Annotated in this window: 56 protein-coding genes and 1 pseudogene (1 of these 57 running past the window's edge); 32 read left to right on the top strand and 25 right to left on the bottom strand. The window is 72.5% G+C overall.

Annotation, left to right across the window (positions count from 1 at the left end; translation table 11 throughout):
* Window positions 1-396, bottom strand: partial view of an MFS transporter gene (locus tag ACZ4V1_RS22915; RefSeq protein WP_468339000.1) — the beginning only. Its footprint begins 924 nt before the window's first position; 396 of the gene's 1,320 nt are visible here — the first part of the coding sequence; it begins with the start codon at window positions 394-396; its stop codon lies off the left edge, out of view.
* A 71-nt stretch (window positions 397-467) separates the two neighbouring features.
* On the opposite strand from ACZ4V1_RS22915, the gene ACZ4V1_RS22910 reads away from it, so the two are divergent.
* A complete protein-coding gene (locus ACZ4V1_RS22910; RefSeq protein WP_468338998.1) occupies window positions 468-1,457 on the top strand; it encodes a GlxA family transcriptional regulator in 990 nt (329 codons plus the stop codon).
* A gap of 51 nt (window positions 1,458-1,508) precedes the next feature.
* Here the strand turns inward: ACZ4V1_RS22910 and katG are convergent, their stop codons facing one another.
* Window positions 1,509-3,737, bottom strand: a complete 2,229-nt coding sequence (gene katG, locus ACZ4V1_RS22905; protein ID WP_468338996.1) for a catalase/peroxidase HPI — start codon at window positions 3,735-3,737, stop codon at window positions 1,509-1,511.
* Window positions 3,738-3,761: 24 nt separating this feature from the next.
* Window positions 3,762-4,208 (bottom strand): Fur family transcriptional regulator, encoded by a 447-nt coding sequence (locus tag ACZ4V1_RS22900; protein WP_468338994.1) that lies wholly within the window; start codon window positions 4,206-4,208, stop codon window positions 3,762-3,764.
* A gap of 190 nt (window positions 4,209-4,398) precedes the next feature.
* Between ACZ4V1_RS22900 and ACZ4V1_RS22895 the strand changes: the two genes are divergently transcribed.
* The gene (locus tag ACZ4V1_RS22895; protein WP_468338993.1) at window positions 4,399-5,499 is read left to right on the top strand and encodes a DUF475 domain-containing protein; all 1,101 of its coding nucleotides are present in this window, start codon (window positions 4,399-4,401) and stop codon (window positions 5,497-5,499) included.
* A gap of 128 nt (window positions 5,500-5,627) precedes the next feature.
* Entirely contained in the window at window positions 5,628-6,050 is a 423-nt protein-coding gene (locus ACZ4V1_RS22890) for a DUF350 domain-containing protein (RefSeq protein WP_468338991.1), read from the top strand.
* 44 nt (window positions 6,051-6,094) lie between these two features.
* Here the strand turns inward: ACZ4V1_RS22890 and ACZ4V1_RS22885 are convergent, their stop codons facing one another.
* The 5 genes from ACZ4V1_RS22885 to ACZ4V1_RS22865 form a co-directional block, all read right to left on the bottom strand.
* Window positions 6,095-7,255 (bottom strand): oxygenase MpaB family protein, encoded by a 1,161-nt coding sequence (locus ACZ4V1_RS22885; RefSeq protein ID WP_468338989.1) that lies wholly within the window; start codon window positions 7,253-7,255, stop codon window positions 6,095-6,097.
* A gap of 13 nt (window positions 7,256-7,268) precedes the next feature.
* Window positions 7,269-8,345, bottom strand: coding sequence for a polyprenyl synthetase family protein (locus ACZ4V1_RS22880; protein WP_468338987.1), 1,077 nt, complete (start codon window positions 8,343-8,345; stop codon window positions 7,269-7,271).
* Window positions 8,338-8,622, bottom strand: a complete 285-nt coding sequence (locus ACZ4V1_RS22875; protein ID WP_468338985.1) for a polyprenyl synthetase — start codon at window positions 8,620-8,622, stop codon at window positions 8,338-8,340. Before ACZ4V1_RS22875 ends, ACZ4V1_RS22880 begins: the two co-directional genes overlap by 8 nt.
* A gap of 289 nt (window positions 8,623-8,911) precedes the next feature.
* Entirely contained in the window at window positions 8,912-9,985 is a 1,074-nt protein-coding gene (locus ACZ4V1_RS22870; RefSeq protein WP_468338983.1) for a polyprenyl synthetase family protein, read from the bottom strand.
* Between the two features lie 278 nt (window positions 9,986-10,263).
* Window positions 10,264-11,151, bottom strand: coding sequence for a LysR family transcriptional regulator (locus ACZ4V1_RS22865; RefSeq protein ID WP_468338981.1), 888 nt, complete (start codon window positions 11,149-11,151; stop codon window positions 10,264-10,266).
* An 84-nt stretch (window positions 11,152-11,235) separates the two neighbouring features.
* Between ACZ4V1_RS22865 and ACZ4V1_RS22860 the strand changes: the two genes are divergently transcribed.
* The 3 genes and pseudogenes from ACZ4V1_RS22860 (at window position 11,236) to ACZ4V1_RS22850 (ending at window position 13,437) form a co-directional block, all read left to right on the top strand.
* Complete coding sequence (locus tag ACZ4V1_RS22860) at window positions 11,236-12,138, top strand: PhzF family phenazine biosynthesis isomerase (RefSeq protein ID WP_468338980.1); 903 nt, start codon at window positions 11,236-11,238, stop codon at window positions 12,136-12,138.
* An 85-nt stretch (window positions 12,139-12,223) separates the two neighbouring features.
* Window positions 12,224-12,517 (top strand): annotated as a pseudogene (locus tag ACZ4V1_RS22855) (cytochrome c biogenesis protein CcdA); the annotation flags it as partial.
* 83 nt (window positions 12,518-12,600) lie between these two features.
* A complete protein-coding gene (locus ACZ4V1_RS22850; RefSeq protein ID WP_468338978.1) occupies window positions 12,601-13,437 on the top strand; it encodes a lysozyme in 837 nt (278 codons plus the stop codon).
* Window positions 13,438-13,479: 42 nt separating this feature from the next.
* Here ACZ4V1_RS22850 and ACZ4V1_RS22845 read toward each other — a convergent pair whose 3' ends face one another.
* The 5 genes from ACZ4V1_RS22845 to ACZ4V1_RS22825 form a co-directional block, all read right to left on the bottom strand.
* Window positions 13,480-14,202, bottom strand: coding sequence for an FAD binding domain-containing protein (locus ACZ4V1_RS22845; RefSeq protein WP_468338976.1), 723 nt, complete (start codon window positions 14,200-14,202; stop codon window positions 13,480-13,482).
* A gap of 115 nt (window positions 14,203-14,317) precedes the next feature.
* Complete coding sequence (locus ACZ4V1_RS22840; RefSeq protein ID WP_468338974.1) at window positions 14,318-14,683, bottom strand: hypothetical protein; 366 nt, start codon at window positions 14,681-14,683, stop codon at window positions 14,318-14,320.
* 67 nt (window positions 14,684-14,750) lie between these two features.
* A complete protein-coding gene (locus tag ACZ4V1_RS22835) occupies window positions 14,751-14,963 on the bottom strand; it encodes a hypothetical protein (protein WP_468338972.1) in 213 nt (70 codons plus the stop codon).
* A gap of 69 nt (window positions 14,964-15,032) precedes the next feature.
* Complete coding sequence (locus ACZ4V1_RS22830; RefSeq protein WP_468338970.1) at window positions 15,033-15,836, bottom strand: alpha/beta fold hydrolase; 804 nt, start codon at window positions 15,834-15,836, stop codon at window positions 15,033-15,035.
* Between the two features lie 10 nt (window positions 15,837-15,846).
* Window positions 15,847-16,686 (bottom strand): hypothetical protein, encoded by an 840-nt coding sequence (locus ACZ4V1_RS22825; protein WP_468338969.1) that lies wholly within the window; start codon window positions 16,684-16,686, stop codon window positions 15,847-15,849.
* A gap of 222 nt (window positions 16,687-16,908) precedes the next feature.
* On the opposite strand from ACZ4V1_RS22825, the gene ACZ4V1_RS22820 reads away from it, so the two are divergent.
* Window positions 16,909-17,076, top strand: a complete 168-nt coding sequence (locus ACZ4V1_RS22820; protein WP_468338967.1) for a hypothetical protein — start codon at window positions 16,909-16,911, stop codon at window positions 17,074-17,076.
* Between the two features lie 75 nt (window positions 17,077-17,151).
* On the opposite strand, the gene ACZ4V1_RS22815 is transcribed toward ACZ4V1_RS22820, so the two are convergent.
* Both ACZ4V1_RS22815 and ACZ4V1_RS22810 read right to left on the bottom strand, forming a co-directional pair.
* On the bottom strand, window positions 17,152-17,769 hold the full coding sequence (locus ACZ4V1_RS22815) for a sigma-70 family RNA polymerase sigma factor (protein ID WP_468338965.1): 618 nt from the start codon (window positions 17,767-17,769) through the stop codon (window positions 17,152-17,154).
* A gap of 200 nt (window positions 17,770-17,969) precedes the next feature.
* On the bottom strand, window positions 17,970-18,731 hold the full coding sequence (locus ACZ4V1_RS22810; RefSeq protein ID WP_468338963.1) for a hypothetical protein: 762 nt from the start codon (window positions 18,729-18,731) through the stop codon (window positions 17,970-17,972).
* A 344-nt stretch (window positions 18,732-19,075) separates the two neighbouring features.
* Between ACZ4V1_RS22810 and ACZ4V1_RS22805 the strand changes: the two genes are divergently transcribed.
* Window positions 19,076-19,291, top strand: a complete 216-nt coding sequence (locus tag ACZ4V1_RS22805; RefSeq protein ID WP_468338961.1) for a hypothetical protein — start codon at window positions 19,076-19,078, stop codon at window positions 19,289-19,291.
* A 147-nt stretch (window positions 19,292-19,438) separates the two neighbouring features.
* Window positions 19,439-20,044 carry a flavodoxin family protein gene (locus tag ACZ4V1_RS22800; protein WP_468338959.1) on the top strand — a complete coding sequence of 202 codons (606 nt, stop codon included), beginning with the start codon at window positions 19,439-19,441 and terminating at the stop codon, window positions 20,042-20,044.
* A gap of 60 nt (window positions 20,045-20,104) precedes the next feature.
* On the opposite strand, the gene ACZ4V1_RS22795 is transcribed toward ACZ4V1_RS22800, so the two are convergent.
* A complete protein-coding gene (locus ACZ4V1_RS22795) occupies window positions 20,105-20,659 on the bottom strand; it encodes a hypothetical protein (RefSeq protein ID WP_468338957.1) in 555 nt (184 codons plus the stop codon).
* Between the two features lie 204 nt (window positions 20,660-20,863).
* Between ACZ4V1_RS22795 and ACZ4V1_RS22790 the strand changes: the two genes are divergently transcribed.
* Window positions 20,864-21,427 (top strand): Dps family protein, encoded by a 564-nt coding sequence (locus ACZ4V1_RS22790; RefSeq protein ID WP_468338955.1) that lies wholly within the window; start codon window positions 20,864-20,866, stop codon window positions 21,425-21,427.
* 210 nt (window positions 21,428-21,637) lie between these two features.
* Here the strand turns inward: ACZ4V1_RS22790 and ACZ4V1_RS22785 are convergent, their stop codons facing one another.
* Entirely contained in the window at window positions 21,638-21,994 is a 357-nt protein-coding gene (locus ACZ4V1_RS22785) for a PRC-barrel domain-containing protein (RefSeq protein ID WP_468338953.1), read from the bottom strand.
* Between the two features lie 170 nt (window positions 21,995-22,164).
* Between ACZ4V1_RS22785 and ACZ4V1_RS22780 the strand changes: the two genes are divergently transcribed.
* The 3 genes from ACZ4V1_RS22780 (at window position 22,165) to ACZ4V1_RS22770 (ending at window position 24,423) form a co-directional block, all read left to right on the top strand.
* Complete coding sequence (locus ACZ4V1_RS22780; RefSeq protein ID WP_468338951.1) at window positions 22,165-22,518, top strand: STAS domain-containing protein; 354 nt, start codon at window positions 22,165-22,167, stop codon at window positions 22,516-22,518.
* A complete protein-coding gene (locus tag ACZ4V1_RS22775; RefSeq protein WP_468338949.1) occupies window positions 22,515-23,444 on the top strand; it encodes an anti-sigma factor RsbA family regulatory protein in 930 nt (309 codons plus the stop codon). Before ACZ4V1_RS22780 ends, ACZ4V1_RS22775 begins: the two co-directional genes overlap by 4 nt.
* A 133-nt stretch (window positions 23,445-23,577) precedes the next feature.
* Window positions 23,578-24,423 (top strand): RNA polymerase sigma factor SigF, encoded by an 846-nt coding sequence (locus ACZ4V1_RS22770; protein ID WP_468338947.1) that lies wholly within the window; start codon window positions 23,578-23,580, stop codon window positions 24,421-24,423.
* A gap of 8 nt (window positions 24,424-24,431) precedes the next feature.
* Here ACZ4V1_RS22770 and ku read toward each other — a convergent pair whose 3' ends face one another.
* Entirely contained in the window at window positions 24,432-25,490 is a 1,059-nt protein-coding gene (gene ku / locus ACZ4V1_RS22765; RefSeq protein WP_468338945.1) for a non-homologous end joining protein Ku, read from the bottom strand.
* 230 nt (window positions 25,491-25,720) lie between these two features.
* On the opposite strand from ku, the gene ACZ4V1_RS22760 reads away from it, so the two are divergent.
* Window positions 25,721-26,842 carry a lipid II:glycine glycyltransferase FemX gene (locus ACZ4V1_RS22760; protein WP_468338943.1) on the top strand — a complete coding sequence of 374 codons (1,122 nt, stop codon included), beginning with the start codon at window positions 25,721-25,723 and terminating at the stop codon, window positions 26,840-26,842.
* 21 nt (window positions 26,843-26,863) lie between these two features.
* Here ACZ4V1_RS22760 and ACZ4V1_RS22755 read toward each other — a convergent pair whose 3' ends face one another.
* Together ACZ4V1_RS22755 and ACZ4V1_RS22750 are read right to left on the bottom strand one after the other, a co-directional pair.
* Window positions 26,864-27,604, bottom strand: a complete 741-nt coding sequence (locus tag ACZ4V1_RS22755) for a class I SAM-dependent DNA methyltransferase (protein WP_468338941.1) — start codon at window positions 27,602-27,604, stop codon at window positions 26,864-26,866.
* Between the two features lie 20 nt (window positions 27,605-27,624).
* Window positions 27,625-29,082 carry a purine-cytosine permease family protein gene (locus tag ACZ4V1_RS22750; protein ID WP_468338939.1) on the bottom strand — a complete coding sequence of 486 codons (1,458 nt, stop codon included), beginning with the start codon at window positions 29,080-29,082 and terminating at the stop codon, window positions 27,625-27,627.
* A 69-nt stretch (window positions 29,083-29,151) separates the two neighbouring features.
* Here ACZ4V1_RS22750 and ACZ4V1_RS22745 point away from each other — a divergent pair, with 69 nt between their 5' ends.
* The 3 genes from ACZ4V1_RS22745 (at window position 29,152) to ACZ4V1_RS22735 (ending at window position 32,243) form a co-directional block, all read left to right on the top strand.
* Window positions 29,152-29,814: a TetR/AcrR family transcriptional regulator gene (locus ACZ4V1_RS22745; RefSeq protein ID WP_468338937.1), complete on the top strand. Its 663-nt coding sequence runs from the start codon at window positions 29,152-29,154 to the stop codon at window positions 29,812-29,814.
* A gap of 2 nt (window positions 29,815-29,816) precedes the next feature.
* Entirely contained in the window at window positions 29,817-31,442 is a 1,626-nt protein-coding gene (locus ACZ4V1_RS22740; protein WP_468338935.1) for an amidohydrolase, read from the top strand.
* A gap of 75 nt (window positions 31,443-31,517) precedes the next feature.
* Window positions 31,518-32,243: a type 1 glutamine amidotransferase gene (locus ACZ4V1_RS22735; protein WP_468338933.1), complete on the top strand. Its 726-nt coding sequence runs from the start codon at window positions 31,518-31,520 to the stop codon at window positions 32,241-32,243.
* Here the strand turns inward: ACZ4V1_RS22735 and ACZ4V1_RS22730 are convergent.
* Complete coding sequence (locus tag ACZ4V1_RS22730; RefSeq protein ID WP_468338931.1) at window positions 32,215-33,390, bottom strand: GDSL-type esterase/lipase family protein; 1,176 nt, start codon at window positions 33,388-33,390, stop codon at window positions 32,215-32,217. The genes ACZ4V1_RS22735 and ACZ4V1_RS22730 overlap by 29 nt on opposite strands.
* Window positions 33,391-33,436: 46 nt before the next feature.
* On the bottom strand, window positions 33,437-34,006 hold the full coding sequence (locus ACZ4V1_RS22725) for a TetR/AcrR family transcriptional regulator (protein WP_468338929.1): 570 nt from the start codon (window positions 34,004-34,006) through the stop codon (window positions 33,437-33,439).
* A 71-nt stretch (window positions 34,007-34,077) separates the two neighbouring features.
* Between ACZ4V1_RS22725 and ACZ4V1_RS22720 the strand changes: the two genes are divergently transcribed.
* From ACZ4V1_RS22720 to ACZ4V1_RS22675, 10 genes are all read left to right on the top strand, one after another.
* Window positions 34,078-34,569 (top strand): FBP domain-containing protein, encoded by a 492-nt coding sequence (locus ACZ4V1_RS22720; protein ID WP_468338927.1) that lies wholly within the window; start codon window positions 34,078-34,080, stop codon window positions 34,567-34,569.
* A gap of 187 nt (window positions 34,570-34,756) precedes the next feature.
* A complete protein-coding gene (locus ACZ4V1_RS22715; protein WP_468338925.1) occupies window positions 34,757-35,770 on the top strand; it encodes a GlxA family transcriptional regulator in 1,014 nt (337 codons plus the stop codon).
* A gap of 47 nt (window positions 35,771-35,817) precedes the next feature.
* A complete protein-coding gene (locus ACZ4V1_RS22710; RefSeq protein WP_468338923.1) occupies window positions 35,818-36,390 on the top strand; it encodes a DUF488 domain-containing protein in 573 nt (190 codons plus the stop codon).
* Window positions 36,391-36,443: 53 nt separating this feature from the next.
* Window positions 36,444-37,406 carry a hypothetical protein gene (locus ACZ4V1_RS22705; RefSeq protein WP_468338921.1) on the top strand — a complete coding sequence of 321 codons (963 nt, stop codon included), beginning with the start codon at window positions 36,444-36,446 and terminating at the stop codon, window positions 37,404-37,406.
* Window positions 37,407-37,479: 73 nt separating this feature from the next.
* Window positions 37,480-37,818: an SCO0607 family lipoprotein gene (locus tag ACZ4V1_RS22700; RefSeq protein ID WP_468338919.1), complete on the top strand. Its 339-nt coding sequence runs from the start codon at window positions 37,480-37,482 to the stop codon at window positions 37,816-37,818.
* A 265-nt stretch (window positions 37,819-38,083) separates the two neighbouring features.
* Entirely contained in the window at window positions 38,084-38,842 is a 759-nt protein-coding gene (locus tag ACZ4V1_RS22695) for a hypothetical protein (protein WP_468338917.1), read from the top strand.
* 94 nt (window positions 38,843-38,936) lie between these two features.
* Window positions 38,937-39,800 (top strand): DMT family transporter, encoded by an 864-nt coding sequence (locus ACZ4V1_RS22690; protein WP_468338916.1) that lies wholly within the window; start codon window positions 38,937-38,939, stop codon window positions 39,798-39,800.
* 209 nt (window positions 39,801-40,009) lie between these two features.
* The gene (locus ACZ4V1_RS22685; RefSeq protein WP_468338914.1) at window positions 40,010-41,464 is read left to right on the top strand and encodes a basic amino acid/polyamine antiporter; all 1,455 of its coding nucleotides are present in this window, start codon (window positions 40,010-40,012) and stop codon (window positions 41,462-41,464) included.
* 76 nt (window positions 41,465-41,540) lie between these two features.
* Entirely contained in the window at window positions 41,541-42,779 is a 1,239-nt protein-coding gene (locus ACZ4V1_RS22680) for an arginine deiminase (RefSeq protein ID WP_468339264.1), read from the top strand.
* 334 nt (window positions 42,780-43,113) lie between these two features.
* Window positions 43,114-43,557, top strand: a complete 444-nt coding sequence (locus tag ACZ4V1_RS22675) for a hypothetical protein (protein ID WP_468338912.1) — start codon at window positions 43,114-43,116, stop codon at window positions 43,555-43,557.
* A 13-nt stretch (window positions 43,558-43,570) separates the two neighbouring features.
* On the opposite strand, the gene ACZ4V1_RS22670 is transcribed toward ACZ4V1_RS22675, so the two are convergent.
* Together ACZ4V1_RS22670 and ACZ4V1_RS22665 are read right to left on the bottom strand one after the other, a co-directional pair.
* On the bottom strand, window positions 43,571-45,946 hold the full coding sequence (locus ACZ4V1_RS22670; RefSeq protein ID WP_468338910.1) for a glycoside hydrolase family 65 protein: 2,376 nt from the start codon (window positions 45,944-45,946) through the stop codon (window positions 43,571-43,573).
* Entirely contained in the window at window positions 45,943-48,333 is a 2,391-nt protein-coding gene (locus ACZ4V1_RS22665) for a phosphoketolase family protein (protein ID WP_468338908.1), read from the bottom strand. The genes ACZ4V1_RS22670 and ACZ4V1_RS22665 overlap by 4 nt, the downstream gene beginning before the upstream one ends.
* 375 nt (window positions 48,334-48,708) lie before the next feature.
* Here ACZ4V1_RS22665 and ACZ4V1_RS22660 point away from each other — a divergent pair, with 375 nt between their 5' ends.
* Window positions 48,709-50,091 carry a rhodanese-like domain-containing protein gene (locus ACZ4V1_RS22660; RefSeq protein ID WP_468338906.1) on the top strand — a complete coding sequence of 461 codons (1,383 nt, stop codon included), beginning with the start codon at window positions 48,709-48,711 and terminating at the stop codon, window positions 50,089-50,091.
* Window positions 50,088-50,831, top strand: coding sequence for a sulfite exporter TauE/SafE family protein (locus tag ACZ4V1_RS22655; RefSeq protein WP_468338904.1), 744 nt, complete (start codon window positions 50,088-50,090; stop codon window positions 50,829-50,831). Before ACZ4V1_RS22660 ends, ACZ4V1_RS22655 begins: the two co-directional genes overlap by 4 nt.
* A gap of 13 nt (window positions 50,832-50,844) precedes the next feature.
* On the opposite strand, the gene ACZ4V1_RS22650 is transcribed toward ACZ4V1_RS22655, so the two are convergent.
* Entirely contained in the window at window positions 50,845-51,123 is a 279-nt protein-coding gene (locus tag ACZ4V1_RS22650; RefSeq protein WP_003978241.1) for a metal-sensitive transcriptional regulator, read from the bottom strand.
* A gap of 89 nt (window positions 51,124-51,212) precedes the next feature.
* Between ACZ4V1_RS22650 and ACZ4V1_RS22645 the strand changes: the two genes are divergently transcribed.
* The 3 genes from ACZ4V1_RS22645 to ACZ4V1_RS22635 all read left to right on the top strand — a co-directional run bounded on the left by ACZ4V1_RS22645 (window position 51,213) and on the right by ACZ4V1_RS22635 (window position 54,236).
* Window positions 51,213-51,797 (top strand): rhodanese-like domain-containing protein, encoded by a 585-nt coding sequence (locus ACZ4V1_RS22645; protein ID WP_468338901.1) that lies wholly within the window; start codon window positions 51,213-51,215, stop codon window positions 51,795-51,797.
* Between the two features lie 85 nt (window positions 51,798-51,882).
* Entirely contained in the window at window positions 51,883-52,563 is a 681-nt protein-coding gene (locus ACZ4V1_RS22640; protein ID WP_468338899.1) for a TetR/AcrR family transcriptional regulator, read from the top strand.
* Window positions 52,564-52,661: 98 nt separating this feature from the next.
* The gene (locus tag ACZ4V1_RS22635; RefSeq protein WP_468339262.1) at window positions 52,662-54,236 is read left to right on the top strand and encodes an MDR family MFS transporter; all 1,575 of its coding nucleotides are present in this window, start codon (window positions 52,662-52,664) and stop codon (window positions 54,234-54,236) included.
* Window positions 54,237-54,374: the final 138 nt, after the last annotated feature.

Here is a 54,374-nt window from a genome sequence, read left to right as displayed (position 1 = left end):
CACGGTGGTGGCGAGCGTCATGGACAGGGCCCCGGTGCCCAGGCCGACGAGAAGGCCCCAGAAGAGGGCGAACTGCCAGGCGGCGGCCATGACGGTGGTGAGCAGCGCTCCCCCGGCGACGACGCCCAGGGCGGTGACGACGACCCGCCGGATGCCGAAGCGGTCCATCAGCGCGGCGGCGAACGGGGCGGTGAGGCCGTACAGGATCATGTTCACCGACGCGGCGAGGCCGATGGAGCCGCGGGACCAGTGGAAGTCGCGCTGCAGCGTGCCCTGGAGGATCCCGGGCATGGTGGAGAAGGCACCGGCGACGACGATCGCGGTCGCGGTGACGGCTGCCACCCACCAGGCGCGGTGTCCGGTGCGGACGCGGAACTGTCGGGTCGTGTTGCTCATGAACCCCACCCTTCGCCGTACGCGGGGCACAAACCATTGGCCGGATGGACAGCGAGTGAAAGAATCCGGCCATGAGAAACACGACGGTCGACGCGCTGCACCGGGTGGTGGTGTTCGTGCGTCCGGGACTGCTGCCGATGGAGCTGGGGATCGTGCACCGCCTGTTCGGGACGGCCGCAGACGATGACGGGGGACCGCTGTACTCGGTGCTCACGTGCGCGTCCGTGCCGGGCGAGGTGCCGACCGACACGGACTTCAGCGTCAACGTCCCCCACGGGCCGGAGGTTCTGGAGACCGCCGACACGGTGGTCGTGCCGGCGGCCGTGGAGGACTACGTGCCGCAGGAGCGCGGGCGGCTCGCCGCGCCGGTGCGCGCGGCCCTGGAGCGGGTTCCCGCGACGGCCAGACTGGCGTCCATCTGCACCGGTTCGTTCGTGCTGGCAGCGGCAGGTGTGCTGGCCGGGCGCCGGGCCACCACGCACTGGAAGTCGTGCGCCGAACTGGCCGCGCTCTACCCGGATGTCGACGTCGATCCGGACGTGCTCTACACCGACGACCGGGGCGTGCTCACCTCGGCCGGTGTCGCCGCCGGTATCGACCTGTGCCTGCACATGATCCGTGACGACCACGGCGCGGACGTGGCGAACACCGTCGCTCGCCGCACCGTGGTGCCACCGCACCGGGACGGCGGCCAGGCGCAGTACATCGACCGGCCGATCCAGCAGGTGGACGACTCGTCGACGGCCGCCGCCCGCACGTACGCGCTCGAGCGGCTGGGCGAGCCCCTCACCCTGGAAGAACTCGCCCGGCAGTCGGCGATGAGTGTGCGGACCCTCAGCCGGAGGTTCCGGCAGGAGACCGGCGTGACCCCGATGCAGTGGCTCGGCCGGCAGCGTCTCGACTACGCCCGTCGGCTGCTGGAGCGCAGCGACGAACCGGTCGACCGCGTCGCCGCCCGCGCCGGCTTCGGCACCGGCACGGCGATGCGCCTGCACTTCCGCGAGGTGCTCGGGGTGTCACCGCGCGCGTACCGCAACACCTTTCGCGGTGGCACGGCGTAGTGGCGAAGGCGGCCGGGCCGACCGGAATCGGCCGGCCCGGGCTCCGGTGGGTCAGACCAGGTCGAAGCGGTCGAGGTTCATGACCTTGACCCAGGCGGCGACGAAGTCGTGGACGAACTTCTCCTTCGCGTCGTCGCTCGCGTAGACCTCGGCGAGCGCCCGCAGCTCGGAGTTCGAGCCGAAGACCAGGTCGGCGCGGCTGCCGGCCCACCTGACCTCGCCGGTGGCGGCGTCGCGGCCCTCGAAGGTGGTCTGGTCCTCGGTCGTCGACTTCCAGGTGATGCCCAGGTCGAGCAGGTTGACGAAGAAGTCGTTGGTCAGCGATCCCGGCGTCCTGGTGAAGGCGCCGAGCTGGGACTGCTGGTAGTTGGCGCCCAGGACGCGCAGGCCACCGACCAGGACGGTCATCTCGGGGGCGCTCAGGGTGAGCAGGTTCGCCCGGTCGAGCAGCAGGAACTCGGCCGGCAGGCGGTTGCCCTTGCCGTGGTAGTTGCGGAACCCGTCGGCGGTCGGCTCGAGCGCCTCGAACGACTCGGCGTCGGTGTGCTCCTCCGTCGCGTCGACCCGGCCCGCGGCGAAGGGGACCTCCACCTGGAAGCCGGCTTCCTTGGCGGCCTTCTCGACGGCGGCACAGCCGCCGAGGACGATGAGGTCGGCCAGGGAGACCTTCTTGCCTCCGGCGCCGGAGTCGAACTCCTGCCGGACGCCCTCCAGGACGCGCAGGACCTGCGCCAGCTCGTCGGGCTCGTTGACCTCCCAGCCGCGCTGCGGCTGCAGGCGGATCCGGGCGCCGTTGGCACCGCCGCGCTTGTCGCTGCCGCGGAAGGTGGACGCCGAGGCCCACGCGGTGGACACCAGCTGCGAGACGGACAGCCCGGACTCGAGGAGCTTGGTCTTGAGGGTCTCGACGTCCTCGGCGTCGATGGCCTCGCCCTCGGCCTCGGCCTCGGGCAGCGGGTCCTGCCAGAGCAGGGTCTCCTCCGGGACTTCCGGGCCGAGGTACAGGGACTTCGGGCCCATGTCACGGTGGGTCAGCTTGTACCAGGCGCGGGCGAAGGCGTCCGCGAACTCCTGCGGGTTCTCGTGGAAGCGGCGGGAGATCGGCTCGTAGACCGGGTCGTAGCGCAGCGACAGGTCGGTGGTGAGCATCTTCGGGCGGTGCTTCTTCGACGGGTCGTGCGCGTCCGGGACGATCTCCGGGGCGTCCTTCGCCACCCACTGGTTGGCTCCGGCCGGGCTCTGCTCGAGTTCGTACTCGTACTCGAAGAGGTTCTTGAAGAAGCCGTTGCTCCACTGCGTCGGGGTCGTGGTCCAGGTGACCTCCAGGCCGGAGGTGATGGCGTCCGGGCCCTTGCCCGTGCCGTAGGTGTTCCTCCAGCCCAGGCCCATCTCCTCCATGGAGGCGGCCTCGGGGTCGTCGCCGACGTGGTCGGCCGGGCCGGCGCCGTGGGTCTTGCCGAAGGTGTGGCCGCCGGCGATCAGCGCGACGGTCTCCTCGTCGTTCATCGCCATGCGGCGGAACGTCTCACGGATGTCGCGGGCGGCCGCGATCGGGTCCGGGTTGCCGTTCGGGCCTTCCGGGTTGACGTAGATCAGACCCATCTGGACCGCGCCGAGCGGGTTCTCCAGCTCGCGGTCACCGGTGTAGCGCCGGTCGTCGAGCCAGGTGGTCTCGGGGCCCCAGTAGACGTCCTCCTCGGCCTCCCAGACGTCGGCGCGGCCACCGGCGAAGCCGAAGGTCTCGAAGCCCATCTGCTCCAGGGCGACGTTGCCGGTGAGGACCAGGAGGTCGGCCCAGGAGATGCTCTGGCCGTACTTCTTCTTGACCGGCCACAGCAGGCGGCGGGCCTTGTCGAGGTTGCCGTTGTCCGGCCAGCTGTTGAGCGGCGCGAAACGCTGCTGGCCGGCACCCGCGCCGCCGCGGCCGTCGCTGATGCGGTAGGTGCCCGCGCTGTGCCAGGCCATCCGGATCATCAGCGGGCCGTAGTTGCCGAAGTCGGCGGGCCACCAGTCCTGCGAGGTGCTCAGCACCTCGGCGATGTCGCGTTTGACGGCCGGCAGGTCGAGCGAGGCGAACGCCTCGGCGTAGTCGAACTCCTCACCCAGCGGGTTGGCCACGGCGGGGTTCTTGGCGAGGATCTTCAGGTTGAGCCGCTCCGGCCACCACTGGCGGTTTCCGCCTCCCTGGGTCGGGTGCGGGGCGCGTCCGTGGGCGACCGGGCAGCCACCCGCCTCCTCGGTTTTCGCGTCGGTCACGATGGCATCGTGGTTCTCGGACATGGAAATCCTTCCGAACGGGGCGGATCAAGGTGCTGGGGAACTGCCGGTGGTGGAGCAGTCGGGGCACAGGCCCCGGTAGATGACCTCGGCCTCGTCTATCGAGAAGCCGTGGTCGTCGGAGGCGGTCAGACAGGGCGCCTCGCCGACGGCGCAGTCGACGTCGGCGAGCGCACCGCAGGACCGGCACAGGACGTGGTGGTGGTTGTCCCCCACCCGTCCCTCGAACCGCGCCGGGCTGCCGGGCGGTTGGATGCGGCGCACCAGCCCCGCCGCGGTGAGCGCGTGCAGGGCCTGGTACACGGCCTGGAGGGAGACGTGACCCACGCGCCGGCGCACCCCGGAGGCGATCGCCTCGACGCCGAGGTGATCGCCGCTTCGGACGGTCTCGAGCAGCGCGACCCGGGCGGCGGTCACGCGCAGCCCGGCCCCGCGCAGTTCGGAGGCGACAGCCGGATCCCGTGATGCGGTCATGGCGGCGAACCTACCCCCGTAAACACGAACCCCTCAAGGAAACGAGCCGATCCATTTCGGTGACGGCCGGGTGCCGTCCCCGGCCTGGCCCGGTGACGGGGAACGATCGTGGTAGAAGACCCTGGTGAGGGGCACCGGCAAGGAATGCCGCATCCGGGCACAGCGCGACAACGGGAGTGAGTGAGCAGCCGTGCTATTGAAGACGTTCCGCTGGGCCTTCGCCGTCACTGCCCTGGGCCTGGCCGCGGGAGTGCTCTACGAGGGGTGGACCGCCTTCGGTCTCGTCGCCATCCTGGCCGTGCTGGAGATCTCCCTGTCCTTCGACAACGCGGTGATCAACGCCGGGATCCTGAAGAAGATGAGCGCCTTCTGGCAGAAGATCTTCCTCACCGTCGGCATCCTGATCGCCGTATTCGGCATGCGCCTGGTCTTCCCGGTGGTCATCGTCGCGATCAGCGCCCGGTTGAGCCCCTGGTCCGCGGTCCATCTGGCGCTCACGGACAAGGAGCGCTACCAGGAGCTGGTGACGGACGCCCATCCGTCGATCGCCGCCTTCGGTGGCATGTTCCTCTTGATGATCTTCCTGGACTTCGTCTTCGAGGACCGGGAGATCAAGTGGCTCGGCCGGCTGGAGCGCCCGCTGTCCAAGCTCGGCAGGGCCGACATGCTGTCGGTCTGCATCGCCCTGATCGTGCTGCTCGTCGCCGCGGTCACCTTCGGCGCCCACGCCCACCAGCACGGCGGCACCCACGTCGACAAGACGGAGACGGTCCTCTTCGCCGGTGTCGCCGGGCTGATCACCTACATGGTCGTCGGCGGTCTCTCCGGCTACTTCGGAGGGAAGCTCGAACGGGAGGAGGAACGCGAGCACGCGGCCGACGAAGAGGCCGAGCGCGCGGGCAGGCCCCGCCCGGCCGTCGCCCTCACCGGCAAGGCCGCGTTCTTCATGTTCCTCTACCTCGAGGTTCTGGACGCGTCCTTCTCCTTTGACGGCGTCATCGGCGCCTTCGCCATCACCAACGACATCGTGCTGATGGCGATCGGTCTGGGCATCGGCGCCATGTACGTCCGGTCGCTCACCGTCTACCTGGTCCGCCAGGGCACCCTCGACGACTACGTCTATCTGGAGCACGGCGCGCACTACGCCATCGGCGCCCTCGCCACCGTCCTGCTGGTGACCATCGAGTACCAGATCAACGAGATCATCACCGGCCTGATCGGCGTGTTCCTGATCGGCTCCTCCTTCTGGTCCTCGGTGCGGCGCAACCGCGCTCTCGCGGCGGCTTCCTGACTCCTCGTCCGGCCGGAGCACGGGACCGCCGGACCGCGGAAGTCGCCGGGCCGAACGCGTGCGCTACATTTTGCAGCGCCTCGACCACGATCACTCACGATCTCTCACGCTACGGAGCCGGCAACCCCATGAGCGACATCGTCAACGGACTCGGCCGCGCCACCGCCTACGGCGGCCTGGGACTGGTCCTCCTGGTCCTCGGCATCGTCCTGATCGACGTGCTGACGCCCGGAAAGCTCGGCCGGCTCATCTGGGAGCAGCGCAACCGCAACGCCGCCGTGGTGCTCAGTTCCGCGCTGCTCGGCGTCGGCGGCGTCGTGTTCACCTCGATCTGGACGACGTACGAGGACTTCGGCAAGGGACTGGTGTCGACCGCGGCGTTCGGGCTTCTCGGGCTCGTGATGATGGCCGTGGCCTTCCTGGTGGTCGACCTGATCACCCCGGGGCGGCTGGGCGCGACGCTGGTCGAGCCGGAGCCGCATCCCGCGGTGTGGGTGACGGCCTCCTGCAACCTGGCCGTTTCCGCGGTCGTTTCGGCCTCCATCGCCTGACGCGCCGTTCCCCGGGGCGCCGCCCCGCCCACGCACGCCGTGGCTCAGGAGAGGGTCGCGGGCGGCGGGGTCCAGCGGCGGCCGCGGGCGGCGGCGCCCGAGACGCCGTAGTCCTTCCTCAGCTGTTCGGGGATGGCGTGGTGCATGACGCGTCCGCGGGTGAGGGAAGACAGTTCCAGGATCGTGGTGAGGTGGCCCAGCCGGTCCAGGGCCCACGCGCCCAGGGGCGAGCGGTCCTCGATCGTCTCGAGCACACCGAGGAGGCGGGGGGCGGCCTTCACGACGGTGTCCCACTTGCCGCGGGGCACGGCGAGCCAGTCGGCGCACGTGTCGCCGACGAGGTAGCGGATCAGGGCCGAGACGACGGGGTCGAAGAGGGTGCCGGGGACCACCTCCTCGTACAGGTCGATCAGCTGCCTCGTCAGATGGGCGCCCTCCTCGGAGGGGCCCATGTGGCGCAGCATGTACAGGTCGAGGAACCGGCGCCCCTCGTCGAGCGTGGTGGGGACGGCCGACTGGTCGACGCCGAGGATGGCGCCGACCACGCGCCAGGCGTAGAAGTAGGCGTCCGCTCCTTCCGCGGACATGTGGATGCCGAGGCGGTGCAGGCTGTCCAGAACGAGGAGGGAGAAGAACATCTGCCCCCCGATCATGTCCTCCTGGCAGATCGGTACGCCGAGGGTGCCGGCGTCCCAGCGGTCCTCCCGTTTCAGGTGGTGGCGGATGGCGGCGTGCAGCAGACGTACCTTCTGGGCGGCCGGGATGAAGCGCCCGCCGGCCTCGAACGCGTCGGGCTGCATGAGGTAGACGGTGAACTGGCCGGTCTCCGCCATCCGTTTGGAGGGATAGCTCAGGCCGTGGGTGGCCGACAGCAGCCTGGCCACGTGCGGGACGACGTAGCAGGCGGGCATGGAGGCGAAGGACAACGCGGTGGAGACGTGCACGTTGTTGTCGATGAAGAACAGGCGGGCCTTCTCCATCTCGGCCCAGTCCACCCAGTCCGGCGGGGTACCGGTCGCCCGCAGGTACTCCCGGGCCACTCCGGGGAGGCCGGCCGGCAGTTCCTGGCCGCTGGTGGAGACGTAGCGCATGAGGGAGTTGAACTTGCCCACCTCGCCACGCTCGAACAGGGTGGCGACGACGGCGTCGGCCAGTTCGTCGCCCTCGCGGCGCAGGGCGTCCATCGACGTCTCGGTGTAGGTCATCGCGGTCTCCTCGTCAGTGGATGCGGTCGGTGGCCTGCTGTGCGAGCTCGCGCAGCGCCCGGCGCGCCCGCGGTGGCGTCCCGGCGTCGTCCAGGGCGTGGGTGGCCCGCTCCACGCGGGCGAGGATCATCCGCTCGACCCGTTGCGGTGCCTTCAGCTCCAGCATCAGGCCGCGCACCTCGCGCAGATGAGTTTCGTCCAGGTCGCCGCGGCCCAGCACCTGGCGCAACCGCTCCCGCTGGGACGCGTCGGCGGCCTGCCAGGTCTCGGCCAGCAGTGCGGTGGGCCGGTGGGCGCGCAGGTCGTCCAGGCCGGCCTTGCCGGTGCGTTCCGGGTCGCCGAACAGGCCGAGCAGATCGTCGCGCAGTTGGAACGCCTCGCCGAGTGGGAGGCCGTAGGCGGAGTAGGTGTCCCGCAGCGCGGTGGGGGCACCTGCCAGCAGTCCGCCGATGAGCAGGGGGTGCTCGACGGTGTACTTGGCGGTCTTGTACCGGACCACCTTCAGGGAGGTCGCGGTGTCCGGTCGTCCGCCGGTGTGCAGGATCTCCAGGCACTCGCCGGCGACGAGTTCACGGGCGAGCGCGGCCCACAGGCCGCGGGCGCGGGCGAGGTAGGCGGCGGGGAGGCCGCTGGTGGTGAACAACTGCCCGGCGAGGGCCATCAGGTGATCGCCCACGAGCATGGCCAGGGACCGGGCGGCCGCGCGGACCCGGCGGCGGCCGTCGCGGGCCGGCCCCGGGGCCGCGGTCAGAACGGCTTCGAGGGCGACGTGGACGGTGGGCAGGCCGTGGCGCAGGTCGCTGTCGTCGATGAGGTCGTCGTGGACGATGGCCGCGGCGTGCACCAGTTCCATGGCGGCCGCCGCCCGTACCAGGGCGTCGCTGTCCGGCTGCCCGGCCGCCCGCCAGCCCCAGTAGCAGAAGGCCGCCCGCAGCCGTTTGCCGTGCCCGGCCGCGCTCCGCAACTGCTCGGCCACGGGTGCGAGAGCGTCGTCTACGGCCACGAGGTGGCCGGCCTCCTCGTCGAGGAAGCTCCGCAGGACGCCGTCGACGCGGGTCTTGAAGGCGGCCGGGTCCCAGCGGTCAGACATCGCCGCCGGCGGCCGCTCGCCGCGCCAGCACGTGCTGGGCGAGTACCTCCAGGTGGGCGGGTGGCACGTTCGTGCACCGGTCCAGCGCGAGCCTGCCCCGGGCCCGGAGGTCCTGTTCCGCCTCCCGCACGAGGTCGGCGGTGTCCGAACGGCCGAGGAGCCCGCGCAGTCCGCCCACCGCCGAGCCGATCGTGCTCACCGCCAGGTCGGCGAGTCCGGCGACCAGCAGCACGGCCTGGTCGTCCAGGCCCGAGCCCCGTCGCGTCGAGTGCGTCATGCTTCTCCCCCAAGGGTCGCGTCGTCACGAACGCGCCTGGTCAACGGCGCGTCCGGTCAGAGCATGACCGGACGCACGGGGCAGAAGATCCCGAATTCCCCTTTGAGCGACACGGGGAACAGGTGTCAGACGGTCCGGTTCAGTCGCCCGAGCCGTCCCGGCCGCCCGTGCGTCGGCCGGAGCCAGCTCCGCGAACCGCGCACCGGTTCTCCCGCCGCCAGGGTCACGGCGGACACCGCACGTGTCCAGCGGGAGACCGCTGCCTGGGACCGACCGGCATGCGCCCCGTTCACCCGGCCCGCTCGACGCTCCACCGCGGCAGACGCTCGAAGAAGGCGACCGCCTCCTCCCGCCACCGCGGCCGCCAGCCCTCGGCCACCGTACGGGCCTGCTCGGCGTACCCGTCCATGTCCGCCCGCAGCCGCTCGGCCACACCTCGGCGCTCGCCGATCTCACGGACCGCGGCGACGGCCTGCGGCGTGCAGGACGGGTTGCCCAGCGCCTCCTCGACGACGGCCCGCTCGGTGCCGCTCACGGCGGACAGCAGGCGGACGACGGTGTAACTGTGCCTGCCCTCACGGATGTCGGTGCCCGTCGGCTTGCCCATCGCGGCCGCGTCGCCGAACAGGTCCAGGTAGTCGTCGCGCAACTGCCCGCAGATGCCGACCAGTCGCGCGTAGCGACGCAACTCCTCCTCGTGGTCGTCCGGTCGTTCGCCCGCGGCCAGAAGCCCGAGCTGCAGGGGAGCGAGGACCGAGTAGCGGGCGGACTTGTGGTCGGCCACGTCGTGCAGGACTTCGTCGGCCGGTACCTCGGAAGCGAAGTCGCGTTCCAGATCGACGATCTGGCCCACGAAGGTGTCGGCCGCGGCCCGTGTCTGCACCTCGACCATGGCCTGACGGACCTCGACCGGAAGCCTGGCGTCCAGGAGCACGCGCAGCGAGAGGGCGAGCGCGAGGTCGCCCGCGAGTACGGTGAGCCCGAGCGCCGCCTGCGGATGCCGGGGGAACCGCTCCCGGTAGGCGTAGTAGGTGGTGGGCCCGCCCCGGCGGGTGGCGCTGTCGTCGATGAGGTCGTCGTGCACCAGGCCGTGCGTCTGCAGCAGTTCGACGCTCAGCGCGGCGGCGTCCAGCCCATGGACCGGCTCGTCACTCACCAGGCGCGCGGCCTCGTGGAGCAGCACCACCCGCATCCGTTTGCCGCCGCGCAGGGACAGGTCGCGCAGCAGCTGAAGGCAGTCCGGGGTGAAGCGGCTGAACGACGGTGCCTCCAGCGTCGTGCCCAGCGTGTCGAAGTACTCCGCGAAGAGCGTGTTGAACCGTCGCTCGTACCGGGCGACACGGTCCGGCAACTGCTCGGTCATGCGAAGTCCTCCTGGGGGCGGGCGGGTGACACGCGAGCAGTGTGCCAGGGGGCGTCGGAGCCGGCGGCTGCGGGCCGTCGGCCAGGGTTACGACCACGGCCTGGGCGCCCTGGCCCGGGGCTACGGCGTCGCTGTCGCCGACTGGCCACCACCCCTCGGCAGCCCTGGCCTTGCCGCGACCGGGTCATCGCCCGTCCCCCGAAGCGCAGTCCCTCCAGCGGCACCGGCTCGTCGACGCCGGGGAACACGACAGCCCGGGCGGACACCCCCGGGACCGCTCAGTCGCCCAGATGCCGCACGAGTGCCCGCGCGACCTCCTGCGCGGCCGGAGCCGCCCACCGTCGGCGGTGCCGGGCCAGCCGGACCGGTACGTCGGGAAAGCGCGGCCCGTCCACCCGTACCAGCCTCCCTCGCCGCAGTTCCTCCTCGACGGTGGTCAGCGGCAGCAGGGTCAGCCCCAGCCCGGCCGCCACGCAGTTGCGCGCGGCGTCCACGCTTCCGAACCGGGTCAGCCTCGGCCGTCCACCCGGCACGTCGAGCAACCGCCTTGCCAGCGCGTCGCTGTAGGAGCAGCCCTCCTCCAGCAGGAAGAAGCTCTCCGCCGCCAGTTCCGGCCAGCTGGCCGCGTGCGCCCGTACGGCGAGGGGGTGCCCGGGAGCGGAGACGAGGGCGAGCGGCTCGTGGGAGACGGGTTCGCCCGTGACGTCGGGGAACTCCGTCTCCTCCTCCAGCAGCAGAGCCAGGTCGAGCCGTCCCGAGGTCAGTCCTTCCAGGCACTGGGCGGTCCCGGCCGCGTACAGGTGGACGTCCACCTCCGGGTGGGTCGTCCGCAGGGCGGCGACGACGCCGGGCAGACGGCTCGCGCACAGGGACTCCGGACTGCCGACCACCACCCGCCCCGACACCACGCCGGTGTCGTCGCAGGCGGCGCGCAACCGCGCCAGGGCGTCGAGTACCTCCTCGGCCCGCTCCAGGAGCCGCCGGCCGCTGTCGGTGAGCAGCGCGCCGGTGGGCAGGCGGTCGAAGAGCCGCACACCGAGGTCCCGTTCCAGGGTGCGGATGTGCACGGTGACCGTGGACTGGGCCAGATGCAGTTCGGCGGCGGCAGCGGTGAAGCCGCCCGTGCGGGCGAGCGTGGTGAAGGTCGTCAGCAGCCGGGTGTCCACGCGGCCACCCTATGCCGTTTCACGATGGCACGTATCATGATCCATCGTTGGACACGATCGGCCCCGGGTGGCAGCGTGGAGGCCATGAACACCGACGTGACGGGAACGAGCGACGCGGCAGACCGTTCCGAGCCGCCGAACGAGACCGAGATCCTGCGCTACTCCGCCTTCACACACGACCCGGTGGGCGGGAATCCGGCCGGGGTGGTCCTCGACGCCTCCGGCCTCGACGGCACCGCGATGCGGGCGATCGCCGCCGAGGTGGGGTACTCCGAGACCGCCTTCGTCACCGGCGGCGACGCGTCGGCGCGCCGGTTCCGGGTCCGCTACTTCAGTCCCCTCGCCGAGGTGGCGTTCTGCGGGCACGCGACGGTCGCGCTGGCCGTCGCCCTCGCCGAGCGGCTGGGGCCCGGCGACATCGTCCTCGAGACGCCCGCCGGCGAGATCCCCGTGTCCACCGCGGCCGATGACGCCGGCGCGGTGCGGGCCACCCTCACCAGCGTGCCGACGCGCTCCCGCCCGGCCCTCGCCACCGAGTCGGCCGCGGCCCTCCGAGCGCTCGGCTGGGCTCCGGACGACCTGGACCCCGCCCTGCCCCCGCATGTGGCGTTCGGCGGCAACGACCACCTGGTGCTCGCCGCGGCGTCACGGGCCCGGCTGGCCGCCCTCGACTACGACTTCGACGGGCTCGCCGAGGTCATGCGGCGGCACGGCTGGACGACGGTGGACCTGGTGTGGCGCGAGTCGCCGGAGCGCTTCCACGCCCGCAACCCGTTCCCCGTCGGCGGTGTCGTGGAGGACCCGGCGACGGGAGCGGCGGCCGCCGCCTTCGGCGGGTACCTCCGTGAGCTGGGCCTGGTCACCCGACCCGGCACGATCGCGATCCGCCAGGGCGAGGACATGGGCCGCCCCAGCGACCTGCTCGTCGACGTGAACCCGCGGGACCCGCGCACACGGGTCACGGGACAGGCGGTGCCGATCCCATAGGCGCCTCGGCCGGCACGGCGCCGGGCACGCAGGGCGACTCCCGCATACGTCCCTCCCGCATACGTCCTTCCACGTGCGTCGCTCAGGAGGGGCGCAACTGCCTGGCGTGGGCTTCGGTTGCCGCCGTATGCAGCGGGCCGCGGGCGCGCGCCGGTCCGGTTCGGCGCCGTCCGTGGCGGCACTGGACGCGGTGTACGCCGACCGGCTTCTGTGCCGGTCCCATCCTCGGCAGTGTGCTCACGGTGGCCTCGATCGGCGGGGCCCCCGGCGGGGCGGGGCACTGCTCGCGGTGTACGCGCCGGGCACGACCGTGCCGATGTTCGTTCCGGCGGCGTTCCGGGACCGGTTCGATCCGGGACGGCGATACCCTCGGCGAGGCCCCGTCCCCCGGGAGCGCACCGCCCAACACCGTCTGGGCGCCTGTGGGATGCGGTGGAGCGTGACAGCGGATCGGATGGTGCCATGCGCAGACCCATAGCCGTGGCTTCCAGCCACTCACGCCGCCTGCTCACGTCAGGCGTCGTCCTCGCCTCCCAGTCCCTCGTCCTCACCCTGTCCGCGGTCCCCGCGTCGGCCGACGACGCGGGGACGCCTGTCCGCGGTACCGCCTACATGGGCAGCGGCGTCCTCGCCCACGAGGGGGTCCAGGGGCGGCCCGCCGGCACCCGCGCCACCCAGACGGAAGGCGTGGACGTCTCCAGCCATCAGGGCAACGTCGCCTGGCCGACCCTCTGGAACAGCGGGGTGAAGTGGGCCTACACGAAGGCCACCGAGGGAACGTCCTACCGCAACCCCTACTACTCCCAGCAGTACGACGGTTCGTACGACGTCGGCATGATCCGCGGCGCCTACCACTTCGCCATCCCGGACGGCGCCGGCGGTGCCGCCCAGGCCGACTACTTCGTCGACCACGGCGGGGGCTGGTCGAAGGACGGCAGGACGCTGCCGGGCGTCCTCGACATCGAGTACAACCCGTACGGGGACACCTGCTACGGCAGGACGTCGGGCCAGATGGTCGACTGGATCCGGGACTTCCTCGACCGGTACAAGGAGCGCACCGGCCGCCAGGCCGTGATCTACACCTCCACGAACTGGTGGAAGCAGTGCACCGGGGACTACAGCGGCTTCGGCTCCACCAACCCGTTGTGGATCGCCCGGTACGCCTCGACCGTCGGGCCCCTGCCGGCCGGCTGGGACGTCCACACGATGTGGCAGTACACCTCCTCGGGTCCGACCGTCGGGGACCACGACAAGTTCAACGGGGCGCTCGACCGCGTGAAGGCGCTGGCCAACGGCTGAGGATGCCCGCCGGGCCGGCGGCCCGGCTGCCCGGCGGCTCCGTCAGCGATCGGAGAGCGGGCCCAGGATGTCGGCGACCTGCTCACGCACCACGTCCCGGGCCCCGGGAGGCAGGGCGCCGACGTCCGTACGTTCCAGAGCGGCGAGGGCCTCGTCGGCGCCCGACTCGCACGGTGCGGTCTCGCCGAGTACCTCGTAACCGTCGCGGACGGCGATCCGCAGGCGGCGCCGCCCCTCGCCGTCGGCGTGCACGGCGGTGGCGACGACCAGCGGCGGCGGCCCCCCGGCTTCGGCGGGCCCCTTGCGGTAGCCGCTGGCTATCGGGGTGCGCCAGCTCAGGCTCAGCAGCAGGTGACGCTTCGCCATGACCTCGGCGAGGTCGGTCTCATAGGGCCGGTCCGGCCCCAGCACCGTGGCGCGGGCGTCCAGGACGAGGGCCGCGGGCAGCAGGCAGCGCAGGCTGCTGCCGACCAGGTTGCCGCCGACCGTGGCCGCCCGGCGTACCGCTCCGGTGCCCACCGTGCCGGCCGCCCCGCGCAGCACCCCCGGCACCCGGTCGTCGATGCGGTGCAGCACCACGGCCGCCCCCAGGGCCTCGGGTCCGACCGCCGTCGCCTCGGGCAGGTTCCGCAGCGACATGGCCAGTTCCGGGAAGCCGTCCCGCTGCCAGGTGGCCCACACGAGCGTGGCACCGCCGATGGGCACCGCTCCCTCGGCCATGCACTCCTGCGCTTCGGACACGGACGTGGGCAGTCGCAACAGCATGGCGATCGACCTGCTTTCCCCGGAGGGCGGCGGTGGACGACCCGGCGCCTCCCGCCGCGTGGTCACGGCCACTGCGCATTGTCCGTACCGCCGCGGGGGCGCGTACAGGGCTCACTCATTCACCATGTGCGCCCCGCACGCGCCGAACGGGGCGCTTGTAGTACCGCCAGGGGAACGCTCCGGGGCCGACCTGCGACCACCCCTTTTCCTCCGTCCGGCGGTGCCGGGCGCCGACAGCGAAGGGAACCCTGCGGTGTTCCCAGGGGCGGCCGGACTTCTCGACGACATGGAAGAACGGGCCGAAGTCGACCACGTGCCAACCGTCCGCCCCGGCTTCGGCGAGAGCCTGCATCTCGTTGAACGCGGTCAGCGGGGTCAGCACCCGCCGTTCCGCCGTACCGGACGCGTCCGGACCGGGCCGCCCCTTGCCGGCGAACCTCTGCTGCGCGGCCTGCCTGCTGACACTGAGGACACCGCCCACGGTGTCCCAGCTCTGCCCCGCGGCTCGCGCGCCCTGGACCGCTTCACGGAGGAGCCTGCTCGTCTCCTCACCACCGCGCGGCGTTCCGCGCCGGGGAGGCGGCGAGGAGTACTCCCATGACGAGGACGACCAGGAGGTCCGCGGCCACCAGGACGAGGTAGGCCGGGGTGCCGAGGCCGTCGACGAGTGACATCGCCAGGGCGACCAGGGAGGCCGCCATGGCGGGCAGACCGGTGGCGGTCGCCTGCGCGGCTGGGGCGGGGCGCGTCGGAGTGTGCATGCCGTCAAGGTCTCCTTGACGGCATGCATCGTGTCGACCAAACCTTGACACCCCCGGAGGGCTCCGTGGTCACATCCGAGTGGCCAGGAAGTCCAGCAGCACGGCGTTGAAGCGCTCGGGTTGCTCGGCGCCGGGGAGGTGGCCGGCCTTGTCGACGACGGCCAGGGTGGCGTGCGGGACGAGGTGCTGGATGGACTCCGCCTCCGACACCGGGGTGTAGGCGTCGTCCGCGCCCACCACGATCAGGACCGGCGCCTCGACGGCGGCCAGGACCTCCCGGTAGTCGGGGCGTTCGGCACGTCCGCGCAGTGCCGCCGCGGCGCCGCGCGGGTCGGTGGCGCACATCATCTCCAGGACGCGGGCGGCCACGTCCGGCATCGCGGTGACGTTGTACGCGGCGAGCATCTTGTCGATGACCTCGTGTGCGTAACCGTCCATGCCCTCGGCGAGGAGCCGGTCGGCCAGGCGGTTGCGGAACTGCCTGCCCTCGGCGGTCTCGGCGGGCGCGGAGGTGTCGGACAGGACGAGGGCCCGTACCCGCCCCGGGTGACGGAGCTGGAACTCCATGGTGATCTGACCGCCCATGGAGACGCCGCCGACCACCGCGCGCTCGATGTCCAGGTGGTCCAGGAGTCCGGCGAGGTCGTCGGCGAAGTCGGCGAGCAGTACCTTGCCGGCGCTCACGCTGCTGCGGCCGTAGCCGCGCAGGTCGGGGGTGACGACCCGGTGACCGGCTCCCGTCAGCGCCGTCACCTGCGGCGCCCACAGGGTGCGGTTGAAGGGGTGCCCGTGGATCAGAAGGACCGGGAGCCCCGTCGAGGGGCCGAAGTCGTCGTAGTGGATCGTGGCGCCGCGCACGGTTGTGGAGTTCATTCCGGGCACCCTAACGGGGTGTCATCCGACGGCGAGCAGGCGGCGTGCGGTCGTCTCGAGGGGCGAGCAGCGCCCCGGTCAACTCCGCGCGCAGTTCCTCCCCTTCCATCCGGACCAGTGCGGGCAGCCGCGCGTTCCACTCCCGCGCCGCGCCGTCCAGCGCCTCGGCGAAGGCCCTGTGCGCGCGGCGCCCCGTGACGGCCATCGCCACGGGGAGCAGGGGACGGGCGAAGGAGCGGCCCCTGACCCGCGCCTTCACCGTCACCCGCCAGCGTCCGTCGGGGGCCGGGCGGGGCACGGCCGTCACGGTGGCGCGGGCGAGTGCGTGCGTGAGGGTGCCGCTCAGGGGCGCGGCCAGGGTGCGGCGGCCGCGGCCTGCCGCCGACGGCCACCACCTGCCGAGGTCGAGGTCCAGACGTGCGGTTCCGCCGAGGTACTTCGCCCATTTGCCCCCGCTCGTCCGCATCGTCGCCGAGAGGGACGCCTCTCGTGGCCGCGCGGCGGTCAGCAGCCGGATCACGCAGGCCAGTCGGGCGCGGAGTGCCGGGTCGTCCTCGACGGTGACGACCTCCAGCGCCGTCTCGCGGTGGCGGTCCCAGGCGAGGACGGTGACCTCCTGGCCGGGGTCCGGCTGCCCGTCCTCCTCGTGGACGGGCCGGTAGCGGGCGCCCGGCCGCAGGTGACTTCCCTCGGTCAGGACCAGGCCGGGAAGTGGCCGCCCGCCGGGCAGGCGCAGGCACCCTCCGTCGACGTCGAAATCCTCCGCGAGGTCGTGGAGGGTGTCGACACATGACTCGAACCAGGGGCGGGGCAAGGGAGCGAGCGTCACGGTGTGCTGGAAGCGGGCCATGGGACCAAGGATGGGCGCCCGGGTACGCCGGGTCATGGGTGCGGCCCGGCAGCGAGGGGACGAAGTCGGTTGCCGGTTTCCGGTGGTCCCGCTCCTGGCCACCCGGTCCGGGGCGCGTCGGGCGACCGGTGTACGGCCGGGCGCCCCCGTTCCGCGGCCGATGCCCGGCACCCGCCGCGTGCCGGACTCCTCGGCCAAGCGCGCGCACGCGTCCGGGTCGCCGTGATCGGGGTCGCCGTGATCGGGGTCGCCGTGATCGGGGTCGAGGGCGTCGTGGACGGCGGCAAGCCGCGGACGCCGGAGACGTTCGTCAGCCGGCGGGCCGACGGCAGCCGGGGCCTGGCCCGGCGGGCCGGGGTGGGGTGCCCCCGGGCGGCCGGGGTGAAGTGACCCCGGGCGGCCGAGGTGGGACCGGGCTGCCGAGGTGGGCCCAGGGGCCCGGGCCCACCACCGTCCGGGGCGGCGTCACGCGGACGCGGCCACCGGCACGGGGCGCTCGGCGTCGTTCAGCCACTCGATCAGCGAGGTCCGGGCCCGGGCGACGCGTGAACGCACCGTCCCTATCGGGCACTCGCTGACGTCGGCCGCCTCCGCGTAGGGCAGCCCCAGCATCTGGGTGAGGACGAACGCCTCGCGGCGGTCGTCGGGCAGCGTGGCCAGCAGGTCGGCGAGGGCGACGCCGTCGTCGAAACCGGGCAGGCCGCGCGGCTGGGCGCGCTCCACGGCCGACTCCCAGTCGTCCGTCGCCGCCAGGCGGGGCCGGCAGGAGTGGTAACGGATGCTGTCGACCACCGCGCGACGGGCGATGGCGAGCAGCCAGGTGCGGGCCGAGGAACGCCCCTCGAAGCGGTGCAGGCTGCCGAGCGCCCGCAGGAAGGTGTCCTGCGTCAGGTCGTCGGCACTCTGCGGATCGGCGCCGAGGAAGGTCACGTAGTGGCGGACGTCCCGGTGCAGGGCGCGGACGAACCGGTCGACGGCGTCGGGGTCGCCGGTGCGCGCGGCCAGTGCCCAGGCCGTGATCGACGCCTCCTTCGCGTCCATGACCGGCTGCCGGCGTGGTGGGGGCAGGGCAGGAGTGATCACCTGTGCCGTCCTTCTCGGATTCGGGATTCGGGATCCGGTCTCCGGGCGGGGCCGGTCCGCGCGGGACGGCCCGGCGGCGCGGTGAGACCGGCTACGGGGTGGGCGGCCGGGCACGGGAGCGCACGGCCGGTGCCCGAGGCGCGGCGCCGGCGGCGCGACGGCTCGGCGGGTTCGCCGGCGGCCTCGGGGAACTGCTGTCGTCAGATGACAGCGACCCCGGCGGGCGGACCCCGAGAAGTGATCGCATGGGCGAGGAGAAGACGGCGCGGTGCCCGGTGCGAAGCCGCCCGGCGGGCCCGGACGCGCGGCCGGTGCGGCGGCGCGGGCGGCCGGAGCAGCAGGCGCAGTGGCGCGACGAGCCGGGCGGCGAGGCACCGCGCGACGCGGAAGACGGCGCGCTCGCCGTGGGCGAGCCAGAGTCCGCACAGCAGCGCGGCCACCAGGTGGGCGATGAGCATGCCGGTCGAGGACATGCCGCCCATGCCATGGACCGCGGGGTCCACGGCGTGCACGGCATCCACGCCCGGCATGGAGTGCCCGGCATCCACGCCCGGCATGGAGTGCCCGGCGTGGGGGCCGTGGCCCGCGGCGCCCACGGACGTCGGTACGGCGCCCTGCCCCGCGCCCGGGCCGGACGGCATCCGGCACAGCAGGATGTCCAGCCACCGGCGCGCGAGGGACTCGTCACCCGCGGGCCGCGGTTGTTGTGCGGCCTGGGCGAGCGAGAAGGAGGCGTGCAGTACGGTCTGGGCGGCCACGGCGACACAGACGACGGTGAACGGTCCGCGTTCCCGGTCCGCGAGCCACCAGGCGCTGCCGCCCGTCGCCAGCGCGCCCGCGGCCAAGGCCCACCAGGGCACCGCGGTTTCGGACATCAGGAGGTGGCCCAGGGCGGCGAGCAGCACGCAGACGGCCGCGAACACCGCGGCCCGTACCGTGCGAGAACACCACCCTGCAGTCATGGCGGCCTCATCCTTGCATCCGGGCTTCCGTGATCACCGGTGGGTACGGATTCCGGTCCGGCACCCCACTCAAGACCAGGCGTGTGATCCGCACCACAACGCACCACACCGCACACACTTACGGTCGGACGAAGGGCCCGTCCGGTTCCCGGCCGTCCTCGCCGAACCGGAGCAGCGGAAGCGGGCGCGGTAGCACCGGCGCACGGCAACCGCCCGCCGTGCCTCGGCGTCCGGCACGGGTGCGCGTCCGCGGCCGCCGCGCCGGGTATCTCCCAGTCGGTTCCCCACGACCGCCGGTGCGGACACCGGCACGGTCACCCGTCTCCCACGGAAGGTGCACCGGTATGACAGATCCTCACGGACTGGAGCCCGTCGCGACGTTCTGCGGCAACTGCGACTGCGGCTGCCCCCGGCTGTTCGTGGACGCCGACGCCCCGGCAGAGCAACGGATCGTCCTGACCGACGACTTCGGCCAGCGCGTGCAGATGAGCGCCGACCAGTTCTCGTCGCTGGTCGACGATGCCAAGCAGGGCAGGCTGGACGGCATCGTCCTGCCCTGAGCCGGCCATGGCCGGGCCACCGTTCGCCCGGCCCCTCCCTCCTCCCCGCTCCCCCGCTGTTCGGCCCCCGGCCGCCGCGCGCCCGGGCGGGTGAACGGCCCCGCGTCCGGACGATCGGAAGCCGTCGTCCGGGGAAGAGGACCAGGCATGCGCGCACTCGTCGTCAACTGCACCCTCAAGCCCTCCCCCCAGCCGTCGAACACCGAGGCCCTCGCCGCCACGGTCATCGCGGCGCTCAAAGGCCACGGGGTGGAGGTGGACGTCGTACGGGCCGTCGACCTGAACCTGAAACCGGGAGTCGAGACCGACATGGGAGAGGGCGACGACTGGCCGGGCGTGCACGAGAAGCTGCTGGCGTCGCACATCCTGATCATCGCCTCGCCGACCTGGCTCGGCCGCCCGTCCTCCGTCGCCCAGCGAGTCCTCGAACGCATGGACGCCATGCTCGGCGAGACCGACGACCAGGAGCGCCCCGTCGCCTACAACCGCGTCGCCGGCGTCCTGGTCACCGGGAACGAGGACGGCGCCCACCACGTCATCAGTGAGATCAGCGGCGGGCTCGCGGACATCGGCTACACCATCCCGGGCCAGGCCTGGACCTACTGGCACCTGGGCCCCGGGCCCGGCCCCGACTACCTCGACGACGACCGCGGTCACGATTGGTCGACCTCGACCGGCCGGGCCATGGCGTCCAACCTCGTCCACGCGGCGCGTGCGCTCGCCGCGATGCCCCTGCCGGCTCCACCCACCTGACGTCGCGGGCGCGCGGCGCGCGTACCGGGGGCGAGAGCCGGTCCGCGGCCGGCGCACCCGTCACCGGCCCCCGGTGATCGGCGCGCGCTCGGCCCCGACCGCCACGGAACGCCGCCGGCGGTGGTAGGAGAGGGTGACGGCGCCGAGCAGGGGCCCCCAGGCGACCAGGGGCAGGTAGGCGAAGCCGAGGAGCGTGTCGCCGAGCGGCGTCATGTCCGGGTGGGGGGTGGCCCACCACCACACGAACGGGGTCCACAGGGCGGTCAGCGCGACGGCGCCCAGGCCCGCCGGGAGGACCGCCGCCATCACCGGGACCGGCCGCCCTCCGACCAGCGGGATCCAGCGCGGGACCACCTCGCCCCAGGGCCGGACCAGGCCGAGCGTGAGCAGGGCCAGCGCCTCGCTCACCACGCTCAGTCCGACCACGTACACCACGCCCCATCCGGCGATGCCCATCGCCTCGTACCCCGCGTCGGTGTAACCGGCCGGCTGTCCGGCAGCCAGCAGGAGGCGCCAGAGCCCGGTCGGCAGGGTGAGGAGCGCGATCGCGTGAGCGGCGACGACCGCCCAGCGGGCCGGGGCGGGGTGCTGTGGTGTCGTGGTCATGTACATCATCCTGTCGGCCGGCCGTCGGCCCGGCGTCGGTCCCGGGAACGGTCCGAAACGGCGCACCGGAAGGACGTAGCGACGGTTGACTCACCCGCCCGGGGGAGACCCGTCCTCCTCAGGGACAGCGCTCGTGCATGTCTGTCGTCGCCGATGCGGGGCAGTCGTGCACGTGCAACGAGGTACGAAACGCATGAGGAGCTGGTGTCCGCCATGACGCACGACCTGACCCCGAAGTACACGGTCCCCGGCATCGAGCGTGAGGCCGCCGGCCGGCTGATCGGCGTGCTGCGGCTTCGGCTGCACGCCCTCAACGACCTCCATCTCACCCTCAAGCACGTGCACTGGAACGTCGTGGGCCCGCACTTCATCGCCGTGCACGAGATGATCGACCCGCAGGTCGACCAGGTGCGCGAGATGGCCGACGACGTCGCGGAGCGCATCGCCGCTCTGGGCGGGGTGGCACAGGGCACGCCCGGGGCCCTGGTCGCCGAACGGCCCTGGGACGACTACTCGATCGGCCGGGCCGACGCCATCGCCCATCTCGGCGCGCTCGACGTCGTGTACACCGGCGTGATCGAGGGCGTGCGCGCGGCGGTGAAGGAGGCGGGGGACATCGACCCCGCCACCGAGGACCTCCTGATCGGTCAGCTCAGGGACCTGGAACAGTTCCAGTGGTTCGTGCGGGCCCACCTGGAGAGCTCCGGGGGCACCCTGGCGACGGGCAGCTCGACGTCCGAGACGGAGGCGGCGGAACGGGGCGCGGAACTCGCCTAGGGTCCGTCGCCCGGATCGGGTCGCGGGGAAGTGACGTGGCTGGGAAGTGACGTGGCTGGGAAGTGACGTGGCTGGTCGACGCCGGTGTCCCAAGCGACACCCCAGGCCCGTCCGGCCGCCGTGGTGCACAGGAGGGGCCGACCGGGCCGGCTGACGGCCCGGTCGGCCCCCGGTGCCTCCTTGCCCGGTGTGCCGCTGGGTGTGGCCGGTTCAGCGCCTGCCGAGCCGGCGTTCGCCGCGGCTGCCCTGTTCGTAGGGGAGGTGGTAGTGGGCGAAGACGGCGCCCTCGTCCTCGGCCGCGAGTTCGCCGTCCGGGTCGATCCCGGGCGCGTCTTTGACCAGCCCCTTGTCGTAGTTCACCTTCAGGTAGCCCGGACCGACGGTCGCCCTGTCCACGGGGACGAAGACGAGACGCCGACGGGTCGGCAGGCCGATCATGACCGCGGCGAACGCGGGACGGTCGGTGCCGGTGTCGAAGTAGACGGACTCCAGAGTCCCGATCTTGCGGTTGTCGCCGTCGACGACGTCATGTCCACGCCAGTCGCGAATGTTGTCTGCTTCGAACATGTCGGGGCCTTCCCTTTCGAGGACACTCACTGTCTTGTTCCCCGCTTCGTGCCGCCCTCGCATGTTCTGTCCCACACCGGTGTACGGCGTTCGTTCGCGATAGGCTGCTTCGCCGGATGAGTCACCCGGGGCGGGACGGAGACCCGGCGGATTTCCGAAGGAGACCGAGTGTGGAAGCCACAGGCCCCGGGGGCGAACCGCTCCGGGTGCGGAGCGGGGCCGTGCTGGAGGTGGGCCCGCTGTCCGGTCGTCCCGGCCTCCGGGCCAGCGGAGAGATCAGCGTGACCACCCGCCCGTCCTGGGAGAAGGCCCTCACCGAGTTGTCCAGGCAGCACACGGACGTGTCCTACGTGGAACTGTCCGGGGTGCGGTTCGTCGACGTGGCCGGGGTCACGGCACTCGCCGTGACCGCGATGAACCTGTCCGGCGGGCGGGTCGTGGTGGAGCAGCCCCCGCCGCAGCTGCCGCGGGTGCTGGAGATGTTCTGGCCGTCCCTGCACCGGATCGAGGTGGCGCCGCGATGAGCACGGTGACCACCGACGACACCTTCGCGCATCCGGCGCTGTTCTACCGCTCGGAGCACGAGTACACCGACCGGACGGTGACGTTCGTACGGGAGGGGCTGGCCGCGGGTCAGCCGGTGGCGGTGGCCGTGCCCGCCCCCAATCTGGAGCTGATCAGAGCGGGGCTGGGAAGGGACGCGCGGGACGTCTCCTTCCTGGACATGTCGGAGGCCGGGCGCAATCCGGGGCGGATCATCCCCGGCGTGCTCAGGGCGTTCGCCGACGCGCACGCGCACGAACGGGTGCGCATCATCGGCGAGCCGGTCTGGGCCGGGCGCAGCGCGGTGGAGTACCCCGCGTGCGCCCAGCACGAGGCGTTGATCAACGCGGCCTTCGCGGGCCGTTCCGCGACGATCCTGTGTCCCTACGACGAGGCCCGGCTGGACGCGGACGTCCTGACCGACGCCTTCGTCACCCATCCGACGGTCATCGCCGAAGGCCGGGAGCAGGCCAGCGAGACCTACGACTGGCCCGCGGTCGTCGCCCGCTACAACCAGCCGCTGAGTCCCGCGCCGGACGCCGACGTCTTCGCGTTCGGTGCCGGGGAGCTGCCCGAGGCGCGCCGCTTCACCGTCGGCCGGGCCGCGTCGCTCGGGCTGGCCGAACCGCGCCTGGCGGACGCGGAGTTGGCGGTGGCGGAGCTCACCACCAACAGCGTGGTCCACGGCGGCGGTCACGGGACGCTGTCGGTCTGGACCGAGTCGGGGCAGTTGGTGTGCGAGGTCCGTGACGAGGGACGCCTCGCGGACCCGCTCGCGGGACGCCGGCCGCCCGAGCGAGGGCAGATCGGCGGCCGTGGCCTGCTGCTCGTCCACTACGTCGCCGATCTGGTGCGGGTGCACGCGACGGACGGCGGCACCACCGTCCGCTTCTACCTCGGGCTCTGACACGGTGTCGGGTCCGCTCGCCCGGCACGCGGACCGCGGATGCATGTGTGCGTGCCTTGACCCGGGGTAGGCGCTCTGTCGTTGGCCGACAAGACGGCAGCGACGGGGGCCGATCGACTGGGAGGGCACCATCATGGCGACGACGACCGCACGGATCACCGAGCACACCACCTCCGGCATGCCGGAGGTAGCGGACCCGTCGAAGGTGGCGCCCAAGGACGCGCGGCAGTTGTCGAAGCTGTTCTTCGAGCAGCTGGCGGTGCTCGAGGAGGGCACCCCCGAATACCAGTACGCGCGCAACACGCTGATCGAGATGAACATGTCCCTGGTCCGCTTCGCGGCCGGCCGGTTCCGCAGCCGTGGGCCGGAGGAGATGGAGGACATCGTCCAGGTCGGCATGATCGGCCTGATCAAGGCCATCGACCGGTTCGAGCTGACTCGTGAGGTCGAGTTCACCTCCTTCGCCGTGCCGTACATCGTCGGCGAGATCAAGCGGTTCTTCCGTGACACCTCGTGGGCCGTGCATGTGCCCCGACGGCTCCAGGAGGCCCGTGTCCAGCTGGCCCGGGCCACCGAGGAGCTGCGCAGCCGCCTCGGCCGCAATCCCACCACCAGGGAACTGTCCGAGCTGATGTGCCTCCCGGAGGACGAGGTCGTCGAGGCCCGGCTGGCCGCCAACGGCTACAACTCCGCCTCGCTGGACGCGGCCATCAACGGCAGCGAGGACGGCGAGTCGGCGCTGGCGGACTTCATCGGTGCGGACGACTCCGCGCTGGCGCTCGTGGACGACTTCCACGCCCTGGCCCCGATGATCGCCGAGCTGGACGAACGCGACCGGCAGATCATCCACTGGCGCTTCGTCGAGGAGCTCACCCAGAAGGACATCGGTGAACGCCTCGGGGTCTCGCAGATGCATGTGTCCCGTCTGATCTCGCGGCTGCTGGCCCGTTTGCGGGAAGGCATGCTCAGTGACCACTGAGTGGTGCTTCAGGCGGCGGTCGTCTTCTTCTTCCGGCCGCCGCCGGCGCCGGTGAGGGCGTCGATCAGCTCCTCGCGGCTCATCTTCGACCGTCCGGCGATGTCCTGGTCGGTGGCCCGCTGGTAGAGCTCCGCCTTGCTCAGCTCCCGCAGCCCGCCCCGTCCGGGCGGCGCCTTGCGGGACGGTGGGGCGGCCTTCTTCCGGGACTCGGTGGCCTTCTTCCGCGGTGCCGCGGAATGCTTGCCGCCGGTGCTCCTCGCCTTCGCCGGTGCCTGTCCGGCGCCGGCTCCCTTCGCCTGCTCGAGGCTGCCCCGCAGGACCTCCATCAGGTCGACGACGTCGGTGGCCCGGGGTGCTTCCTCCGCGACGGCGACCTCCTTGCCCTCGGCCTTGGCCCGGACCAGCTCGCGGACCTTCTCCTGGTAGGTGTCGTGGTAGCGGGCGGGGTCCCAGGGGCCGCTGAGGGCGTCGACGAGGCGCATCGCCATGTCCAGTTCCCTGCCCCGGCCCGCCCGGCCCGAGGGCAGCTCGGGCAGCTCCTCGACCGGGTCGCGCACCTCGTCGGCCCAGTGCAGCGTCTGCAGGACCAGAACCTCGTCCTCGGCACGGAGCGCGGTCAGGTACTGCCGGTTGCGCATGACGAAGGTGGCGACGCCGGCCTTGCCGGCCTCGGCGAGGGCCGTGCGGAGCAGCTCGTAGACCTTGAGGTACTCCTTGCCGCGCGGGGCGACGTAGTAGGTGCGGCCGAAGTAGACCGGCGCGATGCGGTCCAGGTCGACGAAGTCGGTGATCTCGAGGGCCTGGGAGCGGCCCGGCGCGATCTCGTCCAGCTCCTCCGGCTCCACGACGACGTATTCGCCCTCGCCCACCTCGTAGCCCTTGACGATGTCACCGGGGCCGACTTCCTTGCCGGTGCGCTCGTTGACCCGCCGGTTGCGGATCCGGTCCGAGGTGCCGCGCTGCAGCTGGTGGAAGTGGACCGTGTGGTCCTGCGTCGCCGTGAACAGGCCGACGGGCACCGACACCAGCCCGAAGGTGACGACACCTGTCCAGATCGCCCGCGCCATGACCGTCCACTCCGTCCGTCCCGCCCGCACCGCCCAACCCGTCCACGCTCACACCCCGCCCCCGATCGCGCGCGCCGGACGGCGCACACGGGTCAACAGCAGGGCGACAGCGCGCGCATCGGCCCCGGCCGGTATTCCCTGTGAGGTGCGGGACGGCAACCGCACTCCGCGCCTTCGCCGCTTCCCCCGTCGACCGAAGCCGAGCAACGCCGATCAAAGGGACCCGACCCATGAGCTGTCACCTGAAGGTGATCACCCGCGAGGAACATCTGGCCTTCGTCGCGGCCCGGCCGTCCGTGAGTCACCTGCAGACGCCCTCGTGGGGCGACGTGAAACCGGACTGGCGGGCGGAGAGCCTGGGCTGGTTCGACGAGGGCGGCGACCTCGTGGGGGCGGGGCTGGTGCTGCTGCGGCCGCTGCCGAAGCTGAAGCGGTACCTGGCCTATCTGCCCGAGGGCCCGGTCATCGACTGGGGCGCGGCGGACCTGGAGCGGTGGCTGGAGCCGATGCTGGCCCACCTGAAGAAGCGGGGCGCCTTCTCGGTGAGGATGGGGCCTCCTGTGGTGGCCCGGCGCTGGAGTGCCGAGGCGGTCAAGGCGGCGATCGCCGAACCAGGGGCCCGGCGGCTGGGGGACGTGGAGGCCACCGTGTCGGAGCCCGGCGCCGACGGCGTCGCCGAGCGGCTGCGCCGGATGGGCTGGCGGCGGACCGCGCCGGGCGGCGACGACGGCTTCGCCGCGGGCCAGCCGCGCTACGTGTGCCAGGTGCCGCTCGCCGGACGGTCACTCGAGCAGATCCGGAACGGTTTCAACCAGCAGTGGCGCCGCAACATCAAGAAGTCCGAGAAGGCCGGCGTGAAGGTCGTCCGGGGGGACCACGAGGATCTCCCGGCCTTCTACGAGCTCTACGTCGAGACCGCCGAACGGGACCGGTTCGTCCCGCGCCCCCTCGCCTACTTCCAGCGCATGTGGACCGCGCTGACGGCCGAGGACCCCGATCGCATGCGCCTCTACCTCGCCCACCACGACGGGGAGGTGCTCGCCGCGGCCACGATGCTGACCGTCGGCGAGCACGTCTGGTACTCCTACGGCGCTTCCACGAGCCGCCGGCGCGAGGTGCAGCCCGGCAACGCGCTCCAGTGGCGGATGATGTGCGACGCCCATGAACTCGGCGCGGCCGTCTACGACTTCCGCGGCATCACCGACACCCTGGAAGAGGACAACCACCTGCTGGGGCTGCTCCGGTTCAAGACCGGCGCGGGCGGTGAGGCCGTGGAGTACCTCGGCGAGTGGGACTACCCGCTCAACAAGCTGCTGCACAAGGCCCTGGGCCTGTACCTGGCGCGGCGCTGAGCGGTCCCCGGGCCGGCCCGGTCAGTCGGCGGGCTTCTCCCAGACCGAGACGTGGTGGCGGCTCTCGTGGGTGAAGGGTGCCCGGCTCCATCCCTCCCACCGGTCGCGCAGTCGCAGTCCGGCGAGCCGGGCCATCAGATCGAGCTCGGCGGGCCACACGTAGCGGAAGGGGATGGAGGAGTGCTCGGCCCGTCCGTCAACGATGGTCACGTAGTTCGAACTCATCGCCTGGGTGGCGGTGTCGTAGGTGTCGAACGCCCAGCCGGCCGGGCCGATGCCGAACGGCACGGCGGTCTGGCCCGGCGGCAGCAGGCGCAGCTCCGGCACGCCCACCTCGATGACGAAGCAGCCGCCGGGCTCCAGGTGGCCGGCCGCGTTGCGGAAGCAGTCGACCTGGGCGTCCTGCGTGGTCAGGTTGTTGATGGTGTTGAAGACGAGGTAGGCGACCGTGAAGGTGCCCGGCACCCGGGTCGTCGCGAAGTCGCCGATGGTCACCCCGACGGCGTCACCGCCCGGTTTGGCGCTGAGCCGGGAGGTCATGGCCCGGGACATGTCGATGCCGTGCACCGGGACTCCGCGGCCCGCCAGGGGCAGCGCGATCCGGCCGGTGCCGACGCCGAACTCGAGCGCCCGTCCCCCGCCCGCCAGCTCCGCCAGCAGGTCGACCGCGGGATCCACCGCGTCGGGCGTGAACCTGTCCGCCGACGACTCGTCGTATCGCGCGGCGACGCTTTCTCCGAAGTAGCCGTCCTCATCAGACATGCGTGGGACGGTACCGCTCGTCAGGCCGTCGGCGCCTGCGGTTTTCCACCGCGTGCCAGGAGCGCGTACAGGAGCGAGGCGACGGCGAGGCCCGCAGGCAGGGCGAGGTCCACGCCGCCCAGGGCGTGGGCGATCGGCCCGGTGTAGAGGGTGTTGACGCAGAGGGCGGCCACGGTGACGCCGCCGGCGAGGGCCAGCGCGCCCGCCGGCCTGACCCCGGCGGTGTACCAGAAGGGGCTGCCGGGGGTCTCGTCCATCAGGGCCCGGCCGTCGTAGCGGTTGCGGCGCAGCACGATGTCGGTGGCGTAGACGGCCATGGCGGGGCCGAGGAGGACGACGGTGAGCTGGAGGACGTTGCTGACGGTGTCGAGGAAGTCGGAGACGAGGAGCCCGTACAGGGTGAGGGCGACGGCCGCGGTGCCGTCGGCGAGCACGCTGCGGGAGCGGCGGATGCGGATGCCGACGGCCTGGAGGGCGAGTCCCGCGCTGTAGGCGGTCAGGGCGTTGATGGCGATCGTGCCGAGCACCAGGGCGAGCAGCAGGATCGGGCCGAACCAGCCGGGCAGGAGCTGCCTCAGGCCGGCCTGCGGGTCCGTCATGTCGACGGCGGTCGCGGCGAGGGCTCCGAGGGAGCAGACGGCCACGCCGGGCAGGAAGCCGCCCAGGGCCGTCCAGCCGGCGATGGCCCTGGCGGACGTCGTGCGGGGCAGGTAGCGGGAGAAGTCCGCGCTGGTGGTGTAGGAGAGCGGACCGGACCCGATGAGGGTGACGCCGGCGATCAGGACCGCCCACAGTTCGGTGCCGGTGAGCGGTTCGGCCGGTACGTACGCGAAGTCGGTGTGCCGGAAGACGCCGACCGCGACGACGGTGAAGGCGGCCGTCAGGGTGAGCGTGATCGGCAGGTACAGCTTCATGATCATGCCGTGGCCGTAGACACCGATGGTCAGGGTGAGGGCGGCGATCACCATCACCACGGCGATCCGGACGCCGGTGTTCGCGGTGATGCCGGCCATCTCGACGAGGGCGAAGGCGGCGGTCGCGGCGGCGGCCAGGTTGAGGGCGAAGTAGCAGACGGAGATCAGCCAGCCGACGATCGCGTTGTTCACGCGGTTGCCCCGGACTCCGTACATCGCCCGCGTGATGACCTCGCTGGGGGCGCCCGCCGCCGGTCCGGATATGGCGAGCACTCCGGTGAGCAGCCAGAACAGGTTGCCCACCACGATCACCGCGAGGGCCTGCCACAGCGTCAGGCCCATGAGGATCAGGGCGCCGCCGGTCACCAGGCTGAGGTAGGTGACGTTGGCCGCCGCCCAGACGGAGAAGAGCTGACCGGGCCGGCCGCGGCGTTCGTGGTCGGGGATGTGGTCGATGCCGTGGGCCTCGACCCGGCCCGCCCGTTGGGACGGTGGCTGTGGTGGCGGCGCCTCCTGACGCACGGCGCCGGTGCCGGGTCGCGGGTCGGGGATCGTGGACGCCATGAGGCTCCTCCGGGGTGCTGGTATCCCACCTGCTTGCTTGTTGGTCGCACACTCAATAGCATCGATTCCATGCCGTCAAGCATCCCGAACAAGCGAATCCGCAAGTCTCCGGCGGTCAGACGTGCGGAAATCGTTGCCGCAGCCTCTGGCGTCGCACTGACCGAAGGGCTGGAGTGCATCACCCTCAGGCGGATCGCCGAGGAGCTCGGCGTCCGCCCCGGGCTGATCAGTCACTACTTCCCCGCGGTGGAGGACCTGGTGGCCGAGGCCTACGGCGACGCCGCCGGCGCCGAACTCGACGCGCTGCTCCCGGCCGACCGGGCCGGTGCGACGCCGACGCGGCACCTGGCGCGGTTCTTCGCCCGGGCTACCGGAGCGGCGTTCGACGACATCAGCCGGCTCTGGCTCAACGCCCGGCACCTCAGCCGCTACCGGCCCACGCTGCGCGAGCGCGTCGCCGTCCAGGAGGCCGCCTGGCGCGACCGGCTCGAGGCGCTCATCGGCGAAGGCGTGCGGCGGGGCGAGTTCCACACCGAGGATCCGCTGGTGGCCGCCATCCGGATCCTGGTGGTCCTCGACGGTCTCGGCATGCTCGTCAACAGCGCCGACACCGCTGACGATCCGCCCGCGGTCCGGCTGATGCCCGTGAACACCGCGGAACGCGAACTCGGCCTGCCCGCAGGCACCCTGACGGCTCCCGACGCCCCGAACCGACCCGCCCCCAAGGAGTGACTGTGCGCACCTCTCTCATCCTGCTCTCGGCCCGGCTGCTCGACCCGGTCACCGGCGCGTTCCTGCCGCAGACCGCGCTGGCCGCGGCCGACGGCCGGATTTCCGCCCTCGGTGACGACCGGGAGATCCGCGCGCTCGCGGACGCCTCGGCCACCGTGGTCGACCTCAAGGGTGCCGTGGTGACGCCCGGCCTGGTCGACGGGCACATCCACCCCGTCTCGGGTGCCGAACTGACCCACGGCCTCGACCTGTCGGGCTGCACCGGCGTCGACCAGGTACGCGGGGCACTGGCTCGCGCGGTACGGGACCTCTCCCCCGGTGCGTGGCTGCACGCGTGGGGGCTCGATCCCAACGTCTTCGACGGCCGCCCCGTCGAGACGGCACCCTTCGACGCCGTACTCGACGGCGTGCCCGCGCTGCTGCTGCTCTTCGACGCGCACTCCATGCTCGCCAGCCGGCGTGCGCTGGAGCTGGCCGGGGTGGCCGGGCCGCGCACCTTCGACCAGGCCACGGCGGAGGTGGTGTGCGACGCGGACGGCCGGCCCACCGGTCTGCTGCTGGAGGACGCCGCCTGCGAACTGGTGGAGCGGATCGCGCCGCAGCCCACGCGCGAGGAGCGCCGCGAACGGCTCGCCGCGGCCCTGCGCGCCATGGCCGCCACCGGCCTGACGGGCGGCCATGTCATGGACGCGAACGGCGACAGCCTCGCCTTCTACGGCGAGCTGGACCAGGCGGGGCGGCTGCCGCTGCGGCTGCGGGTGGCGCCCTGGTGCCAGCCCGGCACCGACGCCGAGGGTGTGCGCACGCTCATCGGGCAGCAGGGTGCGGGCGGGCGGCTGTGGCGGACCGCCGGCGTGAAGATCTTCATGGACGGGACCGTCGACAACGGCACCGCCTGGCTGGAACAGCCCGACTGCCACGGCGAGTCCCGGCACGCCTTCTGGCCGGACCCGCAGGAGTACACCCGGGTCATCGGCGAGCTGCACCGGGCCGAAGTGCCCACGGCCACCCACGCGATCGGCGACGCCGCCGTACGTCATGTGCTCGATGCCGTGGAGAGGGCGCAGGCCGAGGGCGGACGCGGAGTACGGCACCGGGTGGAGCACATCGAGACCGTCCCGGACGACACCCTGCGCCGGTTCGCCGAACTCGGTGTCGTGGCCTCCATGCAGCCCACCCACTGCTGCGACTTCACCCGGGCCGACCACACCGACAACTGGTCCCGCCGGCTGGGCGAGCCGCGCGCCTCGCGGGCCTGGCGCTGCCGCGACCTGCACGACTCCGGTGCCGTCGTGGTCCTCGGCTCCGACTGGCCCATCGCCCCCCACCCGCCGCTGGGCGTCATGGCGGGCGCCCGTCACCGCCGGCCGACCCGCGACCTCGGCCGGGACCCGCACGGCCCGGAACAGGCGCTGACGGCACTGGAGGCGCTGCGCGGCATGACCGTCAACGCGGCGTACGCGGCGGGCGAGGAGCACGAGGCCGGCCGGATCGCGGTCGGGCAGCGCGCGGACCTGACCGTCCTGGCCGCCGACCCGCTCACCGTGCCGGCCACCGAACTGGCCGATGTGCCGGTGCTGCTGACCGTCCTCGACGGCGAGCCGACGCACCGCGCCGCGAGTCTGTGATCCGGCCGGAGGGTTGCGGCCCGGCCCGCCCTGGGCAGGGTTGTCGTCCGAGGGGTGTGAAGCGGGAGGTGGGCCGTGTCGCGGCTGCTGGTGGTGCAGAACGGTCCGGACGGCGGACCGGGCCGGTTCGGTGACTGGCTGGTCTCGGACGGGCTGTCACTGGACGTGGTCCACGCGTACGCCGGTGCACCGCTGCCCCGGCACCTGGCGCACACGGGCGTCATGGTGCTCGGCGGCGGTTACCTGCCCGACGACGACGTCCGCGCGCCCTGGCTCGCGGCCACCCGCGCGCTGGTCGCCGAGGCCCTGGAACGGGACGCGCCCGTATTCGGGATCTGCCTCGGCGGGCAGCTCCTCGCCCACGTCGCGGGAGGCACGGTCCGGGGCGCGCACGGCGAGCCGGAGTTCGGCAGCACCCCGCTCGGTCTGCGGCCCGAGGCCGGGGGCGATCCGCTCTTCGGCGGGCTGCCGGAGCGGGTGACGGCGGTCGAGCACCACGTGGACGCCGTCACCGCCCTGCCGCCGGGCGCCACCTGGCTGGTGGAGGGCGAGCGATGCCCTTACCAGGCGTTCCGGGTGGGCGCGCGGGCGTGGGGCGTGCAGTTCCACCCCGAGGCGGGCGCGGACCGGATCCGGTCCTGGGATCCGGATCGGATACGGACCAGGGGCATGGACCCGGACGAACTCTCCCGCCGGGCGGAACGCGACGAGCCCGCGGCCGAAGCGGTCTGGCGCGAGGTCGCCCGGCGCTTCGCCGCGGTGGTCGGGAGGGTCAGCCGGAGAAGGCACCGCGGTCGGTGAAGGCGAGTTCGGCGAAGCGCGCGCCCATGCGGCGGTGGGTGGCGGCGTCCGGATGGACGTTGTCGGGCAGGGGCAGCTCGGCCGCGTCGGCCTCGCCGTAGAGGTCCCGGCCGTCGAGGTGGTGCAGGTTCGGGTCCTCGGCCGCCCGCTGTGCCACGATGCGGGCCAGCTCGTCGCGAATGACGTTCAGGGTCAGCTTTCCGCTCGCGCGTTCCGCCGGGTCGCCGGTGGCCACGAAGCGCGGTCGTCCCTCCGCCGGCCCGGTGAAGTCGGGAGCGAGGGGGCCGGGGGTGTCCTCGTGGACCGGGCACAGGATGGGCGAGACGACCAGCAGCGGCACGGTGGGGTGGCCCTCGCGAATGGTGTCGAGGAAACCGTGCACGGCGGGGCCGAAGGCCCGCAGGCGCATGACGTCGGCGTTGACCACGTTGATACCGATCTTGACGCTGATCAGGTCGGCTGGGGTGTCGCGCATGGCCCGCGCGGTGAACGGGTCGAGCAGGGCGCTGCCGGCCAGGCCCAGGTTGACGAGTTCGACACCGCCGAGGGAGGCGGCGAGCGCGGGCCAGGTGGTGGTGGGGCTCGCGGCGTCGGAGCCGTGGCTGATCGAGCTGCCGTGGTGCAGCCAGATCCTGCGGCCCGGATCCGGGGCCGGCTCGACGGGGGCGTCGGTGCGCAGGGCGACGAGTTCGGTGGTCTCGTTGTGCGGCAGCCAGATCTCGATGTCCTTGCTGCCGTCGGGCAGGTCCGTGAAACGGAGGGTGCCGGCGGGGCCGGGTTCGACACTCGCCGTGCCGGTGGTCATGTCGATGGTCAGGGTGTTGCCGCCCGCGACGCTGCCCCGGCCCGCCGGCCGGCCGTCGACGAGCAGGTCGTAGACGCCGTCCGGACGCGGCGGGGCGCCGACGTAGACGCGCTTGGTGGGCAGGGTGTCCAGTTCGAGGGCCGTGGCCCGGGTACGCAGGGCCAGCCGTACGCCGGAGGGCTGGGACTCGGCCATGGCGAGCTGCCCGTCGGTGTTCTGGGCGCGGGCCCGGGCGGGCAGCCGGTGCGGCAGCAGCCCCCGCTCGGTGCGCTCGAGGTCGAGGGCGCCGCGCAGGAGGTCCCGGGTGATCGGCGTGGTGATCCAGTCGTCGGTGGTGCGCATGTCGTCTCCGGCTGTTGTGGTGTCGTGGTCCGTGGGGCAGGGAGGCTCAGGCCGCGGGCCAGTTGCGCAGCAGGGCGTCGAGGGCGTCCACGATCCGGGTCCAGGTCTCCTGGGTGTCGGGGGCGCTGTGGCTGAAGCCGCCGCCCAACTCCAGGCTGACGTAGCCGTGGAAGACGCTGCCGAGGAGTCGGACGGCGTGGGTCTGGTCGGGTTCCGCCAGGTCGTAGCCGCGCAGGACGGCCCGGGTCATCTGTGCGTGGCGGACGCCCGCGCTGGCCGCCGCGGTCTCCGGGTCGAGCCGCAGTTGGGCCGCGGCGTAGCGGCCGGGGTGCTCCCGGGCGTAGTCGCGGTAGACGTTCGCGAAGGCCGCGAGGGCGTCCTTGCCGGCCCGTCCGGCCAGCGCCGTGGCGGCCCGGTCGGCCAGTTCGGCGAGGGCCAGCAGGGCGATCCGGGTCTTGAGGTCCTGGGAGTTCCTCACGTGCGAGTACAGACTCGCGACCTTGACGTCGAAGTGTCTGGCCAGCGCGGAGACCGTCACCTGGTCGAAGCCGACCTCGTCGGCCAGTTCCGCGCCCGCCCGGACCAGTCGGTCCGTGGTCAGCCCCACCCGCACCATAATCAACCTCTCGTTCGCCTGAACCTATTATGCACTTGCCTAAACCTTGTAGGCAACTTAGCCTGCGTTATATGAAACCCCTGACCGACAAAGAGATTCGTGCCGCCTTCGTGAACTGCACCAAGGGCGCCGCCAAGCGCCTGACCGTGCCCCACGACCTGGCCGACCGGCCGTGGGACGACCTGGACTACTTCGGCTGGCGGGATGCCCAGGCGCCGGACCGCGCCTACCTCGTGACCGAGCTGGGCGGCCGCCCGACGGCACTCGCGCTGCGCTCCTCCACCACCGCCTCCTGGCAGACGCGCCGCAGCATGTGCTCGATGTGTCTGACCACCCATTCCGGCGGCGTCTGCCTGATGGTCGCGCCGAAGGCGGGCAAGGCCGGGCAACAGGGCAACTCGGTGGGCGCCTACATATGCAGCGACCTGGCCTGCTCGCTGTACGTGCGGGGCAAGCGGGAGACGGGCGCCGGCGCGCGACTGCACGAGACGATCACGCTCGAGGAGAAGATCCGGCGGACCGTGGCGAACCTCGCGGCGTTCGTCGAGAAAGTGATCGCCTGACGGGCGCCGCTTCGACGCACGGCCGGCCGACGACCGCGGCCCGGACCCGGCCTCCCCGTGGCACGGGTGACATCGATCAACGGGATGGTGCCACGGTGTGGACGTGTGTGTGCCGAGCTGGTCCGCAGCGGGTCCGCCGGCGGCAGGGGGCGACGTCCGCCGGTCCGCGGGAAGGTACCTTCTGGCCATGCACACCGTCGCCGTTCTCGCGCTGGACCAGGTGATCCCGTTCGACCTGTCCACCCCGATCGAAGTCTTCGAACGCACCCGGCTGCCCGACGGACGCCCCGGTTACCAGATCCGCGTGTGCGCCGAGCAGCCAGAGATCGACGCGGGCGCGTTCACGCTGCGCGCACCATGGGGGCTGGACGGGCTCCGGGACGCGGACACCATCATCGTGCCCGGTACGGCCGCGGCCTCGGCGCCGCTCTCCCCCGCCGTCCGCGACGCGCTGCGCACGGCCGCCGCGCACGGCACACGCATCGCGTCCATCTGCGCGGGCACCTTCCCGCTGGCCGCCACCGGACTGCTCGACGGCCTGCGGGCCACCACCCACTGGGTCGCCGCCGACCTGCTGGCCGCCGCCCACCCGAAGGTCGAGGTAGACCCCGACGTCCTGTACGTCGACAACGGGCAGATCCTCACCTCGGCCGGCGCCGCCGCGGGGCTGGACCTGTGCCTGCACATGATCCGCCGCGACTACGGCTCGGCGGTCGCCGCCCACGCCGCCCGGCTCTCGGTCATGCCCCTGGAACGCGAAGGCGGCCAGGCCCAGTTCATCGTCCACGACCACACCCCCGCACCCGGGGGCTCCGCGATGGAGCCACTGCTCACCTGGCTGCGGGAGAACCTCGCCCGCGACCTCACCCTCTCCGACATCGCCGGCCACGCCGGGATGAGCACCCGTACGCTGATACGCCGCTTCCGGGAACAGACCGGCGCCACCCCCCTGCAGTGGCTCCACCGGGCCCGCATCCGTCAGGCGCAGCATCTGCTGGAGACCACCCAGCACTCGGTGGAACGCATCGCCTCCCAGGTGGGCTTCGGCTCACCGACCGCCTTCCGTGACCGCTTCAAGCGCACCACCGGAGTCAGTCCGCACGCCTACCGGCGCACGTTCGGCGACCGCCACCGGCCGGGCGCGGCCCACGGGCGGGACGCCCGGGTGAGTGCCGGCCGGGTCGCGGGGCGGCCGGTGTGAGCGCGGACAGGAGGCATGGGCGCGGGTGACGAGGGGACTCCGACGACATGTCCCAGCCTCACCTGGTCACGTTCGGGCACGGCACCGCGGGCCGCACGGCGCTGGCCGGACTGCTGCGGGGTGCCGATGTCACCGCCGTGGTCGATGTCAGGACGGCCCCCGGCAGCCGCCGCGACCCCGACCTGCTGCGGGACCGGCTCGCCGGGTGGATGCCCGAGGAGGGCCTCGCCTACCGGTGGGAGCGGCGCCTGGGCGGCTTCCGCACGCCGGCGCCGGACTCGCCCGACGTCGTCTGGCGCAACACCTCGTTCCGCGGGTACGCCGGTCACACCCGCTCCCCGGACTTCGTCACCGCCATGGACGAGCTGCTGGACCGGACGGCGCGGGAACGCACCGCGGTGATGTGCGGCGAGGCCGTCTGGTGGCGGTGCCACCGACGCCTCATCGCCGACTTCGCCGTCCTGGCCCGGGACACCCCCGTGGACCACCTCATGCACGACGGCCGCCTGACGGCCCACTCCCCCACCCCGGGAGCGCGACTGCGGGCGGACGGTCTCCTCGTCTACGACGACGAGGAGGCGGCGGCGAGGGCGGCCGGGCCAGAGCCTGGACGGTCGTAGCGGCGGGGCGGTCGTACTGGCCGGAGCGGGGGCCGAGGTGGAGGTGGAGGAACATGCAGGGCAAGGGCGGTCGCCGTCGGGAGAAGGGCGACCACGAGGAGTCGGTCGAGTCCGTCCTCGACGAGCTCTACGCGACGCCGCCGTCCGACTTCGTCTCCCGCCGTGAGGAACACGCCGCGGCCGCCAGAACCACCGGCCGCAAGGAGGACGCGCGCCGTATCCACGCCGCCCGCCGGCCCACGACGGCGGCCTGGGCGGCGAACCTGCTGAGACGCTGCCAGCCGGAGGAGAGCAGGCGGTTCCTGGAGCTGGGACAGGCACTGCGCGAGGCACACCGCACCCTGGACGCGAACGGCCTCAAGGAGCTCTCCGCGCAACGCCGGCACATCGTCTCCGCCCTGTCCCGGGAGGCGGCCCAGCTCTCCCGCGAGGCCGGGCACCAGCTGTCGCAAGCGGCGCGGCGGGAGGTCGAGTCGACCCTGCGCGCGGTCCTCGCGGACCCGGCAGCCGCCGACCGGTGGGCCGGCGGACGCCTGGAGAGCTCCCTCACCCCGCCGTTCGCGTTCCCGGCGGACACGGCCCCGGAGGCCGCACCCGCGCCGCGCGAGCGGCCCCGGTCGGACACTCGCCGTCGCGCACCCGCCGGCCCGGCGAAGGACGAACTCGCCGAGCGGCGCCGCAAGCGGCGGGAGGAACTCGCCCGGGCGGAACGGGCCGCGGAGAAGGCCGCGCGGCAACTCGGCGACACACGCGCGGAAGTGGCCGACGCCGACGCGTCACTGCGGCGGGCCGGCGAGGCACACGACCGGGCACGCGAGGAAGTGTCCGCCGCGGAGCGACGGCTGGGGCGGGCACACCAGGAACTCGACCGGGCCGGACGGGAGCGGCGGGAAGCCGAGGAACGGAGGCATGCGGCCGCGGACGCGCTGGCCCGGGCCGAGCGGGAGGCACGTGAGGCCGCGCACGAGGTGGACCGGTTGGCCGGCCGGGCCAGGCAGTCCGGCCCACCCGACTGAGTACTCCTACTCATGAGATGCGTCCCCCCGCCGGGGGAGGCTTGCCGTACCAGCCACCGATGGGGAGCCAACCATGCGTACCAACGCCCGAGTTCACCGCCCGACACCCGGGAGCCCTCACCGCACGACGCGGTCGGCCCTGGGCCTCGCCCTGGCCTGCGTGACCGCCGCCGCGGTCCTGACCGGCTGCTCCATGCGGGAGGCGAGCTGCGGCGGCGGCGAGTATCCGGTCATGACCATCGGCGGCACCGGCAGCGCGTGCGTCCCCGAGGGCGAGGAACCGCCCGAGGGTTACACCCGCTACCCCGAGGGCAAGGTCCCCGAGCATGTCGGCGACAAGTGGGACACCTACTGGCAGACGCACACCGTCGACAAGGACGGCAACATCGTCGAGGTTCCCGACGGCGGGTGAGTGCCGGACGTCCGCGCACCGAACAGGCGCACGAGCAACCCGCGGCACATACCACGTTGGCGGCCATACGTGGTATACCGGCCCGGCAGCAAACACGGGAACAACAGGCGCCGTCCGTCCGTACTATCTGTGTGTCAGCGCAGTCGGCGGCAGTCTCCGGTTCTCCGCTGCCGGGCGCCGATCGGCATGGTCCCCATGTCCCGCGCCCGATGTCCCGCCGTTCCTCACGAGCCTTCACGGCCGCGAATCGAGGAGAGTCATCACCATGTCCGAGAGCACGACGCAGGCCGCCACCCAACTGGCATCGCAGTACAGCCTCCAGGTCACCGACGACCTGGAGCGCAACGTCAAGGAGCAGGAACGCATCAGCGCGGAGATCACCGCTCTCCAGCAGCAGCTGGCGGCACTGCAGCACGACCACGCCCTGCTGGTGAACATGCAGCAGGCGCTGGGCATCACCTCCCCGACGGGCCAGGCCGCGACCGCTGCGGAGCCCGCCGCCGCGACCGACGCGGCCGTCGTGCCCGCACCACGGGACAGTGCCGCCACGGAGCCGGCCACCGGAAAGCGGACCCGGAACAGGAAGGCCGCCACCACTTCCAAGCGCGCCGCCGCCCCGAAGCCGGGTGCCAAGCCGGCCCCGAAGAGCAGCGCCGCGCCTGCCGCCAAGCCGGCCGCCAAGCCGTCCACCAAGGCCGCCAAGAAGCCCGCGGCGAAGAAGACTCCGACGCAGGCCGCCGACCGGCCCACGCTGGTGGAACTGGTGCGCAACCACCTCGTCGAACAGAGTGAGCCGCGCTCCGCGGCCGAGGTCACCACGGCGCTCGGTCAGGCCAACTCCGGACGCACCATCAAGACCACGGTCGTCCGCACCACCCTCGAGGGGCTCGTCGCCAAGAACCAGGCCCAGCGCTCCAAGCAGGGCACCTCGGTCTACTACACCGCCACCGAAGCACCGGAGGCGAAGCAGAAGCACAAGCAGGACGCGGGAACGGAGAAGCCGTCCGCGCAGAGCGACAACTGACGGCGGGCGCACCCGGCGCCGACGCACGGTCACATCGTCCTCCCTCGTCCTGACGCGGCGCGCGGCCGGGGGGAAACGGGGTGAGGATCGGTGGATGGGTGTTGTCCTGCCGGTGCTCTTCGCACTCCTCGCCGCGTTCAGCAACGCGCTGGCCACGGTGCTCCAGCGGCGTGCCGCGCTGAGCGTGCCGCAGACCCAGGGCTTCCGCCCGGGGCTCGTGCTCGACCTGCTGCGGCGGCCGGTCTGGATCGGCGGCATGCTGGCCGTCGTCGTGGCCGGGGTGGGGCAGGCGGTGGCTCTCGCGACCGGGCCGCTGTCACTCGTACAGCCCTTGTTCGTGCTGGAGCTTCCGCTGGCCCTGCTGCTGGCCTCCCTGATGACGGGCCGCCACATGACCCCCGTCATGTGGCTCGCCGTGGGCGGGGTGGTCGTCGGGCTCGGTCTCGCTCTGGCGGCGGCCGCACCGGGCGGCGGCGAGGCCGACGTCCCCCTGGACCGCTGGGTACCCGCGCTGGCGGCCTGCGCCGGAGCGGCCGTACTGCTGGCAGCGGCCGGCCTCAAGCGCCCCGTCGGCAAGGCCCGCGCCGGTTGTCTCGGTGCGGCCACAGCGGTGTGCTACGCCCTGACCGCCGCCCTGATGAAGGACTCCATGCGCGTCCTGGACACCGGCGGCGTGGCCGGCTTCCTGACCACCTGGCAGACGTACGGCTTCGCCGCGGCCGGGGTGGGTGCCGTGCTGCTGCTGGAGCACGCCATGCAGGGCGGCCCCCTCGTCGCCTCCCAGCCCGCCCTCACCCTCGGGGACGCCGCGGTGAGTCTCCTGCTCGGTGTCGTCCTCTACCGCGAGGACGTGCGCGCCGGCTGGTGGGTCGTGCCGCAGTCGCTCGGCGTCGCCCTGATCGTCATGGGCGTGCTCACGCTCGCCCGGCGCGGCATCGACCTGCGCACCGGGCGGTGAGCGCGGGGCGCGGCGGGTGGCGAAGCTCGCCACGCTGATCCTGGCCGCGAGTGCCGTCGCCGGCACCGCGGGCGCGGACGCGACCGGAGGAACGGCGGACGCGACCGGAGAGACCGGCGGGTGCCCGCGGGGGCGAGAGCGGACAAGATGCCCGAAGCCACCTTGTGATGCACAGTGGTCGCAATCGCTCGGCAATCCAGAGGGACGGCATGTCACAGGCCGCTGCTTCCGACACCGACGGGGGGTCCCCGCCGGTCGCCAAGCTGCCCCTGTTCACGCTGACGGCCATGGTCGTCGGGTCGATGGTGGGCGCCGGGGTGTTCTCCCTGCCGGGGCGGTTCGCCGAGGAGACCGGCGTCGCGGGGGCGCTGATCGCCTGGACGATCGCCGGCACGGGCATGCTGATGCTGGCCTTCGTCTTCCAGTCCCTCGCCGTACGCCGGCCCGACCTCGACGCCGGTGTCTACGCCTACGCCAAGGCCGGTTTCGGCGAGTACCTGGGCTTCTTCGCCGCCTTCGGCTACTGGGCCAGCACCTGCGTGGGCAACGTGACCTACTGGGTCCTCATCATGTCGACCGTCGGCTCGATCTGGCCGGCTCTCGGCGACGGGGACACCGCCCTCGCGGTCGTCCTGTCCTCGATCGGGCTGTGGGCGTTCTTCTGGATGATCCGGCGGGGTGTGAAGGAAGCGACCGCCATCAACAAGGTCGTCACGGTGGCCAAGCTCGTGCCCATCGTCTTCTTCGTCATCCTGGCCCTGGTGTACTTCCGGCCGAGCGTGTTCGCCGACAACTTCGGCGGCACTGACTACGCCGGTTCCCTCTTCTCACAGGTGCGCGGCACCATGCTGGCGACGGTGTTCGTCTTCCTCGGCGTGGAGGGCGCCAGCGTCTACTCGCGGCACGCCAAGCGCCGGTCCGACGTGGGCAGGGCGACCGTGCTCGGCTTCCTCAGCGTGTTCGCCGTCTTCGCGTCGGTGACCATCGTGTCGTACGGCATCATGCCGATGGACGAGATCGCCGGCCTGCGCCAGCCGTCCATGGCGGGGGTCCTGGAGGCGGCCGTCGGTACGTGGGGCAGGGTGTTCATCAGCGTCGGTCTCATCGTGTCGGTGCTGGGTGCCTACCTGGCGTGGACCCTGATGGCGGCGGAGGTGCTCTTCGTCGCGGCCAAGGACGACGACATGCCGCGCTTCCTGCGCCGTGCCAACGCCGTCGACGTGCCCGTGCCGGCGCTGCTGATGACCTCGCTGCTCACCCAGGCGATGCTGGTCGCCACCAGCTTCTCGGACGACGCCTTCGACTTCGCGCTCAACCTGACCGGCGCCCTCTCGCTGATCCCGTATCTGCTCGCGGCGGGCTTCGCGGTGCGGATCGGCGCCCGCGCCGGCCCGCTCACGGTGGGCGGGCGGACCTCCCGGCGCGAGTTGGCCGTCGGCGTCGTCGCCACGCTGTACACCGCGTTCCTGCTGTACGCGGCCGGACTCAAGTTCCTGCTGGTCTCCTTCATCCTCTACGCCCCGGCGACCGCCCTGTTCGTGATGGCCCGCCGAGAGCAGGGCCGGCGGCTGTTCTCACCCGGGGAACTCGTCGTGCTGGCCGTCTCCGTGGTCGGGGCGGTGCTCGGCGTCGTGGCCCTGGCGGCCGGGTGGATCAGCCTGTGAGCCGCGTCCCCGTCGTCTCCCCACCTCGTCCCGCATCCTTCAAGGAGGCCGTGTGAACAGCAACGAAGGCGCCGCGATGCCCGCGCTCGGCGTCCACTCCGAGGTCGGCCGGCTGCGCAAGGTCCTGGTCTGTTCCCCCGGTCTCGCGCACCGGCGGCTCACCCCGACCAACTCCGACGACCTGCTCTTCGACGACGTGATGTGGGTGGAGAACGCCCAGCGCGACCATGCCGCGTTCGTCGGCGAACTGCGCCGGCGCGGGGTGGAGGTGGTGGAACTGCACGACCTGCTGGCGCAGATCATGGCGATCCCGGAGGCGAAGGCGTGGCTCCTGGACCGGAAGATCACCGCCAACCAGGTCGGCATCGGCCTCATCGACGCGACCCGCGCCTATCTGGAGACGCTGTCACCCAGGGAACTGGCCGAGTACCTCGTCGGCGGGCTCGCCACCAGCGACCTGCCCGAGGACTTCCGCTCCCCCCACCTCACACTGGCCCGCGAATCCACCGGCGCGCGCGAGTACCTGATGCCGCCCCTGCCCAACACGCTCTACACCCGCGACACCACTTGCTGGCTGTACGGCGGGCTCACCCTCAACCCGCTGTACTGGCCGGCGCGGCACGACGAGACACTGCTGATGAAGGCGGTCTACACCTTCCACCCCGACTTCAAGGGTTCGACCGTGTGGTGGGGCGACCCCGAACTCGACTGGGGCCAGGCCACCTTCGAGGGCGGCGACGTCATGCCGGTGGGCAACGGCGTCGTCCTCATGGGCATGAGCGAGCGCACCTCGCGGCAGGCCGTCACCCAGGTGGCCGCCGCGCTGTTCCGCAACGGCGCGGCGCGGCACGTCGTCGTCGCCGGGATGCCGAAGCTGCGGTCCGCCATGCACCTGGACACGGTCTTCACCTTCGCCGACCGCGACGTGGTCACCCTCTACCCCCGGATCATGGACGGGGTGCACACCTTCTCCCTGCGCCCCGGCGACCGGGCGCCCGGCTTCGAGATCGTCGACGAGGGCACCACGCCCTTCGTCGACGTCGTCGCCAAGGCGCTGGGGCTGTCCTCGCTGCGGGTGGTGGAGACGGGCGGCGACGCCTACGCCTCCGAACGCCAGCAGTGGGACAGCGGCAACAACGCCGTCGCCGTGGAACCCGGCGTGGTGTTCACCTACGACCGCAACACCCTCACCAACGCCCTGCTGCGCGAGGCCCGCGTCGAGGTCGTCACCATCGTGGGCGCGGAACTGGGCCGGGGCCGCGGCGGAGGGCACTGCATGACGTGCCCGCTGGTGCGGGACCCCGTCGACTTCTGACCGTCCGGCGTGGCGCCCCGCGAGCGGCGCGCCACGCCTCACCGGCAGAACCCGTACGCCTGCTCCAGCCACCGGTGCAGTGCCGTGTGCACGCTGCCGGGGAGTTCGCGTGCCGCGGTCCTCCGCTTGATGGGTCGCCGTTCTCGACGGCATGAGACACCGGGGCGGCGACGGTGGCTGCGCCCGGGCCCGACGGTCACACGGTGGATGCGACCGGAGCACGCGCTGCTCCGTACGAGTGGTGCGTTTCGGGACCCGGCCGTACGGTCGGTACGGGGAGATGCGGAGACAGGCGACCCCGAGACAGCCGGGAGCGGACATGGGCAGGAACCGGATGAGGGCAGCGGTCACGCTCTGTGCCGCCGCCGCGCTCGCAGCATCCCTCGGCACGGCCTCCGCCGCACCACCGGCGGAACAGACGGCACGGACACAGCAGACGCGGGACCCCGTGCTGGTGGACTGCTCCTCGCGGCCGGAGGTACGTCCGGAGGCCTTCCTGCTCGCCTGCGGCGACGGCAACAGCCGCCTGGTCTCGCTGCGCTGGCTGCGCTGGGACGCCGACGCCGCGGTGGGCCGGGGCACCAACGCCATCAACGACTGCGAGCCCTACTGCGCGGCGGGCACGTTCCACTCGTATCCCGTGACCGTCCGGCTCGACCAGCCGCGGGCCTGGGAGAAGGACCCGGGCGAGCGGCACTACACCCGGATGACGCTGACCTACACCGACGGCAGGCCGGAGGGGTTCCCCCGCGTGGTGACCTACCCCCTGTGGGCCTGACGGTCCGGGCAGGTCAGTCCGGGAGCGCCAGCCGACAGGTGTCGCCCGGCTGGAGGCGCACCGCACGGTCCGGCAGCCGCACGTCGAACGGCAGGCTACCGGACTCCGGCACGGCGATCTCCAGGCTGCCGTGCTCCGGACGCAGTCGTACGCCCCAGTGGCCCTGGTAGCGGATGGAGAACTCGTACGACGACAGTTCCGGCAGCGGCACCGGGTCCAGCCACAGGGCGCCCGCGCGGGTCTCCAGTCCGGTCAGGCCCCGCTGGACGAGGTCGAGGGTGCCGGCCATGGCGCCGAGGTGGATGCCCTCGCCGGTGGTGCCGCCCTGGAGGTCGGCGACGTCGCCCTTGAGTGCCTCCTGGCAGAACGCCCAGGCCTCGGCGCGGCGGGCCCGGGCCAGGATCCAGCCGTGGACGAGTCCGCTGAGGGTGGAGCCGTGGCTGGTGCGGGCCAGGTAGTAGTCGACGGTGCGCTGCCAGGTCGCCTCGTCCAGGCGGTACCCCAGCCGTTCGAAGAGCGAGCGCAGTTCGGCCGGGGAGAAGAGGTAGCCCAGCATCAGTACGTCGGCCTGCTTGGACGCCTGGTAGTTGTTGACGCTGTCGTCCTCGGCCTCCAGGACGCGGTCGAGGCGCCTGATGTCGCCGTGCCGTTCGCGAAGGCCTTCCCAGTCGAGTTCGGCGAGGTCGCCGTAGCCGTCGAACTGGCTGACGACGCCCTCGTGGAAGGGGACGTGGAGGGTGCGGGAGACGTCCTCCCACTGTTCCAGTTCGCCGTCGTCCAGGGCGGTGCGCTCGACGAGTTCGCGGCGGCGGGGCTCGGGCAGGTCCGCCAGGACCTCCAGGGTGCGGGTCAGGACCCAGGCGGCGGTGACATTGGTGTACGCGTTGTCGTCGAGGCCCGGTTCCAGGGCGCCGGGGTAGGCCTCGTGGTACTCGTCCGGGCCGACCACGCCCCGGATGCGGTGCCTCCCCAGGTGCTCGTCCCAGGTGGCGGAGTCCGCCCAGAAGCGCGCGATCTGCAGCAGCATCTCGGCACCCTTGGTGTGCAGGAACTCCTCGTCGCCGCTCGCCTCGCAGTACTGCCACACGTTGTACGCGATCGCCGATCCCACATGGTGCTGGAGGTGCGAGTGGTCCGGCAGCCAGCGGCCCGAACGCGGGTTGAGATGCAGTTGCTGGGTCTCCTCGCGTCCGTCGCTGCCGCTCTGCCACGGGTACAGGGCGCCGCGCCTGCCGATCGCGCGGGCCGCGGCGCGGGCCCGTTCCAGGCGGCGGTGCCGGTAGTGGAGCAGGGACCGGGACACCTCGGGGAAGTGCAGGTTGAGGTAGGGCAGAACGAACAGCTCGTCCCAGAAGACGTGCCCCCGGTACGCCTCGCCGTGCAGTCCGCGGGCCGGTACGCCCACGTCGAGGTCGGCGGTGTGCGGGGAGAGGGTCTGCAGCACGTGGAAGAGGTGCAGGCGCAGGATGCTGCCCGCCTCGCCGGGTACGTCGAGTTCGGCGCGGCGCCACAGCTGGCCCCAGGCCGTCCGGTGCGTCGCCAGCAGCGCGTCGAAGCCGGGTGCGTCGGTCACCCGGTCGACGGCGGCCTGCAGCGGATCGCTGATCGCCGGGTCCCGTGAGGTGTGCAGGGCCACGATCTTGTCGACGATGACGGTGCGGCCCGGTTTCGCACGCGGGGCCGTGCGCTGGGTGACCCGCAGGTGTTCCCGTGCCGGGCTGACGGGCGCGTCGGCCGTCGTACGGGCCGCCATGCCGACCCGGATGTCCGAGGTGCGGGTGCGGCAGCGCAGCCATACGGTGCCGTCGTCGGCGACGCCGGTGTGCACGTGGGTCAGGTGGCGGCCCTCCAGGTCCCGGTAGCGCGGCACCCCGGAGTTGGTGACGCCGCCGTCGAGGGCCGCCTCCACGTCGAGGTCGGCCGTGCCCGCGTCGACCGTGAACTCCGTGCGCATCGCGGCGAGGTGGGGGTCGGCCATGTGCACCAGACGCAGCTGGCGCACGGACAGCACGCGTCCCTGGCCGATCCCGAAGTGGGTACGGCGCTCCAGCACGCCCGAGTCCAGGTGCACGGTCTGGCGGTGGTCGAGCACCTCGGCGGTGTCCGGCGTGAGCCAGTCCCCGCCTGCGATCCGGAAGCGCAGCGGCAGCCAGTTCGGGAGGTTGACCATGTCCTCGTTCTCCACCTCGCGTCCGGCGACGGTGGAGGTGAGCCGGTTGTAGCAGCCGGCCACGTAGGTGCCCGGGTAGTGCACGTCGTCCGCGACGCACTCGGGCAGCGCTCCCCGGGTGGCGAAGTAGCCGTTGCCGAGTGTGCACAGCGACTCGCGCAGCCGCTCGTCCGCGGGGTCGTAGTGGTCGTAGTCCCAGGTGGAGGGTGTCGCCGTCACCGCGAGCCCTCCCAGGACCAGTCGGCGACCTCGGGCAGGTCCACTCCGTGTTCGCGGATCCAGCCGTGGTGGCGCAGCCTGGTGTCCTCCATCCGCTGCCGTACGGCGGCCGCGCGCACGGCGAGGCCGGGTACGCGGTCGATGACGTCCATGACGAGGCGGTAGCGGTCCATGTCGTTGCCGACCACCATGTCGAAGGGTGTGGTGGTGGTGCCGATCTCCTTGTAGCCGCGCACGTGCAGATGTGCGTGGCCGGTGCGGCGGTAGGCGAGGCGGTGGATCAGCCAGGGGTACCCGTGGTACGCGAAGATGACCGGCTTGTCGGCGGTGAACAGGCCGTCGTACTCGAAGTCGCTCATGCCGTGCGGGTGTTCGCCGCTGGGCAGCAGCCGGGCGATGTCGACGACGTTGACCACGCGTACGGCGAGTCCGGGCAGGTGGTGGCGGATGAGCTGGGCCGCCGCCAGTACCTCCTGGGTCGGGACGTCGCCCGCGCAGGCGAGCACCACGTCGGGTTCGCGGCTGCCGTCCTCGGTGCCGGCCCAGTCCCAGACGCCGGCACCGCGCGCGCAGTGCACCCGCGCCTGTTCGATGGACAGCCAGTCGAAGCAGGGCTGCTTGCCGGCGACGATCACGTTGACGTAGTCGCGGCTGCGCAGGGCGTGGTCGGCGACGGAGAGCAGGGTGTTGGCGTCCGGCGGCAGGTAGACCCGTACGGCCTCGGGGCTCTTGTTGAGGATGTGGTCGACGAAGCCGGGGTCCTGGTGGGAGAAGCCGTTGTGGTCCTGGCGCCACACATGGGAGGTGAGCAGGTAGTTGAGGGAGGCGATGGGGGCGCGCCAGGGCAGGCGGCGGGTCACGCGCAGCCATTTGACGTGCTGGTTGACCATGGAGTCGACGATGTGGACGAACGCCTCGTAGCAGGAGAACAGTCCGTGCCGGCCGGTGAGGAGGTAGCCCTCCAGCCAGCCCTGGCAGGTGTGTTCGGACAGGATCTCCATCACCCGGCCGTGCCGGTCGAGGTCCTCGTCGACGGGCAGGGTCTGCTCCTGCCAGGCCTTTCCGCTGGCGGTGTAGACGGCCTGGAGGCGGTTGGAGGCGGTCTCGTCGGGGCCGACGAGCCGGAAGTCGCGCCGGTCGGCGGTCGCGTCCATGACGTCCCGGAGCAGGTCGCCGAGGACCCGGGTGGGTTCGTGCGTGCTCGTTCCGGGTTCGCCGACGGGGACGGCGTACTTCTCCAGCGGCGGCATGGGGAGCTCGCGCAGCAGCAGTCCGCCGTTGGCGAAGGGGCTGGCGCCCAGCCGGCGGGCGCCCTCGGGGACCGCGGCGAGGACGCCGGGGCGTGGTGCTCCGGTGTCGTCGAACAGTTCCCGGGGCCGGTAGGAGCGCAGCCACTGCTCCAGCTGCCTCAGGTGTTCCGGGTCGGTCCGTACGGCGGGCAGGGGGACCTGGTGGGCGCGCCAGGTGTTCTCCACGGGCAGGCCGTCGACCTCGGCCGGGCCGGTCCAGCCCTTGGGGGTGCGCAGTACGATCACCGGCCAGCGGGGGCGGCCGCCCGCGCCCTCCTCACGGGCGGCACGCTGAATGGCCGCGATGCGGTCCAGGGCGGTGTCCATGGCGTGCGCCATCGCGCGGTGGACGGCGGCCGGCTCGTCACCCGTGACGTGGATCGGGTCGTGGCCGTATCCGCGCAGCAGCTCGTCGAGCTCGGCCTCGGGGAGGCGGGCGAGCACCGTCGGGTTGGCGATCTTGTAGCCGTTGAGATGCAGGATGGGCAGGACGGCGCCGTCGCCCACGGGGTCGAGGAACTTGTTGGAGTGCCAGGACGTCGCCAGCGGGCCGGTCTCCGCCTCGCCGTCGCCGATCACGCAGGCGACCACCAGGCCGGGGTGGTCGAAGGCGGCACCGTAGGCGTGCGCGAGGGAGTAGCCGAGTTCGCCGCCCTCGTGGATGGAGCCCGGTGTCTCGGGCGCGACGTGGCTGGGCACTCCGCCGGGGAAAGAGAACTGCTTGAACAGCCGGGCCATTCCGGTCGCGTCCCGGGTGATGTCCGGATAGGTCTCGGTGTACGAGCCCTCCAGCCACGAGTTGGCCAGTACGGCGGGCCCTCCGTGGCCGGGGCCCCAGATGCACAGGGCCTCGATGTCCCGCGCCTTGATCACCCGGTTGAGGTGGGTGTGCACCAGGTTGAGGCCGGGTGAAGTGCCCCAGTGGCCGAGCAGCCGGGGTTTCACGTGTTCGGGGCGCAGGGGCTCGGTCAGCAGGGGGTTGGCCATCAGGTAGATCTGACCGACGGAGAGGTAGTTCGCGGCGCGCCAGTGGGCGTCCAGGCCGGCGAGCTCCTCGTCCGTGAGCCCGGAGGGCACCTGCTGCGTGTCGGCGGGCATCGGTGGTCCTTTCCGTGTCGGGACAGCGGTCGGGCCGTGTGGGCACCATGCCCCGTGCCCATCCCAACCCCGCGTGGACCGCTCGGGTACCCGACAGGGCCGTTCGGGTCACGTCGGTGTGCGAACGGGCCGGCACCGGAGAGGTGGGCAGCACGGCCGCCACCGGCGCCGACCCCGGTGCCGACCGTGCTGAGGCACCGTGTACCCCAACTCCTTCCGCGCACGCAGGAGTTGTCCAGGACCCGTACCAGCACCGCCCTGCGCGACGGGAGGGGGCATCGGCCCCCATACCCGCCCTTGATACCCCCAGGGGTATTTCTGTTACGGTGGTGGAGGAGAGATACCCCGGGGGGTAATAGGGAAGGAGAGTGCGCCGTGTTCTTTGTCGACGTCCTGGAGACCGAGGGGCTGGGCAACCGCAGCTATCTGGTGGGCGGCGCCCGCTCGGCCGTGGTCGTGGACCCGCCGCGGGACATCGACCGCGTCATCGCCGAGGCCGCCCGGCGCGGGACGCGGATCGCCGCCGTCGCCGAGACCCACGTGCACAACGACTACGTCACCGGCGGCCTGGAGCTCGCCCGCCTCACCGGCGCGCGCTACCTGGTGCCGGCCGGGGCAGAGGTGGCGTACGCGCGCGTGGCGGTGGCGGACGGGGACGTGGAGCCGGTCGACGAGGGGCTGGAGCTGCGCGCGGTGGCCACGCCCGGCCACACCCCGCACCACACCTCGTACGTCCTTCACGAGTCGGGGCGGGCGGTGGCCGCCTTCACCGGCGGCTCGCTGCTGATCGGCGGCGTGGGCCGGCCCGATCTCGTGGAGCCGCGGCTGACCGAGGAGCTGGCCCGCGCCCAGTACGCCTCCGCGCACCGTCTCGCGGACCGGTTGGAGGACCGGGTGGCCGTGCTGCCGACGCACGGCTTCGGGAGCTTCTGCTCCTCCTCCCCGGCCGGCGGCGAGCACAGCACCATAGGTGCCGAGAAGGCGGCCAACCCGGCGCTCCTCCAGGACGTGGACACCTTCGTCGGGGAGCTGCTGGCCGGGCTCGACGACGTTCCCGCCTACTACACGCACATGGGGCCGGTGAACGCGCACGGCCCCGCCCCCGTGGACCTGACCGAGCCCCGGCCCGCCGACGCGCGGGAGATCGCCCGGCGCCTCGCCGCCGGTGAGTGGGTCGTGGATCTGCGCGGCCGGGTGGCCTTCGCCGACGGTCACGTCGCCGGGTCGTTCAACTTCGAGGTCGACGGACGGCTCGCGACCTATCTCGCGTGGATGATCCCGTGGGGCAAGCCGGTGACACTGCTCGCCCACAGTGCCGAAGACCTCGCCCGTGCCCAGCGGGAGCTGGCCCGGGTGGGCATCGACCGGCCGGCCGCGGCGGCGGTCGGCTCCCCGGATGACTGGCTCGTGGACGGGTCCCGGCCGGCCTCGTTCCGGCGTGCCACGTTCGCCGAGCTGGCCACGGCACGACGGGACGGTGCGGACGTGGTGGTGGTCGACGTGCGCCGGGACAGCGAGCGTGTGGACGGCTGGGTCGAGGGCAGCGTGCACCTTCCCGTGCACGAGATCCACCGGCGGCTGGACGAGGTGCCGCCGGGCACCGTGTGGGTGCACTGCGCGGGCGGCATGCGCGCGGCCGTCGCCGCCTCGGTGCTGGACGCCGCCGGACGCGAGGTGGTCGCGGTCGACGACGGCTTCGCGGCGGCGGCCGAGGCCGGCCTCCGGCTCGCCGGGCCCGCGGACGACAGCGCCGCATGACCCCGCTGGTCCTCGCCCTGCTCGCCGGTGCCGTGGCCGGCCTGTCACTGGGCGCGCTGGGAGCGGGCGGCAGCATCCTCACCGTGCCCGCGCTGATCTACCTGCTCGGATACAGTCCGGCCGCGGCGACGACCGCGAGCCTGGTCGTCGTGATCGTCACGTCGGTCACCGCCCTGGTCGCCCATGCCCGGGCCGGAGCGGTGCGCTGGCGGGCCGGGCTGGTGTTCGCGGCGGCGGGTCTGCTGCCCGCCGCCGTGGCCGGCTCCCTGTCCGCGCGAGCCCCCGAGGCGGTGCTGACACTGGTCTTCGCGGCCCTGGCCGCGGTGGCCGGCCTGCACATGCTGCGCCGCCGGGCACCACGCGGGAACGGCACCGTGTCGGGCGTCCGGGCCGCGGGTGCCGGGGCCGGGCTGGGCGCGGTGACCGGGTTCCTCGGGGTCGGCGGCGGCTTCCTGGCGGTGCCCGCGCTGGTGACGGTGCTGGCCGTGCCGATGAGCGCGGCGGTGGGCACCAGTCTGCTGGTCGTCATGGCCAACGCGCTGGTGGCCCTCGCGGCCCGGGCGTACAGCGCCGTGCACCTGGATCTCGCGCTGATCGTGCCGTTCCTGGCCACCGCGGTCCTGGGCGCGTGGGACGGCAGGCGGCTGGCGGCGAAGGTGTCCGCCGGGACGCTGCGGCGCGTCTTCGGCGCCGTACTGCTCGCCGTCGCCATGGCGATGGGCGCCACGGCGGTACTGTGAGCCGCCCGGCGGATCAGGCCAGGGAGAGGAAGAGCTTCTCCAGCCGGGCCCGCATCTGCGCCGAGTCCCGCACCTCGGGGTCGTCGCTGGTCATGCACTGCTGGAGGCCCGTGGCGATGATCGAGAAACCGGCCCGGTCCAGGGCCCGGGAGACGGCGGCGAGCTGGGTGACCACGTCCTCGCAGTCGCGCCCCTCCTCGATCATCCGGATGACTCCCGCGAGCTGCCCCTGAGCCCGCCGCAGCCGGTTGAGCGCCGACTTCAGTTCGTCGGCCGACATGTCGAGTTCCACGCCCACTCCTCCGCACAGCCCCATTGACCTACATACCCCCTCGGGTATCCTACCGCGCGCAGGCGCGGCAACGAGAGAGGTTCCCTTCCGTGATCACCCCCACCGCATCGACCACCACCCTGAGCACCGGCCAGGCCCTGCACCGCATCGGCGAGTTCACCGTCGTCGACGTCCGCTCCCCCGGCGAGTACGCGGGCGGCCACCTCCCCGGCGCGCACAACGTTCCGCTGGAGCGGCTCGACGAGGCCGCCGACGCCCTCGCGGCGGCCGCCGCGCGTGGCCCGCTGCTGCTCGTGTGCGCCTCCGGCAACCGTTCGGCCAAGGGCTGCGCACGGCTGGCGGCGCGTGGCGTGGAGGCGGCCACCCTCGAGGGCGGAACGGGCGCGTGGGCGGCGGCCGGCCACCCGGTCGAGCGTCCGGCCGGGGCCCGGACCCCGTGGCCCATGGACCGGCAGGTGCGCCTCGCCGCCGGGTCGCTCGTCGCCGCGGGCTTTCTCGCGGGCCGGGTCTGGCGTCCCGCGCACTGGCTGTCCGGCGCGATCGGGGCGGGCCTGGTCTTCTCCGGGATGACCGACACCTGCGGCATGGCCGCCGTACTGGCCAGGCTTCCGCACAACCGGCCCGCCGGGGACGCCGTGCCGTTCGAGGAGACGCTGGCGCGACTGGCCGGCTGAGCGGAGCGACCTCGTGGCGCGGGCGCCGATCCCTTCGGGGACCGGCGCCCGCGCCAATTTTGCATGCCGTGCATCTTTGCATACCATGCAATTTATGTCGGAGAAGAGTGCCGCGAGGGGCGGTCTGCGGGAGCGGAAGAAGCGGGCCACGCGTGCCGCTCTCGCCGAGGCCGCGGTGCGTCTCGCCGCCGAGCACGGGGCGGAGAAGGTCACCGTCGAGGCGATCAGCGCCGCGGCGGGGGTGTCGGTGCGCACCTTCTTCAACTACTTCGACACCCGCGAGGACGCCTTCGTGGTCATCGACGCGGACGCGGGTGGCCGCATACGGCGCGCCGTTCTGGACGCGCCGGCCGATCTCTCCCCCCTGGAAGCCCTCCACCGCGCCCTGGCGGCGGAACTCGCCGAGGCCGAGCAGCACCACGAGCTGTGGCGGCTGCACGCGGAAGTGCTGCACGCCTCACCGCACCTCCTGGCGCGCGGCGTCGGAGCGCACATGGCGGCCGAGGCGGACCTGGCCGAAGCCATCGCCGAACGCCTCCGCGGCGCCGCAGGCGACCGGTCCGGGACGCCCGCCGGGTCCGGACCCGGCGAGGAACGGCCCACGGCACCCGGCCTCTACCCGCGGCTGCTGGCCGCCGTGGCGCACGCCGCGGTGCGGACCAGCATGGACCACTGGTCCGCCCACCAGGACGAGGCTGCCTTCCTCGACGTCTTCCACGAGGTGTTCACACTTCTCGCCGCCGGACTTCCGACGCCCACCGCGTGACCACCGCGCGCCGGGCGCCGGCGCGACTTCACCACACCATCACCGAAAGAGATGCCGTGACCGCAGCTCAGGCGCCCGCCGACGCGCCTCCCTCCGCCATGAACCAACGGCAGATACTCCAGGCCATGTCGGGTCTGATGGCGGGCATGTTCGTCGCCATCCTGGCGGGCACCGTCGTGGCCAACGCACTGCCCACGATCATCGCCGACCTGGGCGCCAGCCAGTCCGCCTACACCTGGGTCGTCACCTCCGAACTGCTCGCGATGACCGCGACGGTGCCCCTGTGGGGCAAGCTCTCCGACCTGTTCAACAAGAAGCTGCTGCTCCAGCTCTCGCTGGCCATGTTCGTGGTCGGCTCACTGCTGGCCGGCTTCTCCGAGGGCGTCGGACTGCTGATCTTCAGCCGGGTCGTGCAGGGCATCGGCGCGGGCGGTCTGACCGCCCTCGCTCAGGTCGTGATGGCCTCCGTCATCCCGCCCCGCCAGTTGGGCAGGTACGCCGGCATCTTCGGTGCCGTCTTCGCCGTGGGCACCGTGGCCGGTCCGCTGATCGGCGGGGTCCTGGTGGACACCTCCTGGCTGGGCTGGCGCTGGTGCTTCTTCATCGGCGTGCCGTTCGCGCTGCTCGCCATCGCGCTGCTGCAGCGCACGCTGCGGCTGCCGGTGACGAAGCGCGACGTGCGCATCGACTGGCTCGGCGCGTTCCTGATCGTCGCGGGCGTCTGCGCACTGCTCATCTGGGTCTCGCTGGCCGGCAACGAGTTCGACTGGGCCTCCTGGCAGACCGGTGCGCTCGCGGGCGGTGGCGTGCTGCTGCTGGTCGCCGCGGTCCTCGTCGAGGCCCGTACCCCCGAGCCGGTCATCCCGCTCGGCATCTTCCGCAACCGCACGGTCACGCTGACCACCGTCGCCAGCCTTCTGGTCGGCGTCGCCATGTTCGGCGGGACCGTCTTCCTCTCGCAGTACTTCCAGGTCTCCCTGGGCAAGTCGCCGACCGTCGCGGGGCTGATGAGCCTGCCGATGATCCTCGGCCTGCTGGTGTCGTCCACCGCCGCCGGACAGGTGATCAGCCGGACCGGCAAGTGGAAGCGGTACCTGGTGGCGGGTGCCGTCCTGATGGCCGTCGGCCTCGCGCTGCTGGCCACGATCGACGCGAAGACGCACTTCGGTCTGCTCAGCCTCTACATGGCGATCCTCGGCGTCGGCGTCGGCATGCTGATGCAGAACCTGGTGCTGGCCGCGCAGAACGACGTGCCCGCCGCCGATCTGGGCGCTGCGACCTCGGTGCTGTCCTTCTTCCGCAGCATGGGCGGCACCATCGGCGTCAGCGTCCTCGGCGCGATCCTCGCCAACCGGGTCGCCAGTGAGATGACCAAGGGACTCGGTGACGCGGGTATCACCGTGCCCGGCGGCGAGGGCTCGGGCGAGAGCAGCGTCCCGGACATGTCCACGCTGCCCGGCCCGATGCGGTCCGTCGTCGAGCATGCCTACGGTGTCGCCACGGCCGACCTGTTCCTCATCGCGACACCGTTCGCGCTGCTGGCGCTGGTAGCCGTCGTGTTCCTGAAGGAGAAGCCGCTGAAGACCACCAGCGGTATGGAGCGGCTCGCGGAGGAGGCCGGTGAGGCCTCCTCCGCGCGGGCCGGCAAGGGCCCGGCGGCGCCCGTCGCCTGAGTCGTCCGCCGGCGTACGCGAGCAGCGGGGGGGGGGGGGGGGGGGGGGGGGAGGGGGAGCGGACGCTCTCGAGGTAGTAGACGGGATAGGTATGCCGGAGCGGAAAAAAAGGCGGGCGGCGTAGAAAGGGGGAAGCGG

The organism is Streptomyces sp. NPDC028991, assembly GCF_055564775.1.
This window is presented reverse-complemented; position numbering and strand designations above follow the sequence as displayed.

Coding starts and splice junctions, on each gene's coding strand:
- ACZ4V1_RS22690 (WP_468338916.1), top strand. CDS start 38,937: ATGGGTGTTGTCCTGCCGGTGCTCTTCGCACTCCTCGCCGCGTTCAGC.
- ACZ4V1_RS22700 (WP_468338919.1), top strand. CDS start 37,480: ATGCGTACCAACGCCCGAGTTCACCGCCCGACACCCGGGAGCCCTCAC.
- ACZ4V1_RS22635 (WP_468339262.1), top strand. CDS start 52,662: ATGAACCAACGGCAGATACTCCAGGCCATGTCGGGTCTGATGGCGGGC.
- ACZ4V1_RS22725 (WP_468338929.1), bottom strand. CDS start 34,006: ATGGTGCGGGTGGGGCTGACCACGGACCGACTGGTCCGGGCGGGCGCG.
- ACZ4V1_RS22890 (WP_468338991.1), top strand. CDS start 5,628: ATGAGCGACATCGTCAACGGACTCGGCCGCGCCACCGCCTACGGCGGC.
- ACZ4V1_RS22870 (WP_468338983.1), bottom strand. CDS start 9,985: ATGACCGAGCAGTTGCCGGACCGTGTCGCCCGGTACGAGCGACGGTTC.
- katG (WP_468338996.1), bottom strand. CDS start 3,737: ATGTCCGAGAACCACGATGCCATCGTGACCGACGCGAAAACCGAGGAG.
- ACZ4V1_RS22760 (WP_468338943.1), top strand. CDS start 25,721: ATGAGCTGTCACCTGAAGGTGATCACCCGCGAGGAACATCTGGCCTTC.
- ACZ4V1_RS22710 (WP_468338923.1), top strand. CDS start 35,818: ATGTCCCAGCCTCACCTGGTCACGTTCGGGCACGGCACCGCGGGCCGC.
- ACZ4V1_RS22720 (WP_468338927.1), top strand. CDS start 34,078: ATGAAACCCCTGACCGACAAAGAGATTCGTGCCGCCTTCGTGAACTGC.
- ACZ4V1_RS22685 (WP_468338914.1), top strand. CDS start 40,010: ATGTCACAGGCCGCTGCTTCCGACACCGACGGGGGGTCCCCGCCGGTC.
- ACZ4V1_RS22835 (WP_468338972.1), bottom strand. CDS start 14,963: ATGCACACTCCGACGCGCCCCGCCCCAGCCGCGCAGGCGACCGCCACC.
- ACZ4V1_RS22715 (WP_468338925.1), top strand. CDS start 34,757: ATGCACACCGTCGCCGTTCTCGCGCTGGACCAGGTGATCCCGTTCGAC.
- ACZ4V1_RS22845 (WP_468338976.1), bottom strand. CDS start 14,202: ATGCTGTTGCGACTGCCCACGTCCGTGTCCGAAGCGCAGGAGTGCATG.
- ACZ4V1_RS22790 (WP_468338955.1), top strand. CDS start 20,864: ATGACGCACGACCTGACCCCGAAGTACACGGTCCCCGGCATCGAGCGT.
- ACZ4V1_RS22885 (WP_468338989.1), bottom strand. CDS start 7,255: ATGACCTACACCGAGACGTCGATGGACGCCCTGCGCCGCGAGGGCGAC.
- ACZ4V1_RS22860 (WP_468338980.1), top strand. CDS start 11,236: ATGAACACCGACGTGACGGGAACGAGCGACGCGGCAGACCGTTCCGAG.
- ACZ4V1_RS22750 (WP_468338939.1), bottom strand. CDS start 29,082: ATGGCGTCCACGATCCCCGACCCGCGACCCGGCACCGGCGCCGTGCGT.
- ACZ4V1_RS22800 (WP_468338959.1), top strand. CDS start 19,439: ATGCGCGCACTCGTCGTCAACTGCACCCTCAAGCCCTCCCCCCAGCCG.
- ACZ4V1_RS22900 (WP_468338994.1), bottom strand. CDS start 4,208: ATGACCGCATCACGGGATCCGGCTGTCGCCTCCGAACTGCGCGGGGCC.
- ACZ4V1_RS22805 (WP_468338961.1), top strand. CDS start 19,076: ATGACAGATCCTCACGGACTGGAGCCCGTCGCGACGTTCTGCGGCAAC.
- ACZ4V1_RS22665 (WP_468338908.1), bottom strand. CDS start 48,333: ATGCCCGCCGACACGCAGCAGGTGCCCTCCGGGCTCACGGACGAGGAG.
- ACZ4V1_RS22850 (WP_468338978.1), top strand. CDS start 12,601: ATGCGCAGACCCATAGCCGTGGCTTCCAGCCACTCACGCCGCCTGCTC.
- ACZ4V1_RS22680 (WP_468339264.1), top strand. CDS start 41,541: ATGCCCGCGCTCGGCGTCCACTCCGAGGTCGGCCGGCTGCGCAAGGTC.
- ACZ4V1_RS22745 (WP_468338937.1), top strand. CDS start 29,152: ATGCCGTCAAGCATCCCGAACAAGCGAATCCGCAAGTCTCCGGCGGTC.
- ACZ4V1_RS22910 (WP_468338998.1), top strand. CDS start 468: ATGAGAAACACGACGGTCGACGCGCTGCACCGGGTGGTGGTGTTCGTG.
- ACZ4V1_RS22695 (WP_468338917.1), top strand. CDS start 38,084: ATGTCCGAGAGCACGACGCAGGCCGCCACCCAACTGGCATCGCAGTAC.
- ACZ4V1_RS22730 (WP_468338931.1), bottom strand. CDS start 33,390: ATGCGCACCACCGACGACTGGATCACCACGCCGATCACCCGGGACCTC.
- ACZ4V1_RS22795 (WP_468338957.1), bottom strand. CDS start 20,659: ATGATGTACATGACCACGACACCACAGCACCCCGCCCCGGCCCGCTGG.
- ACZ4V1_RS22880 (WP_468338987.1), bottom strand. CDS start 8,345: ATGTCTGACCGCTGGGACCCGGCCGCCTTCAAGACCCGCGTCGACGGC.
- ACZ4V1_RS22825 (WP_468338969.1), bottom strand. CDS start 16,686: ATGGCCCGCTTCCAGCACACCGTGACGCTCGCTCCCTTGCCCCGCCCC.
- ACZ4V1_RS22640 (WP_468338899.1), top strand. CDS start 51,883: ATGCAATTTATGTCGGAGAAGAGTGCCGCGAGGGGCGGTCTGCGGGAG.
- ACZ4V1_RS22810 (WP_468338963.1), bottom strand. CDS start 18,731: ATGACTGCAGGGTGGTGTTCTCGCACGGTACGGGCCGCGGTGTTCGCG.
- ACZ4V1_RS22830 (WP_468338970.1), bottom strand. CDS start 15,836: ATGAACTCCACAACCGTGCGCGGCGCCACGATCCACTACGACGACTTC.
- ACZ4V1_RS22655 (WP_468338904.1), top strand. CDS start 50,088: ATGACCCCGCTGGTCCTCGCCCTGCTCGCCGGTGCCGTGGCCGGCCTG.
- ACZ4V1_RS22770 (WP_468338947.1), top strand. CDS start 23,578: ATGGCGACGACGACCGCACGGATCACCGAGCACACCACCTCCGGCATG.
- ACZ4V1_RS22675 (WP_468338912.1), top strand. CDS start 43,114: ATGAGGGCAGCGGTCACGCTCTGTGCCGCCGCCGCGCTCGCAGCATCC.
- ACZ4V1_RS22785 (WP_468338953.1), bottom strand. CDS start 21,994: ATGTTCGAAGCAGACAACATTCGCGACTGGCGTGGACATGACGTCGTC.
- ACZ4V1_RS22705 (WP_468338921.1), top strand. CDS start 36,444: ATGCAGGGCAAGGGCGGTCGCCGTCGGGAGAAGGGCGACCACGAGGAG.
- ACZ4V1_RS22875 (WP_468338985.1), bottom strand. CDS start 8,622: ATGACGCACTCGACGCGACGGGGCTCGGGCCTGGACGACCAGGCCGTG.
- ACZ4V1_RS22755 (WP_468338941.1), bottom strand. CDS start 27,604: ATGTCTGATGAGGACGGCTACTTCGGAGAAAGCGTCGCCGCGCGATAC.
- ACZ4V1_RS22775 (WP_468338949.1), top strand. CDS start 22,515: ATGAGCACGGTGACCACCGACGACACCTTCGCGCATCCGGCGCTGTTC.
- ku (WP_468338945.1), bottom strand. CDS start 25,490: ATGGCGCGGGCGATCTGGACAGGTGTCGTCACCTTCGGGCTGGTGTCG.